Annotated in this window: 52 protein-coding genes (1 of these 52 running past the window's edge); 36 read left to right on the top strand and 16 right to left on the bottom strand. The window is 66.0% G+C overall.

Annotation, left to right across the window (positions count from 1 at the left end; all coding sequences use genetic code 11):
- From BMZ19_RS13080 to BMZ19_RS13170, 19 genes are all read left to right on the top strand, one after another.
- A partial coding sequence (locus BMZ19_RS13080) for a hypothetical protein (protein ID WP_139214682.1) occupies positions 1–87 on the top strand: 87 nt, incomplete at its 5' end.
- 333 nt (positions 88–420) lie between these two features.
- Positions 421–1,494, top strand: a complete 1,074-nt coding sequence (locus BMZ19_RS13085) for a WD40/YVTN/BNR-like repeat-containing protein (RefSeq protein WP_090311585.1) — start codon at positions 421–423, stop codon at positions 1,492–1,494.
- 37 nt (positions 1,495–1,531) lie between these two features.
- The gene (locus BMZ19_RS13090) at positions 1,532–3,907 is read left to right on the top strand and encodes an efflux RND transporter permease subunit (RefSeq protein ID WP_090311587.1); all 2,376 of its coding nucleotides are present in this window, start codon (positions 1,532–1,534) and stop codon (positions 3,905–3,907) included.
- Between the two features lie 62 nt (positions 3,908–3,969).
- The gene (locus BMZ19_RS13095; protein ID WP_090311588.1) at positions 3,970–5,577 is read left to right on the top strand and encodes a DUF1302 family protein; all 1,608 of its coding nucleotides are present in this window, start codon (positions 3,970–3,972) and stop codon (positions 5,575–5,577) included.
- Positions 5,578–5,598: 21 nt separating this feature from the next.
- Positions 5,599–6,867 (top strand): DUF1329 domain-containing protein, encoded by a 1,269-nt coding sequence (locus tag BMZ19_RS13100; RefSeq protein WP_090311590.1) that lies wholly within the window; start codon positions 5,599–5,601, stop codon positions 6,865–6,867.
- A gap of 109 nt (positions 6,868–6,976) precedes the next feature.
- Positions 6,977–8,083: an alcohol dehydrogenase catalytic domain-containing protein gene (locus BMZ19_RS13105; protein WP_090311592.1), complete on the top strand. Its 1,107-nt coding sequence runs from the start codon at positions 6,977–6,979 to the stop codon at positions 8,081–8,083.
- Between the two features lie 77 nt (positions 8,084–8,160).
- The gene (locus BMZ19_RS13110) at positions 8,161–8,706 is read left to right on the top strand and encodes a cupin domain-containing protein (protein WP_090311594.1); all 546 of its coding nucleotides are present in this window, start codon (positions 8,161–8,163) and stop codon (positions 8,704–8,706) included.
- A gap of 326 nt (positions 8,707–9,032) precedes the next feature.
- On the top strand, positions 9,033–10,037 hold the full coding sequence (locus BMZ19_RS13115; protein WP_090311596.1) for an AraC family transcriptional regulator: 1,005 nt from the start codon (positions 9,033–9,035) through the stop codon (positions 10,035–10,037).
- 172 nt (positions 10,038–10,209) lie between these two features.
- Positions 10,210–11,544, top strand: coding sequence for an aromatic ring-hydroxylating dioxygenase subunit alpha (locus BMZ19_RS13120; protein WP_090311598.1), 1,335 nt, complete (start codon positions 10,210–10,212; stop codon positions 11,542–11,544).
- Between the two features lie 64 nt (positions 11,545–11,608).
- On the top strand, positions 11,609–12,472 hold the full coding sequence (locus tag BMZ19_RS13125; RefSeq protein WP_090311600.1) for an alpha/beta fold hydrolase: 864 nt from the start codon (positions 11,609–11,611) through the stop codon (positions 12,470–12,472).
- Positions 12,469–13,872 (top strand): amidase, encoded by a 1,404-nt coding sequence (locus tag BMZ19_RS13130; RefSeq protein WP_090311603.1) that lies wholly within the window; start codon positions 12,469–12,471, stop codon positions 13,870–13,872. Before BMZ19_RS13125 ends, BMZ19_RS13130 begins: the two co-directional genes overlap by 4 nt.
- 302 nt (positions 13,873–14,174) lie before the next feature.
- Complete coding sequence (locus tag BMZ19_RS13135) at positions 14,175–15,203, top strand: ring-hydroxylating dioxygenase ferredoxin reductase family protein (protein WP_090311605.1); 1,029 nt, start codon at positions 14,175–14,177, stop codon at positions 15,201–15,203.
- 10 nt (positions 15,204–15,213) lie between these two features.
- Positions 15,214–16,539, top strand: a complete 1,326-nt coding sequence (locus BMZ19_RS13140; protein ID WP_090311607.1) for a M20 family metallopeptidase — start codon at positions 15,214–15,216, stop codon at positions 16,537–16,539.
- Between the two features lie 14 nt (positions 16,540–16,553).
- Positions 16,554–17,315 carry an aspartate/glutamate racemase family protein gene (locus BMZ19_RS13145; RefSeq protein ID WP_090311609.1) on the top strand — a complete coding sequence of 254 codons (762 nt, stop codon included), beginning with the start codon at positions 16,554–16,556 and terminating at the stop codon, positions 17,313–17,315.
- Positions 17,312–18,760 (top strand): indoleacetamide hydrolase, encoded by a 1,449-nt coding sequence (iaaH, locus tag BMZ19_RS13150; RefSeq protein WP_090311611.1) that lies wholly within the window; start codon positions 17,312–17,314, stop codon positions 18,758–18,760. Before BMZ19_RS13145 ends, iaaH begins: the two co-directional genes overlap by 4 nt.
- Before the next feature lie 43 nt (positions 18,761–18,803).
- Complete coding sequence (locus tag BMZ19_RS13155; RefSeq protein ID WP_090311614.1) at positions 18,804–19,562, top strand: SDR family NAD(P)-dependent oxidoreductase; 759 nt, start codon at positions 18,804–18,806, stop codon at positions 19,560–19,562.
- Positions 19,563–19,616: 54 nt separating this feature from the next.
- Complete coding sequence (locus BMZ19_RS13160) at positions 19,617–20,576, top strand: VOC family protein (protein ID WP_090311616.1); 960 nt, start codon at positions 19,617–19,619, stop codon at positions 20,574–20,576.
- On the top strand, positions 20,573–21,436 hold the full coding sequence (locus BMZ19_RS13165) for an alpha/beta fold hydrolase (RefSeq protein ID WP_090311618.1): 864 nt from the start codon (positions 20,573–20,575) through the stop codon (positions 21,434–21,436). The genes BMZ19_RS13160 and BMZ19_RS13165 overlap by 4 nt, the downstream gene beginning before the upstream one ends.
- Positions 21,433–21,879: a lipocalin-like domain-containing protein gene (locus tag BMZ19_RS13170; protein WP_090311621.1), complete on the top strand. Its 447-nt coding sequence runs from the start codon at positions 21,433–21,435 to the stop codon at positions 21,877–21,879. Before BMZ19_RS13165 ends, BMZ19_RS13170 begins: the two co-directional genes overlap by 4 nt.
- 176 nt (positions 21,880–22,055) lie before the next feature.
- Here BMZ19_RS13170 and BMZ19_RS13175 read toward each other — a convergent pair whose 3' ends face one another.
- Entirely contained in the window at positions 22,056–22,814 is a 759-nt protein-coding gene (locus BMZ19_RS13175; protein ID WP_090311624.1) for a hypothetical protein, read from the bottom strand.
- A gap of 342 nt (positions 22,815–23,156) precedes the next feature.
- Between BMZ19_RS13175 and BMZ19_RS22415 the strand changes: the two genes are divergently transcribed.
- Complete coding sequence (locus BMZ19_RS22415; protein WP_170847763.1) at positions 23,157–23,324, top strand: hypothetical protein; 168 nt, start codon at positions 23,157–23,159, stop codon at positions 23,322–23,324.
- Positions 23,325–23,424: 100 nt separating this feature from the next.
- Here BMZ19_RS22415 and BMZ19_RS13180 read toward each other — a convergent pair whose 3' ends face one another.
- From BMZ19_RS13180 to BMZ19_RS13205, 6 genes are all read right to left on the bottom strand, one after another.
- Positions 23,425–24,741, bottom strand: a complete 1,317-nt coding sequence (locus BMZ19_RS13180) for a spinster family MFS transporter (RefSeq protein ID WP_090311627.1) — start codon at positions 24,739–24,741, stop codon at positions 23,425–23,427.
- Positions 24,742–24,793: 52 nt separating this feature from the next.
- Entirely contained in the window at positions 24,794–25,825 is a 1,032-nt protein-coding gene (gene dmpG, locus BMZ19_RS13185; protein ID WP_090311629.1) for a 4-hydroxy-2-oxovalerate aldolase, read from the bottom strand.
- 10 nt (positions 25,826–25,835) lie between these two features.
- Positions 25,836–26,756 carry an acetaldehyde dehydrogenase (acetylating) gene (locus BMZ19_RS13190; RefSeq protein ID WP_090311631.1) on the bottom strand — a complete coding sequence of 307 codons (921 nt, stop codon included), beginning with the start codon at positions 26,754–26,756 and terminating at the stop codon, positions 25,836–25,838.
- 25 nt (positions 26,757–26,781) lie between these two features.
- Complete coding sequence (locus tag BMZ19_RS13195; protein WP_090311633.1) at positions 26,782–27,573, bottom strand: fumarylacetoacetate hydrolase family protein; 792 nt, start codon at positions 27,571–27,573, stop codon at positions 26,782–26,784.
- Positions 27,574–27,652: 79 nt separating this feature from the next.
- Positions 27,653–28,426 carry a glucose 1-dehydrogenase gene (locus BMZ19_RS13200; RefSeq protein ID WP_090311635.1) on the bottom strand — a complete coding sequence of 258 codons (774 nt, stop codon included), beginning with the start codon at positions 28,424–28,426 and terminating at the stop codon, positions 27,653–27,655.
- A 129-nt stretch (positions 28,427–28,555) separates the two neighbouring features.
- Entirely contained in the window at positions 28,556–29,536 is a 981-nt protein-coding gene (locus BMZ19_RS13205) for a flavin reductase family protein (RefSeq protein ID WP_090311637.1), read from the bottom strand.
- Between the two features lie 185 nt (positions 29,537–29,721).
- Here BMZ19_RS13205 and BMZ19_RS13210 point away from each other — a divergent pair, with 185 nt between their 5' ends.
- The 7 genes from BMZ19_RS13210 (at position 29,722) to BMZ19_RS13240 (ending at position 39,577) form a co-directional block, all read left to right on the top strand.
- The gene (locus BMZ19_RS13210) at positions 29,722–31,170 is read left to right on the top strand and encodes an aldehyde dehydrogenase family protein (RefSeq protein ID WP_090311638.1); all 1,449 of its coding nucleotides are present in this window, start codon (positions 29,722–29,724) and stop codon (positions 31,168–31,170) included.
- A gap of 304 nt (positions 31,171–31,474) precedes the next feature.
- Positions 31,475–32,662 carry an acyl-CoA dehydrogenase family protein gene (locus BMZ19_RS13215; protein WP_090311639.1) on the top strand — a complete coding sequence of 396 codons (1,188 nt, stop codon included), beginning with the start codon at positions 31,475–31,477 and terminating at the stop codon, positions 32,660–32,662.
- Positions 32,663–32,696: 34 nt separating this feature from the next.
- Positions 32,697–34,403 carry an FAD-binding protein gene (locus BMZ19_RS13220; RefSeq protein WP_090311640.1) on the top strand — a complete coding sequence of 569 codons (1,707 nt, stop codon included), beginning with the start codon at positions 32,697–32,699 and terminating at the stop codon, positions 34,401–34,403.
- A 10-nt stretch (positions 34,404–34,413) separates the two neighbouring features.
- Positions 34,414–36,123 (top strand): FAD-binding protein, encoded by a 1,710-nt coding sequence (locus tag BMZ19_RS13225; protein WP_090311641.1) that lies wholly within the window; start codon positions 34,414–34,416, stop codon positions 36,121–36,123.
- 18 nt (positions 36,124–36,141) lie between these two features.
- A complete protein-coding gene (locus tag BMZ19_RS13230; RefSeq protein WP_090311642.1) occupies positions 36,142–36,915 on the top strand; it encodes an SDR family oxidoreductase in 774 nt (257 codons plus the stop codon).
- 2 nt (positions 36,916–36,917) lie between these two features.
- Positions 36,918–37,946, top strand: coding sequence for a ferredoxin--NADP reductase (locus BMZ19_RS13235; protein WP_090311643.1), 1,029 nt, complete (start codon positions 36,918–36,920; stop codon positions 37,944–37,946).
- Between the two features lie 17 nt (positions 37,947–37,963).
- On the top strand, positions 37,964–39,577 hold the full coding sequence (locus BMZ19_RS13240; protein WP_090311644.1) for a FadD3 family acyl-CoA ligase: 1,614 nt from the start codon (positions 37,964–37,966) through the stop codon (positions 39,575–39,577).
- Positions 39,578–39,761: 184 nt separating this feature from the next.
- Here BMZ19_RS13240 and BMZ19_RS13245 read toward each other — a convergent pair whose 3' ends face one another.
- The 4 genes from BMZ19_RS13245 to BMZ19_RS22825 all read right to left on the bottom strand — a co-directional run bounded on the left by BMZ19_RS13245 (position 39,762) and on the right by BMZ19_RS22825 (position 43,199).
- Positions 39,762–40,421, bottom strand: coding sequence for a DUF2278 family protein (locus BMZ19_RS13245; RefSeq protein WP_090311645.1), 660 nt, complete (start codon positions 40,419–40,421; stop codon positions 39,762–39,764).
- 645 nt (positions 40,422–41,066) lie between these two features.
- Positions 41,067–41,762 (bottom strand): potassium channel family protein, encoded by a 696-nt coding sequence (locus BMZ19_RS13250; RefSeq protein WP_212633234.1) that lies wholly within the window; start codon positions 41,760–41,762, stop codon positions 41,067–41,069.
- A complete protein-coding gene (locus tag BMZ19_RS13255; RefSeq protein ID WP_090311647.1) occupies positions 41,752–43,080 on the bottom strand; it encodes a TrkH family potassium uptake protein in 1,329 nt (442 codons plus the stop codon). The genes BMZ19_RS13250 and BMZ19_RS13255 overlap by 11 nt, the downstream gene beginning before the upstream one ends.
- Positions 43,077–43,199 carry a hypothetical protein gene (locus BMZ19_RS22825; RefSeq protein WP_280142162.1) on the bottom strand — a complete coding sequence of 41 codons (123 nt, stop codon included), beginning with the start codon at positions 43,197–43,199 and terminating at the stop codon, positions 43,077–43,079. Before BMZ19_RS22825 ends, BMZ19_RS13255 begins: the two co-directional genes overlap by 4 nt.
- Before the next feature lie 293 nt (positions 43,200–43,492).
- On the opposite strand from BMZ19_RS22825, the gene BMZ19_RS13260 reads away from it, so the two are divergent.
- Positions 43,493–43,771 carry a GmrSD restriction endonuclease domain-containing protein gene (locus BMZ19_RS13260; protein ID WP_090311648.1) on the top strand — a complete coding sequence of 93 codons (279 nt, stop codon included), beginning with the start codon at positions 43,493–43,495 and terminating at the stop codon, positions 43,769–43,771.
- A gap of 254 nt (positions 43,772–44,025) precedes the next feature.
- On the opposite strand, the gene BMZ19_RS13265 is transcribed toward BMZ19_RS13260, so the two are convergent.
- Together BMZ19_RS13265 and BMZ19_RS13270 are read right to left on the bottom strand one after the other, a co-directional pair.
- Positions 44,026–44,259, bottom strand: coding sequence for a YMGG-like glycine zipper-containing protein (locus tag BMZ19_RS13265; RefSeq protein WP_244517211.1), 234 nt, complete (start codon positions 44,257–44,259; stop codon positions 44,026–44,028).
- 5 nt (positions 44,260–44,264) lie between these two features.
- Complete coding sequence (locus tag BMZ19_RS13270) at positions 44,265–44,555, bottom strand: hypothetical protein (RefSeq protein ID WP_244517213.1); 291 nt, start codon at positions 44,553–44,555, stop codon at positions 44,265–44,267.
- A gap of 719 nt (positions 44,556–45,274) precedes the next feature.
- Here BMZ19_RS13270 and BMZ19_RS22920 point away from each other — a divergent pair.
- Positions 45,275–45,544 carry an HNH endonuclease family protein gene (locus BMZ19_RS22920; protein ID WP_425287174.1) on the top strand — a complete coding sequence of 90 codons (270 nt, stop codon included), beginning with the start codon at positions 45,275–45,277 and terminating at the stop codon, positions 45,542–45,544.
- A gap of 197 nt (positions 45,545–45,741) precedes the next feature.
- On the opposite strand, the gene BMZ19_RS13280 is transcribed toward BMZ19_RS22920, so the two are convergent.
- Entirely contained in the window at positions 45,742–46,722 is a 981-nt protein-coding gene (locus tag BMZ19_RS13280; protein ID WP_090311651.1) for a hypothetical protein, read from the bottom strand.
- A gap of 108 nt (positions 46,723–46,830) precedes the next feature.
- Positions 46,831–47,613, bottom strand: coding sequence for a hypothetical protein (locus BMZ19_RS13285; RefSeq protein WP_139214679.1), 783 nt, complete (start codon positions 47,611–47,613; stop codon positions 46,831–46,833).
- A 465-nt stretch (positions 47,614–48,078) separates the two neighbouring features.
- Here BMZ19_RS13285 and BMZ19_RS13290 point away from each other — a divergent pair, with 465 nt between their 5' ends.
- The 7 genes from BMZ19_RS13290 to BMZ19_RS13320 all read left to right on the top strand — a co-directional run bounded on the left by BMZ19_RS13290 (position 48,079) and on the right by BMZ19_RS13320 (position 56,243).
- Positions 48,079–49,266, top strand: coding sequence for an acyl-CoA dehydrogenase family protein (locus BMZ19_RS13290; protein WP_090311894.1), 1,188 nt, complete (start codon positions 48,079–48,081; stop codon positions 49,264–49,266).
- Positions 49,267–49,283: 17 nt separating this feature from the next.
- Positions 49,284–50,360: a 3-ketosteroid-9-alpha-monooxygenase, oxygenase component gene (locus tag BMZ19_RS13295; protein ID WP_090311653.1), complete on the top strand. Its 1,077-nt coding sequence runs from the start codon at positions 49,284–49,286 to the stop codon at positions 50,358–50,360.
- Between the two features lie 62 nt (positions 50,361–50,422).
- Positions 50,423–51,322 (top strand): VOC family protein, encoded by a 900-nt coding sequence (locus tag BMZ19_RS13300; RefSeq protein ID WP_090311654.1) that lies wholly within the window; start codon positions 50,423–50,425, stop codon positions 51,320–51,322.
- A gap of 205 nt (positions 51,323–51,527) precedes the next feature.
- Positions 51,528–53,189, top strand: a complete 1,662-nt coding sequence (locus tag BMZ19_RS13305; protein ID WP_090311655.1) for a DUF1302 domain-containing protein — start codon at positions 51,528–51,530, stop codon at positions 53,187–53,189.
- Between the two features lie 17 nt (positions 53,190–53,206).
- Complete coding sequence (locus tag BMZ19_RS13310; protein ID WP_090311656.1) at positions 53,207–54,589, top strand: DUF1329 domain-containing protein; 1,383 nt, start codon at positions 53,207–53,209, stop codon at positions 54,587–54,589.
- Entirely contained in the window at positions 54,589–55,752 is a 1,164-nt protein-coding gene (locus tag BMZ19_RS13315) for a helix-turn-helix transcriptional regulator (RefSeq protein WP_139214680.1), read from the top strand. Before BMZ19_RS13310 ends, BMZ19_RS13315 begins: the two co-directional genes overlap by 1 nt.
- Before the next feature lie 260 nt (positions 55,753–56,012).
- Entirely contained in the window at positions 56,013–56,243 is a 231-nt protein-coding gene (locus BMZ19_RS13320; RefSeq protein WP_090311658.1) for a hypothetical protein, read from the top strand.
- Between the two features lie 65 nt (positions 56,244–56,308).
- Here the strand turns inward: BMZ19_RS13320 and BMZ19_RS13325 are convergent, their stop codons facing one another.
- Positions 56,309–56,738, bottom strand: partial view of an enoyl-CoA hydratase gene (locus tag BMZ19_RS13325; RefSeq protein ID WP_090311659.1) — the 3' portion only. The gene runs 356 nt beyond the window's last position; 430 of the gene's 786 nt are visible here — the last part of the coding sequence; its start codon lies beyond the right edge, outside the window; it ends in the stop codon at positions 56,309–56,311.

Here is a 56,738-nt window from a genome sequence, read left to right on the forward strand (position 1 = left end):
CTGGGCAAGCGCCGCATGGTCGGCGGCCAGGAAGACATGATCGTCGACGTCGCGCTGGATCTGCTGGCGGCCGGCAAGGGGCGCTGAGCTGTCCCGGATCTGTACGGGAACCGTTGCCGACGGGATCCGTACAGGTCCGCACCCTGCATTCCTCCCCGGCCCCGGCCGTCCAGCCGCGCTCTGCGGCGTTGTCGGCCGACGGCCACGCTTGCCCCCTTTCTACCCCAGCGCCGGCCATTGCCGGCTGCGGCACCGCGGCCGGATTTTCCACCCTGCGAGTAGCCGCCGCGCCCGGTTATCCGAGGAATGCACGATGGCACATTAATGTGCGCCCAAGGGACAAGCCGCGCGGTGGGCGGATAGTTGGGCCATGGGGGCGCACATAAAGTGGAGTCGACGTCAACGTAGCGGACTTGACCCATGTCAAAACTAATCAATATCGATCAAACCTCATCCCTGGTGGTGTCCCGGTCGGGCGTCGGTCAGCGTGCTCTCAAACTGCTGACAGCGGTACTGCCCTGGTCGATCATCGCCGGCCTGCTGTGGGCGGGGCTGTTCATCAAGCCGCAGCCGGTGGGCGCCACCGTGACGCCGCCGCTGCTGGAGCGCCGCGATCACTTCTACGGCCTGGCCCTGTCACCGGCGGGCGATGTCTGGGTCAGCGGCTCGCGCGGCAAGATCCTCGCCATCACCGCCGACGGCAAGATCAGCCGCCTGGCCACGCCGACCGAGCGCACCCTGCAGGACATCGCCATCTGGGATGCCAGCCATGCGGTAGCGGTCGGCAACGACGGGGTGATCCTGCATAGCAGCGATGCTGGCCGGAGCTGGCAGGCGGCCCAGGATGTGCCGCGCTCGGAGGTTGCCAACAAGCTCAACCGGGTGCGCGTCGCGCCGGGCGGCCTGGCGATCGCCACTGGGGAAATGGGCGCGCTGCTGGTCAGCCGCGACCATGGCCACAGCTGGCAGCGCCTGCGCGAAGAGGAGGACGTGGCCTGGAACGACGTGGCCATCCTCGACAGCGGCCGGCTGCTGGTGGTCGGCGAGTTCGGCCGCATCCTGCTCAGCGACGACCAGGGGCAGAGTTGGGAGGAGATCGCGGCCCCGGTCCCCAGCTCGCTGATGTCGGTGCAGTTCCGTGACGAGCTGAATGGTGTCGCGGTCGGTCTGGAAGGCGCCCTGCTGGTCACCCATGACGGCGGTCGGCAGTGGGACAGCGTCGACCTGGGCATCCACGATCACCTGTTCGACGTGCTGTGGGACGCCAGCAACGGCCGCTGGTTCGCCAGCGGCGCGCTGGGCCGCTGGGTCAGCAGCGGCGAGCCGCACCGCTGGGTCAGCAGCAGCGCGGCCTGGTACTGGCGGACCGGCGCCCTCGACGAGCGCAACCTGGGCTGGCACACCCGCGCGCTGCTGGTCGGTTCGGGTATCTGGCTGGCCGGCGCCGATGTCGGGCGCTGGGATGGCCGGCACTGGTCGCCAGTGAAACCTTGACCCCTCCGCCTTGGCTCAACTTCTGCGAGATACGAGCATGATCGAACGCATAGCCGAATTCTGCATCCGTCGACGCGCCTGGGTAGCCGGCGTCATTCTCTCCCTGACCCTGATCCTCAGCTGGTTCGCGCTGCACATCGAGGTCCGCACGGTATTCGAGGACATGCTGCCCTCGCGCCACGAGTACGTGCAGACCCACGAGAAGTTCAAGGACACCTTCGGCGGCTCGAACATGGTCACCATCATGTTCGAGGTGGAGGAGGGCGACATCTTCCAGACCGCCGTGCTCGACAAGGTGCGCACTGTCACCCTCGGCCTGCGCGAGGTCTCGGCGGTCAACCAGTACCAGATCACCTCGCTGGCCTCGAAGAAGCTCAAGGAGGTGCGCGCCTCGACCGCGGGCATCGAGAGCCGCCCGTTGATGTGGCCCGACCTGCCGGTCGACGCCGAGGCGATGGCCGAGCTGAAGCGCTCGGTGCTGCGCAACCCGATGGTCTACGGGCCCTACGTGTCCAAGGACCTGCAGGCGACCCTGGTCACCGTCGACTTCATCGACCAGCAGGTCGACTACAGCAAGGTGTTCCACGAGGTCCGCGCGCTGATCGCCAAGGTCGACGACGGTAGCGTGAAGATCCGCGTGGTCGGCGACCCGATCCTCTACGGCTGGGTCAACCACTACCTGCCGGAAACCATCCAGCTGGTGCTCGCCGCCCTGGCGGTGACCCTGGTCATGCTGTTCGTCCTGCTGCGCACCTGGCGCGGGGTCAGCCTGCCGCTGCTGGCGGGCGTGGTCAGCGCGATCTGGGCACTGGGCATCTGCCGTCTGCTCGGCATCCACTTCGAGCCGCTGGTCATCGTGGTGGCCATGCTGATCACCTCGCGGGCGGTGTCGCACTCGGTGCAGATCGTCAACCGCTTCGACGACGAGATCGAACTGCTGCCGCCCGGCAGCGACACCTCGCGGATCGCCGCGCGGGTCGCCCTGGCCGACCTGTTCCGCCCCGGCATGCTGGGGGTGATCGCCGACGCCGCGTGCATGGCGGTGGTCGCCCTGAGTCCGATCCCGATGCTGCAGAAGCTGACCGTGCTGTCGGTGGTCTGGGTGTCGACGCTGACCGTGAGCGCGGTGATCCTCACCCCGGTGCTGTTGTCCTTCATCCGCAAGCCGCACGGTATGGCGCACCCGATCAACTGTCTGCCGGTGCTGCGCAAGGTGCTCGATCTGGCCGTGGTGGTCAGCCTGTCGCGGGCCCGCTATGCGGTGCTTGGTGTCAGCCTGCTGGTGGTGGTCAGCGCCGGCCTGTACTCGCTGAACCTGAAGATCGGCGATGCCAACCCGGGTTCGCCGATTCTCTGGCCAGAGGCGCAGTACAACCAGGACTCCGCGGCGATCAATGCACGCTTCGAGGGCGTAGACCGCATGTTCGTGGTGCTCGGCGACGACAGCCGGCCCGACCTGATCAAGGGCAATGAAGCCCTGCAGGCGATGAACAGCTTCCAGCGCTTCATCGAGGCCCAGCCGGAGGTCGGCGGTTCGGCTTCCATCGCCGACGTGCTGCCGCAGGTGAACAGCAGCCTGCGCGAAGGCAACCCGCGCTACCTGGAGCTGGGCGACAGCGGCTCGCTCAACGGCAGCCTGATGGCCATGCTCGACTCGGTCTCCGAGCCGGGCGACATCTCGCGCTTCGCCGATGACCACTACGCCAATGGCGCGGTCACCCTGATGTTCCGCGACCGCCAGGGCGAGACCATCCGCACCGCAGTGGCGCGCATCAAGGAGTTCATCGCCAGCCACCCGCTGAGCGAGGGCCAGTGGCATCTGGCTGGCGGCCTGATCGGGGTGATGGCCGCGGTCAACGAGATCATCCTGTCCAGCCAGATCGAGGCCATCGCCCTGGCCCTGCTGGTGCTCGCCGTGCTGTGCACCATCGTCTATCGCTCCACCACCGCCGGCATGCTGTTCATGGTCCCGGTGATCATCTCCAACATGCTGACCTTCGCCTTCATGACCTGGAAGGGCATCGGCATGAACATCAACACCGTGCCGGTGGCGGCGCTGGGCATCGGCCTGGGGGTCGACTACGCCTTCTACATCGCCGATCGGGTCAAGGAAGAGATCGCCATCGGCAGCAGCCCCGAGCACGCCATCCGCCAGGCCCTGCACTCGTCGGGCATGGGGGTGATCGTCACCGCCAGCGTGCTGATCCTCGCCACCCTGCTGTGGTGGGCCTCGTCGCTGCGCTTCCAGGCCGAGATGGGCCTGCTGATGGCCATCTGGCTCAGCGTGTCGGCGTTCTCCGCGCTGTTCGTCATGCCTTCGCTGATCTACGTCTGCCGTCCGCGCTTCATCTTTGGCGAGCGTGGCCAGGCGGCGGCCACCATTACCCAACCAACCTCGTTTCAGCCTGCCTGAGACGGGATAACAACAACAAGAAACCATCGGTTCCTCGCTGCCAACCACTCTGGGGATAACACATGAACAAGCACGGCATGGTGGGCGCGCGCTCGCGCACCCCTCTGAACAAGCTCGCGCTGGCGATAGCATTGGCAACGGTCGCCTCGACCGCCCTTGCTGAAGATCGCTTCAAGTACGACGGCTACCTGCGCCAGGAAATGTCCTGGAATGCGAAGAACTGGGAGGACACCCCCGGCTACGACGACAAGGGCAAGCTGTCGATGGCACGCAGCACCGCGCGCCTCAATTTGGAGTGGAAGGCCACCGAGGACGTGTCGGTGGTCGCCAAGCTGTGCGCCTCCCGCGAGGTGAAGACCAACTTCCTCGAGCACCTCGAGGAGATGGGCGCCAACAACTATCGCGAGGCCGATGGTCAGGGCGACATCATGGATCTCTACAACGACGAGGAGATCCGCGAGCTGTACGTCGACTTCCCGGTCGGTGAGCGCCTGCAGTTCCGCCTTGGCAAGCAGCAGATCGCCTGGGGCGAGACCGACTTCTTCGCCGCCAACGACCTGGTACACGGCTTCGACTACACCTGGCGCAGCTTCCTCGAGCCGGCCAACGAGGAACTGCGCAAGGCCAACATCATCGCCAAGATGAACATCGACGTGCCGGAGCTGGACGGCGGCCTGGAGGTGTTCGTGCGCCCCGGTTGGGACCGCAAAGAAGACATCGGCACCGAGCTGGACATCTACGGCGGACGCTGGTCGAGCCAGCCGTACGCCGGCGTGGATTTCCGCAACATCGACCCGTACAACTTCGAGAACGACGAGGGCGACTACCGCGACGTCACCGGCGGCATCCGCTGGAGTGGGCTGTATGGCGACACCAACTACTCGCTGTCCTACCTGAAGACCTTCTACCCGTCGCCGATCCTCAACGCCTCCAACAACCTCGCCCTGTTCGGTCTGCCGGGCGTGCCGTCCGGGGCGGAGACCAAGGGCACCGAGCAGACCCGCGGTCCGGCCGGCGAGATCATCTATCCGATGGTCGACATCTTCGGCTTCACCGCCAGCCGCTACTTCGAGGGGGCGGACGCGGTGTTCAGCACCGAGATGGCGTACATCAAGGACGCGCCTTACCAGATCCTGCAGTCGCCGCCGACCCTGATCAGCCAGGCGGTGGCCCCGGGCTTCGACGGCTACGCCACCAAGGATGTGGTCGCCCTGATGCTGCGCATGGACAAGAACATCGCCGCCAGTCAGGACTGGCTGGGCACCGAGAAGCCGATGTTCTTCTCCGTGCAGCTGTTCGACAAGTGGGTGCAGAACTACGACGAAGACGACGCGCTGCTCTACAGCGTCGGTTGGGGCGGCGAAGTCAAGGAGCACTCGGTGCTCGCCACCGCAATCTTCGACCTCAGCTACAACAGCGGGCGCATCCGCCCGAACCTGGTGGTCGGTTCCGACCTCAGCAACGGCGGCGGCTTCGTCATTCCCTCGGTCACCTTCGAGCTGAACAGCAAGCTGCGCTGGAAGGTCGAGTACGACGCCTTCTGGGGCAGCGATGCGCGCGATGGCGACAAGTGCGGCTTCCCGAATGCGGCCTCCTGCGACAACGCCACCCTGTTCGACTACTTCAACAACCGCGATCAGCTCTACACCAGCCTGACCTATCTGTTCTGATCCCCCATCGGAGAGCTACCCATGAACGCATTCCGTTTCTCCCTGCGCCATACCCTGACGGCAGGTCTCATTGCCGCTACCGGCAGCGTCTCGTCCTTCGTCGCGGCCGCCGAAGTGCCCGCGGGCACGGTGATTTCCGCCGCCAACATCGACCAGATCAAGAACGACACCTTCGAAGGGCACAGCATCGCCAGCCTGCTCACCGAGAAGATGGAGTGGCGCATCCGCAACAGCGGCTGGAAGCTGCCGCTGGCCAAGTCCCAGGAAGTTCCCCTCGACCCGCGCTGGGTCAAGGCTTCGCAGGCCAACGAGGGCAAGGCGACGATCAACAAGGAAGCCTGCCGGGTGGACAACTGGGGCGCCGGTGCACCCTTCCCGAACATCGACATGAAGGACCCGCAGGCCGCCGAGAAGCTGGTGTGGAACTGGCACCTCGGCCAGCTGGTCGGTGACGTCTCCCAGGTGCCGCAGTACACCCAGCTGCTGATCGACGGCAAGAAGGGCGTGCACGCCGAGCCGGTCGCCGAGTTCAGCCGCTACACCATGAAGGGCCGCCTGACCAGCGAGCAGACGGTCGAGGGCGACGGCAGCGAGCGTGGCCGCCAGCTGCTCTACTTCAAGTCGCCTTCCGACATGAAGGGCCTCGGCACCTACACCCAGATGTACGACTCGGACAAGGTCAACAGCGTGTGGGCCTACATCCCCGCCGTGCGCCGGGTGCGCCAGCTGTCCGGCGGCGCCTGGATGGACCCGGTCGGCTCCTCCGACCAGCTGCAGGACGACCTGGAGATCTTCAACGCCCGTCCGTGCTGGTACCCCGAGTACAAGCTGCTCGGCAAGCGCTGGGTGCTCGCCGTGGCCAACAGCAAGACCGGCCTGTGGAATCCGGAGGGCAAGAGCTTCGCCGAGAAGTACCCGGTGGTGGAGAACGCCGCGCCCTACTGGAACATGAACAACAACAGCTTCGAGCCGCGCGAGGTGTACGTCATCGAGGCGATCACGCCGTCGGCGCACCCGTACAGCAAGAAGGTGCTGTACATCGACGTGAAGTATCCGCGCTTCTACTACGCCGAGGCCTACGACCGCAAAGGTGAGTTCTGGAAGTTCATGGAGTTCCACTCCTACTCCAATACCGCTGATGGCGACATCCGTACCACCGCCGGCGCGGTCATCGACTTCCAGCGCAACCACGCCACCCTGTCGATGATCGATACCAAGTCGTGGAAGACCAACTTCGACGCCAAGGCCAGCGACTTCTCCCTGCAGACCCTGCAGCGGGCGGGCCGCTGATATAGCACCACGCCTGGCGGGACCGGTTTGCGCCGGTTCCGCCACTCCCTTCCAGACAGAGCCGGTCCGGCGGCCCTGGCGGGCTGTCCGGCCAGCGGAGAACAACAAGATGCCGACCATGAAAGCCGCGCGCCTGCACGAGATCGGTGCGCAATTCGTCCTCGATGAAGTGCCGCGCCCACAGCCTGGCGCCCACGACGTGCTGGTCAAGGTCGAAGCCAGCACGGTGATCCCCAACCTGAAGAACGTCACCACCCATTTCCCCGAGTGGTACCCGTTCCTGCCGCTGCCGGCGCTGCCGGCGATCTTCGGCCTCGACTCGGCCGGCACCGTGACGGCGGTCGGTTCGGCGGTCACCTCCTTCAAGCCGGGCGACCGCGTCTACGTCAATCCCGGCGTCGGCTGCGGCGAATGCCGCTACTGCAAGCAGGGCGAGACGCCGCGCTGCGCGGCCTACACCTTCCTTGGCTATTTCGGCTTCGGTCCCGGCTCGCAGGCGATCTTTGAAAAGTACCCCTACGCCGGCTACGGCGAGTACCTGACAGCCCCGGCGACCAACCTGGTGCGCCTGCCGGACAACCTGTCGAGCGCCCAGGCCACCCGCTTCGGCTACCTCGGCACCGCCTACTCGGCGATCCGCAAGGCCGCCCTGCGCCCGGCGCAGAGCATCCTGGTACTCGGCGCCAGCGGCACCCTCGGCGTCGGCGCCACCCTGCTGGCGCTGGCCTTCGGCGCCGCCAAGGTGGTGGTTGTCGCTCGCGACCGCGCAGCGCTGGAGCGCCTCAAGGAGCTTGACCCGCGGCGCGTCGAGATCGTGCCGATCGGCGCGCGTACGATCCGCGAGCAGGTGCTGGAGCTGCTGCCGGACGGCGTCGACGCCATGCTCGATACCCTGGGCGCCAAGGCCCCGGCCGCGCTGTCGGTGGACGCCATGGGTGCGGTCGGCCGCGGCGGGCGCATCGTGCAGATCGGCGGCGTCGCCGGGCCGATCCCGATCGACCCGCATCCGTTCATGTGCCAGCAGCTGCAGTACATCGGCTCGCTGTGGTTCACCACCGCCGAGGGCGACGAGATGGCCCGCATGGTCGAGTCGGGCATCCTCGACCTGTCGCTGCTCGAGGAGCGCGCCTACCCGCTGGCGCAGCTCAACCAGGCGCTCGAGGACATCCAGAGCCAGGCCAACGGCTTCACCAACTTCCACATCGTCCACGGCTGACCTTCAGCCCCTGCGGCGACGCGGGCCGTCGGCGTGAGCGGACGGCCCGCGCCCGCACCACAACGGAGCACCACGGCATGCAAACGCAGCGCATCGTCACCGGCCACGACCAGGCCGGCCGCTCGACCGTCGCCAGCAGCGGCCCGCTGCCCGGCGTCGGCGAGTTCCGCCAGTTCCCCGGCTTCGCCGTCGAACTGATCTGGCAGACCGCCCCCGGGCCTATTCCCACGCATCCCGTCGAGCCCGCCAGCCCGCCGCGCTCGGTGCTGCCGGCTGCCGGCGGCAGTTGCGCGATGCGCGTCACCTTTCCTCCCGCTGCCTCGGCCATGCCGGTGGACTTCGATCCGCAGGCGGCCGCCCGCGAACTGTGCGAACGGCTGCCCGGGCTGGGCGAGCTGTTCGAGGCCGATGCCCCCGGCTTCCATCGCTCCGACACCATCGACTACGGCGTGGTGCTGGAAGGCGAGATCACCCTCGAACTGGATGACGGCTGCCGGCTGTTGCGCCAGGGGGATGTGGTCGTGCAGATGGGAACCCGGCATGCCTGGAGTAACACCGGTAACACGCCGGCGCGTCTATTGTTCGTGATGGTGGGCGCGCAGCGCGTGCAGGTCATTGCGTAACCCCCTCCAAAGATCTAGCTTTCGGCCGGCAGCGGCCTACTGGATACTCGCCGACAAATAATTGATCTCAATCAAGGGATGCTGATCAGCTGGCATTCTTCTTGCTGTGAATGCGTAGGGTGTTCGATTTTTACGGATGTGTTACGAGCCCGGTCCGGCAATTTCGGTACTCCGCGCATGATGGGACGACTGACGATGGCGAGTGTTCGCACCGACATCAGTCACCCCTGAACCGCGTGCGTGCAAGTTCTGCGAGCGGAGAGGGGATACCGGTGATGAACAACGACCATACGCCTTATAACAATAAAATAGAGGCTGAACGAAACATGCAAAGTCTGGCTTTTTCCACAGCGACCCCCCCGGATGCCGTGCTGGCGAAGTTCGAGGTATGCCATACCCAGGATCTCGAAGAGGCGCGCCGCTGGGGCGAACGCATCTTCTGCGAGAACCGTCTGCGCAACCAGGACCGCCAGGCATCGGTCGATACGCGCATCTACTACCGCCGACTCGGTGGCATCGGTGTCGGCCGCATGAGCTACGGCAGCGACATCACCATCGACCCCGGCGTGCTCGATACCTTTGCGCTGATCCAGATGCCGATCCGCGGCGAGGAGGTGATCGAGTTCGGCAGCCGCCAGGTCTGCTCGACGCCCACCCAGGCTTCGGTGATCAACGCCCACCTGCCGTGCCGCATCCACCATCGCAAGGACACCGAGAAGCTCATCATGCGCGTCGACCGCAGCCTGCTCGAGCGCATCTGCCAGCAGCACCTCGGCCGCACCCTGCAGAAGCCGGTCGAGTTCCTGCCGGCGATGCCGCTGGACACTGCGGAGGGGCAGCGCTGGATGCGCATGGTCGGCTGGATCTACGACAACCTGTCCAACGATGAGGGTAGCCTGCCACCGCTGCTTGCAGCGCAGTTCGAGCAGGCGCTGGTGACCGCACTGCTGACCTGCCAGCCCAGCAACTACAGTGCCGAGCTGTGCGCCGATGAGGGGCAGTCGATCGCGCCGTCGTTCGTCAAACGGGTCGAACGCTACATCGAGGAGTACGCCCACGAGCCGATCTCCATCGTCGAGATGGCCGAGCATGTAGGGGTCAGCAGCCGCTCGCTGTTCGCCGGCTTCCGCCGGTTCCGCAACACCTCGCCGATGCTGTATCTGAAAGAAGTGCGCCTGCGCCGCGTGCACGAGGAGTTGCAGCAGAGCAGTGCCGGCAGTACCACGGTGACGGCGGTGGCCTTCCGCTGGGGCTTCAGCCACCTCGGCCATTTCACTACCGACTACAAGCGCCGCTTCGGCGAAAGCCCCTCGGACACCCTGGCGCGCTGAGCGCCCGGACACGGACGTCCGCCCCTTTCCTGCTCCTTTCTTCTTTTCTGCACTGCCGGGATAACTCCCTCGGTCATTGGAGCGTCAGCCCGCCCCCCGCTTCTTAGGATGACTCTCAAGGGTGCCGCACAGGGCGGTACCCACTCTCCAGTCAGCCTCCCGGGGGTTTCCAATGTCCGACCAGCCGATCATCCGTCGCCGCCAAGTCAAAACCGGTATCAGCGATGCCCGCGCCAACAACGCCAAGACCCAGAGCCAGTACCAGCCCTACAAGGACGCCGCCTGGGGCTTCATCAACCACTGGTACCCGGCGCTGTTCAGCCACGAGCTGGCCGAGGACCAGGTCGAAGGCATCCAGATCTGCGGTATCCCGATCGTCCTGCGCCGCGTCGACGGCAAGGTGTTCGCCCTCAAGGACCAGTGCCTGCACCGCGGCGTGCGCCTGTCCGAGAAGCCGATGTGCTTCAACAAGAGCACCATCTCCTGCTGGTACCACGGTTTCACCTTCGACCTGGAGAGCGGCAAGCTGGCGACCATCGTCGCCAACCCGGACGACAAGCTGGTGGGCACCACCGGCATCACCACCTACCCGGTGCACGAAGTCAACGGCATGATCTTCGTCTTCGTCCGCGAAGACGACTTCCCCGAAGAGGACGTGCCGCCGCTGTCCTCCGACCTGCCGTTCCGTTTCCCGGAGAACAGCGACCGCTTCCCGCACCCGCTGTGGCCAGCCTCGCCGAGTGTGCTCGACGATAACGCCGTGGTGCTCGGCATGCACCGCACCGGTTTCGGCAACTGGCGGATCGCCTGCGAGAACGGCTTCGACAACGGGCACATCTTCGTCCACAAGGACAACAGCATCGTCCACGTCAACAACTGGGTGCTGCCGCTCGGCCTGCTGCCGGTCGGTGACGACGCCATCCAGCTGGTCGAAGACGACAACGGCCCGAAGGGCATGATGCAGATGATGTTCACCGAGAACTGGCAGCCGGTGCTGGAGAACGAGGAGCTCGGTCTCAAGGTCGACGGCGTCAACGGCCGCTACTACCGCACCTCGGTGGTGCTGCCGGGCGTGCTGATGGTGGAGAACTGGCCGCAGGACCACGTGGTGCAGTACGAGTGGTACGTGCCGATCACCGACGATACCCACGAGTACTGGGAAATCCTCGTGCGCGTGTGCAACACCCCCGAGGAGCGCGCCAAGCACGAGTACCGCTACAAGACGGTGTACGAGCCGCTGTGCCTGCACGGCTTCAACGACTGCGACCTGTATGCCCGCGAGGCGATGCAGAACTTCTACGCCGACGGCACCGGCTGGGACGACGAGCAACTGGTGGCCACCGACATCTCGCCGATCACCTGGCGCAAGCTGTCCTCGCGCTGGAACCGCGGCATCGCCAAGCCCGGTCGCGGCGTGCAGGGCTCGGTCAAGGACCTCAGCCTGATCTTCAAGCAGACCGCCGACGGCCACCGTCCCGGCTACAAGGTCCGCAAGATCGAAGAGTAACAGCGCTGTACTGCCCGGCGTGCGTCCCTGCGCGCCGGGCAGCGACCTGCCGGGAGCCTTCTGCATGCACAACGACGTCCGTTCCAACAGCCATTTCGTCAGCGTGGACGGGGTGCGCCTGCACTACCGCCAGGTCGACGGCCCCGCCGAAAGCCTGCCGGTGATCTTCACCCACGGCGGCGGCCCTGGTAGCACCGCGTGGAGCAACTTCCGCCTCAGCGCGGCAGCCTTCGCTGAACGCCACACCTGCTATTTCCTCGACTTCGCCCAGTTCGGCGGCTCCGACATGGTACCGATCGAAGGGCCGGCGCTCGGCTGGCACGCCCGCAAGCTGCTGGGCTTCATGGATGCGCTGGGCATCCAGCGCGCCCACCTGGTCAACCAGTCGTTCGGCGGCTGCGTGGCGATCCGCTTCGCCGTCGATCATCCCGAGCGGGTCGGGCGCCTGCTGCTGATCGGCTCTCAACCGGTGGCGCGCGGCGTGCTGCAGCCGCTGCCGTTGTTCAGCAAGCACGCCGCGACCCTGATGAGCGACTACTACCTGGCAGATGGTGGGCCGAGCCTGGTGAAGATGCGCGAACTGATCTGCCGCTACGAGCTGCACGACGATGCCAGGCTCGACGAGGAGACCCTGCGTCTGCGCTACGAGGCCAGCGCCAACCCCGCCTACCTCGAACTGCTCGGCACACCGGGCGCCTTCGGCGAGTGGGAGGACCTGAGCTCGGTGTTCGCTCAGGTGAAGGCGCCGACGCTGATTCTCTGGGGCCTGCACGACTGGTTCGGCGGCATCGACGTGCCGATGCTGATGCTCAACCGCTTCGCCGATGCGCGCTTGCACGTCATGGGCAACGCTGCCCACCACTTGCAGAGCGAGTGCCCGGACGAATTCAACGCCGTGGCGACGGCCTTCATCGGAGGCTACGCATGAATACCCCCAGCGATCTGCACTACCTGGAGATGCACGAGCTGTCGCTGCTGATCCGCAGCCGCAAGCTGTCGCCGGTCGAGGTCACCGAGGCCCAGCTGGCGCGCATCGAACTCCTCGATGGCGCGCTGCACAGCTACGCCCATGTGGCGGCCGAGCAGGCCATGGCGCAGGCGCGCCAGGCCGAACAGGAGCTGGCGCGCGGCCAGTGCCGCAGTCCGCTGCACGGCATCCCACTGGCGGTGAAGGACCTGTTCCATACCGCCGGCATGCCCACCGCCGCAGGCATGGCGATCCACCGCAATTTCATTCCGCAGCAGGACGCCACCGTGGTGACGCGCCTGCGCGAGGCGGGCAGCGTGCTGCTCGGCAAGCTGCAGATGACCGAGGGCGCCTTCGCCACCCACCACCCGACGTTCGCCGCGCCGGTCAATCCGTGGGGCGCCGACCACTGGGCCGGCGCCTCGTCCAGCGGTTGCGGCGTGGCCACCGCTGCCGGGCTGTGCTACGCCTCGCTGGGCACCGACAGCGGTGGCTCGATCCGCTTCCCCTGCGCGGCCCACGGCCTGACCGGCCTCAAGCCGACCTGGGGGCGGGTCAGCCGCCACGGTACCTTCGAGCTGGCCGCCAGTCTCGACCATGTCGGGCCGATCACCCGCAGTGCGCGCGACGCGCTGTTCCTGCTGTCGACCATCGCCGGCCACGATCCGTTGGACCCCACCTCGCTGCCCAGCGTGTGCCTAGAGATCCCCAGCGTCGAGGAGTCGTTCCGCGGCCTGCGCATCGGTATCGACGAGGCCTGGCTCAGCGACGGCGTCGACGAGGAAATCATCGAGGCCCTCGAAGAGGTGCTGGCGATCATCCGCGACGGCGGCGGCAGCCTGGTGCGCGTGCGCATGCCGGATACACGCGCGGTGAGCGCCAACTGGGAAAGGCATTGCGGCGTGCAGACCGCCGTGGCGCACGCCGCCACCTATCCGAGTCGCGCCGGCGAATACGGCCCGGCGCTGAGCCGGCTGATCGACGGCGGCCGCGCGCTGTCCGGCATGGACTACCAGCGCGTACTGCTCGATGCGCAGCGCTTTCACGGCGAGCTGGAGTGCGTGCTCAATGAGGTCGACCTGCTGCTCGCCCCGGTGCAGCCGTATGCCGCGCCAACCCACGAGCAGCTCGGCGCGCTGGCCCAGGACCCGGAAGCCAACCGCCGGCTGATCCAGTTCACTGCACCGTTCAATGTCAGCGGCCACCCCTGCCTGAGCCTGCCGATCGGCTTCACTGCCAGCGGTCTGCCTATCGGCGGCCAGTTCATCGCCGGCAAGGGCGGGGAGGGCGTGCTGTGCCGCGCCGGCATGGCGCTGCAGAAGGTCAGCGACTGGCACAAGATTCGTCCCGGCAGTCTCTGAGGCAGACTGCCCCTTGTTTGCCCGTACCCCTGTGGTACGGGCTTTTTTTTGCCCGCGGGCAGCCGCTCTGCCGTGCGGGCGGTGGGGCCGGGGGCTGTGCGCGGCCTATTTCCGAGTGTGGCAGCAGGAAATTGCACTGGCGGGATAACCCGGTAACTCGCGGGAGCGCCCGGCCTGTTTGCCGCTTCATATGATCGGGGCAAGTCAGCAGTAACCCGGCGGGCCGTTCAGCCGCCTTCCAATCCAAGCGCCCAGCACGCACCGCTGCTGGTTGCTGATGCCCGTTACGGAGGCACCCGATCATGAAAGACGCAATGCACCAGGTCACAGTGAATTTTGCCGATGGCGTCAGCCGCAGTTTCAGCGTGGCCGGCGAGGCGAGCATCCTCGATGCCGCCATCGAGGCGGAGATCCCGCTGCTCTACCAGTGCCGCTCGGGCGGCTGCTCCAGCTGCATCGCCCAGCTGGCCGAAGGCGAGGCGCGCACCCGTCCCGGCGCCAGCTCGTCGCTGCTGGCCAGCGAGTACGCTGCCGGCCAGCGTCTGCTGTGCCTGTGCCAGGCGCAGTCGGACTGCACCTTCACGTTGCCCTACGGCAGCGAAGTCGGCTCCAGCGTGGCTCGTGAAGTGCACGCCTTCATCGATTCCATCGAGCGCATCGCCGTCAACGTGGTGCGCCTGACCCTCGAGCTGGCCGACGACGACTGGCTGGAGTTCCGCCCTGGCCAGTTCGTGCAGATCGAGGTGCCCGGCTACGGCGTGCTGCGCAGCTACTCGCCGTCCAGCACCCTGGCCGACCTGCCCAGGCTGCAACTGCTGGTGCGCCTGCTGCCGGGCGGGGCGATGTCCAGCTATCTGGAGGAGAAGGCCCAGGTCGAGGACGTGCTGACTCTGCGCGGCCCGTACGGGGCGTTCTTCCTGCGCGAAGAGCACAAGCGCGCGCCGCACATCTTCGTCGCCGGCGGCACCGGCCTCGCGCCGATCCTGTCGATGATCGACACCCTGCGCCAGTGCGGCGGCAAGAAGCCGCCGATGCTGCTCAGCTTCGGCTGCGCCACCCCGGAGGTGCTGTTCGGCCTCGACGACATCGAGCTGCGCCAGCAGTGGCTGCCGACTCTGGAGGCGCGCATCTGCGTCGACCGCGAGCCGACCGAGGGCCTGCACCACGGCAGCCCGGTCAGCGCCCTGCGCGAGGGCGACGTGGTCAGCCCCGACACCGTCGCCTACCTGTGCGGCCCGCAGCCGATGATCAATGCCGCCACCGCGCGGCTGATCGAGTTGGGCGTCGCCGCCGAAAACATCTTTAGCGAACAGTTCGTGGCCAGCCACTGAGGAACTCCCCATGCAACCGACCGTTTCCGTGCCGTTCTCGGCCGAGCAGATGATGTGGTACGAGCAGGCCTGCGCGCGCATCGACCCCAAGCGCCTGCAGTCCCTGCTGTTCGACCTGACCAATATCCACAGCCCGACCGGCGCGGCCGGCGCGGCCAGCCAGTTCATGACCCGGCACCTGGAGTCGGTCGGCCTGTCCGCCCGCTACCAGCCGATGAGCGCGACCAGCGGCAACGTGCTGGCCGAGCGCCGCGGCAGCGGTGGCGGAGCCAGCGTGTTGCTCTATGCGCCCATCGATACCCACCTGGAGGGCGACGAGACCCAGGAGATCCTCACCGGCAAGGCGCCCGAGGCCGACATGCAGCCCTCGGCGCGGATGATTGACGACTGGGTATTCGGCCTCGGCGCCTCCAACCCGAAAGGTATGGTCGCCACCCTGACCGAGGTGGCCACCGCGCTGATCGAGGCCGAGGTGCCGCTGGTCGGTGACCTGCTGGTGGGCATGGCCGACGGCGGCATGCCGGTGGACATCGCCGGGCGCGATCATGCCGGCATGTCCAACGGCGTGTTCCACCTGCTCAACCGCGGGGGCTCGCCGGACTTCGCGGTGATCATGAAGCCGTGGAACTGGGTCTACCACGAGGAGCCGGGCATGGCCTGGTTCAAGCTGCGCGTGCACGGCACCCTCGGCTACGCCGGCGTGCCGCGCGACATTCCGGGCTTCCGCAGTTCGGTGGTGCCGGCGGCCACGGTGATCCAGGAACTCGAGCGCTGGATCATCGACTACGCCGAGCGCAACACCTCCGGGCAGATCAAGCCGCATGGCTGGATCGCCGGGGTGCGCGGCGGCGATGTGCAGCGCCCGGCCTTCCCCTCGGCGGTCACCGAGATCTTCTTCGACGTGCGGGTCAATCCGCGCACCAGCCCGGCCGATGTCAAGGCGCAGTTCGCCGCCTTCGTCCGCGAGCTGCAGGCGCAGCGTCCCGAACTGGATCTGGACTGGGAAATGTACGGATCGGTGGCCGGCGGCAGCACCGATCCGCAGAACTGGATCATCCAGTCGTGCCAGCGCGGCTGGGAGCACATCGAGCACCGTCCGCACGGGCAGGCCGACCTGCTCGGCGGGCAGACCGACGGCGCCGCGCTGCGCCGCCTGGGGATCCCCACCGCGCGCATCGGCTGGCCGTGGCCGGCGCAGGGCGCGCCGCTGCCGGTGGCCGAGGGCCTCGGCGGCATGGGCGCGACCTACGTCCCCGACCTGATCCCCTGCGCGAAGAAGATCATGTACGCGCTGATCGACACCCTGACCCGCTCGCGCCACGAGCTGGACCTGTGAGGAGCACCGCCACGATGAGCAAGCGCATCAAGATGATCTTCCCGGTGCCGATGAGCGAGGCGACCCGCCCGCTGGTGGAGTCGCAGCTGCCGCCGGAGCTGATCCGCCCGGACATCGAGGTCAGCTTCGTCGGCGCCGGCCAGGTGCTGACCCTGGCCGACAGCTACTACGACATGGCGATCATGGAGCAGGCGGTGATCGCCGCCGGCATCCAGGCCGAGGCGGAGGGCTTCGATGCGGTGTGCATCAACACCGTCAGCGACTCCGGACTCGCCGCGCTGCGTTCGCGCCTGAGCATCCCGGTGCTGGCGCCGGGGCAGGGCGCCTTCCACCTGGCCAGCATGCTCGGCCACAAGTTCAGCATCCTGACCATGTGGCCGCGCTGGTTCCCGCTGTACCGAAAGACCCTCAAGGAATACGGCCTGGAGTCGCGGCTGGCGTCGATCCGCGCGATCGACGTGCGCCCGGACACCGAGGCGCTGCTGCAGGGCAAGGAGGAGGTGGTGTTCGGCCGCCTGCTCGAGGAGGCGCAGCGCGCCATCGCCGAGGACGGCGCCGACGTGATCGTGCTCGGTTCCACCACCATGCACCAGTCGCACGCCTTCCTCGCCGAGCGCCTGCCGGTGCCGGTGCTCAACCCCGGGCAGATCGCCTACAAGCTCTGCGAGCTGTTCCTCGATCTGGGCCTGGCGCACAGCAAGGTCGCCTATCCGAGCCCCGAGGCGTTCAAGGACGCCGCCTTCGATGCCTTCTCCGCTACCGGGAGCCGCCCATGAAATTGCCCCTGTTCGCGCAGGCTGCCTGCGCCACCGACCTGACCATCGCCGAGGCGGTCGACGCCTTCCGTAAGGGCCGCCTGAGCAGCCGCCAGCTGGTGCAGGCCTGCCTCGAGCGCGCCGAGGCCGGCCGCGAGCTGAACGCCTTCGTCACCCTCGACGCGGCGGGTGCGCTGGCTGCCGCCGACGCGGCGGACGCCGCGCGCCGCGCCGGGGAGCCGCTCAAGCCGCTGAGCGGCATCCCCATCGTGGTCAAGGACAACATCCACGCCGCCGGCCTGCCGGCCACCGCCGGCACCCCAGCGCTGGCCGACTTCGTGCCGGCGGAGGACGCGCCGAGCCTGCGTCCGCTGCGCGAGGCCGGCGCCATCGTGCTGGGCAAGACCAACATGCACGAGCTGGCCTTCGGCGCCACCGGCTACAACCCGGCGTTCAACACCGGCGAGCTGCTCGGCGTGCGCAACCCCTACGACTTCACCCGCATCGCCGGCGGCTCGTCCTCCGGCAGTGCGGTAGCTCTGGGCGCACGCATGGCTCTGGCCGCGCTGGGCACCGACACTGGCGGCTCGATGCGCATCCCCTGCGCGCTGAACGGCTGCGCCTCGCTGCGCCCGAGCCACGGCCGCTACTCGGGCCGCGGGGTGATTCCCATCGCGCCGAGCCGCGACACCGTCGGGCCGATGGCGCTGTGCATGGCCGACGTCGCCCTGCTCGACGGCCTGATCACCGGCGAGGCCGCGCTGCCGTCGGCAACCCTGGCCGGCCTGCGCCTGGGCATCGCCCCCGGCTTCTGGCGCGACCTCGACGCCGACACCCGCGCGGTCGCCGAGGCGGCACTGGACAAGCTGCGTGCCGCCGGGGTGACCCTGGTGGAGGTCGCCGAGGAACGCCTGCAGGCGCTTACCCAGCCGATCGGCACGCTGGTGGTGATCCACGAGGCCCGCCCGGCGATGGAATCCTGGCTGCGCGAGCAGGGGCCGGGCATCGACATCGACGAACTGGCCCGCGGCATCGCCAGCCCGGACGTGCAGGCGATCTACCAGCAGCTGGTGCTGCCGAGCCAGGTTCCCGGCGCCGACGGCCTGGTCGACTCCGCGCCGCTGTACGCGGCGGCCATGGCCAGCGGGCGCCCGGCGCTGCAGGCGCACTACGCCGAGCTGTTCGAACGCCACGCGCTGGACGCCTTCATCTTCCCGACCACCCCGGTGGTGGCGCCGACGGCCAGCCCCGAGGTCAACGAGCTGGCCTGCTTCGAGCGGCTGATCCGCAACACCGAGCCGTCGGCCAGTGCCGGCCTGCCGGGCATCCAGCTGCCGGCAGGCCTCGGCGCCGCCAGCGGTCTGCCGGTCGGCCTGGAGCTGGACGGCCCGGCTGGCAGCGACCGCCGCCTGCTGGCCATCGGCATCGCCCTGGAGGCGGTGCTGGGACGCATCCCGCGAGCCTGACATCAGCGCGCGCGGGGCAGTCCCGCGCCATGAGGAGTAGCGCATGAATCTGGATTACCAACTGGATGGCCGGGTGGTCATCGTAACCGGCGGCGGCAGCGGCATGGGCCGCGATGCCAGCCTGGCGCTGGCCCGCGCCGGCGCCCGCGTGGTGATCGGCAACCGCAGCGCCGAGGCGGGCCTGGCGGTGGTCGAGGAGATCATCGCGGCCGGCGGCCAGGCAGCGTTCCGCGTCACCGACGTGGCCAACCCCGCCGACTGCGAGGCGCTGGTCGCCCTGGCGATGCAGTGTTTCGGCCGCGTCGACGGCGCCTTCAACAACGCCGGCCTGCAGCGCGCGTTCAACGACGTGCACGAGACGCCGGTCGAGGACTTCTCCGAAGTCATCGACATCAACCTCAAGGGCGTCCTGTACATGATGAAGTACGAGATCGCCGCCATGCTGCAGAGCGGCGGCGGGGCCATCGTCAACAACGCCTCGATCTTCGGCCTCAAGGCCATGCCGCACACGGCCTACTACGTAGCCGCCAAGCACGGCATCGTCGGCGCCACCCGCGCCGCCGCGCTGGACTACGCGACCCGTGGCATCCGCATCAATGCGGTGTGCCCGGGGCCGATCAAGACGCCGAGCTACGACCGCGTCACCGGCGGCGACGAGCACATGTACGACGACGGCGTGCCGATGCGCCGCATCGGCCGCCCCGAGGAGGTCAGCGCCGCCCTGCTGTGGCTGCTGTCGGATCAGTCCTCCTACGTCACCGGCACCAGCATCTCGGTGGATGGCGGGATGTCCGCCGAATAGTCGCCGGCCGCCGCGTGCCTGGCGCGCGGTGGCCATGCAGAGGAGAACGACAAGATGATCAAGGCATTGAGCTACGTGGTGGTGCACACCCCGCACCTGGCGGAGTGGCTGAAGATGGCCGGCGAGCATATCGGCATGCAGGTCGATATCGTGCAGCCCGGCGAATGCGCGCGGCTGCGCGTGGACGAGAAGGTGCAGCGCTTCGTGCTGCAGGCCGTCGACGGCGAGTCCTCGATGGTCATGGGCCTGGAGGCCAGCGATGCGGCCGCCTTCGCGCAGGCACGCCAGGCGCTGCAGCAGGCCGGCTACCAGACCCGCCCGGGCAGCGGCGAGGAAATCGCCCTGCGCGGGGTCGCCGATCTGTTTCATTTCGACGATCCGGACGGCTGCCGCGTCGAGGTCGCCTTGGGCCTTGCGGACGCCACCACGCCCTTCGTCCCCGGTCGTCCGCTGGGGGGCTTCCGCACCGGCGACATGGGCCTGGGCCACGTCGCCTTCATCACCCCCAAGTTCGATGAGATGTGCCACCTGTACAAGGAGGTGCTGCAGTTCAAGGTCAGCGACTACACCAGCGTGCCGTTCAAGGTCGAGTTCCTTCACGTCAACCCGCGCCACCACACCCTCGGCATCGCCTACACCGGCGGCCCGCGCAAGCTCTACCACCTGATGCTCGAGTACAACGACTTCGACGACCTCGGCCGCGCCCACGACATCGCCCTGGAAAATCCCGACTGCATCGGCGTCACCCTCGGCCGCCACATCAATGACCACGTGACCTCGTTCTACCTGAAGAATCCCGATGGCTGGATGCTGGAGCTCGGCTGGGCGGCGCGCACCATCGGCCCCGACTGGCAGGTCGAGGAACTCTCCGGCATGAGCCTGTGGGGCCACGATCGCACCTGGCTGCCGGCGGACAAGCGCGAGCATGCCCGGCAGATTCTCAAGGATCTCTCCAAGCGCGGTCTGCGCGCCCCCGTAGTAACCACCAGCCAAACCGCCAAGGTGAGCCAATGACCACCCTTACTGCCGCTCCCGCCGCCTCCCCGGAGGTGGCCAACAGCCTCCAGGTCGGCGACTGCACGATCAACTACCACGACCAGGGCCAGGGCGAAGCCATCCTGCTGATCCACGGCTCCGGTCCCGGCGTGACCGCCTGGGCCAACTGGCGCGGGGTGATCCCGGCGCTGTCCCAGCAGGCCCGGGTGATCGCTCCCGACATGCTTGGTTTCGGCTACACCCGCTGCCCGATGGACCGCCCGCTCGATCCGGACGCCTGGGTGGCGCAGCTGGTCGGCCTGCTCGACGCCCTGGACATCCCCAAGGTGTCGGTGGTCGGCAACTCCTTCGGCGGCGCCATCGCCCTGGCTTTCGCCCTGCGCCATCCCGAGCGGGTCAACCGTCTGGTGCTGATGGGCGCCGCCGGCCTGTCGTTCCCCCTCACCGAGGGCCTCGACAAGGTGTGGGGCTACCAGCCCTCCCTGGAGGCGATGCGCGAGCTGATGAAGGTGTTCGCCTTCGACCACAGCATCATCACCGACGACCTGGTGCGCATGCGCTTTGATGCGAGCATTCGCGACGACGTGCAGACCCGCTTTGCCCAGCTGTTCCCGGCGCCCCGCCAGCAGGGCATCGAGATGCTCGCAGTGGACGAGGCAGCGCTGCGCCATTTGCCGCAGCCGACCCTGATCATCCACGGCCGCGACGACCAGGTGATCCCGCTCGAGACTTCCGAGCGGCTGATCCGCCTGATCCCCCATGCCCAGCTGCACGTGTTCGGCGAATGCGGCCACTGGGTGCAAATCGAGCAGGCCGCGGCCTTCAGCCGACTGCTCATCGACTTCCTGTGCGCCGAGCGCAAGGAGAGCAATGTATGAACAAGGAAACCATTCGCGGCCGCTGGAACATCCTGTCCTGGGAGCAGCTTTACGACGATGGCCGTGTCGTCCATCCGATGGGCAAGGAGCTGGAAGGCTTCATCGAGTACAGCCCCTTCGGCATGTTCTGCGCGATCGCCAAGAAAAACCGCGAGCACTTCACCACCGGCGGGCAGTGGTCGGCCAGCGATGCGGAGAAAGCCGCCGCCTATGGCAGCTACCTGACCTACGCCGGGCCGTACGACGTCGAAGGTGACACCGTTCAACACCATGTCCGCCACAGCCTGTTTCCGAACTGGGAGGGAGGTTCACAGCGCCGCAAGGCAGTATTGGAGGGTGGCGTGTTGTCTCTCACTGCGCGCCTGGAGGAGGGGACCTCGGAGGCGCGTACCGCGAGGTTGGTGTGGACGCGAGCACTGCCTGCGGTTGACGGACCTCGATGATTGCCCCTCCCTGAATGTCACTTTCCGGTGCCAATGAACCTCAGGTCGCTCCCTCGGAAACTCTGCCACGATACTCCACGGGCCAGTTGTCTGGAGTTTGCCGGGGGTGCTTCTTTGCGGCGAACCTTGATTGACCTGCAACTGACGTCGCATCAATGCGGCGTCAGTTGCATGATTTATTGTTGGGCGGCAATGATTCTGGTGTCGGTCAGGCTGTTCAATCGAGTCACGCTCCTTCCCAGGTATATTGCGGCGCTGCGTGGAACCAGCTTCTGATCGGGGTGGAGCAGGCGCGGGCGGATGAAGTTGTAGTCGGTGCGTATTTTTTCAAGCTCGTCTTTCGAGGCAGGGAGCTGGTCAAGCAGCGTCGCGTGCCGGGCATCTATTCTCTGGTCGATTTCCTGGAAAACATCCTCGTGGAAGTCGATGGAGAATATGCCAAGTCCAATGAATGCCTGGGTTTCGTAGAGGAGAAGCATGCGGCTTATGTCAAGGCTTTGCTGGTTGAGGTTGGCGGTAGCCGGATCTGTTGCAGGGGCTTTTTCATAGGCTGAGGCAACGATCTTTTCGAATGTCCCATGCTCGCGCAGGATGGGATTTATCCAGCGCGAGTATTGCTCGTGCGCATCTTTTGGCTGTTGCTCAAGCTGTTCGATCGCTGACTGTATTCTTTGTAGTGAATTGGCGATCTCCATGTTTTCAGGAGTGTCTTCCAGCATTTTTTGCAGGTGAGTGAGGTTCTGCCGATAGGCTTCCTTCGCCTCTGGGTCGAAAGTGGCTGCAGCGTCGTGATTGTTGAAGTGAACCAGCAGGTTCGAACAGAGTAAAAAGCCAGTGATGCGGATCTCGTGCAGACGCTGGTCGGCAGTCGGTCCTGCCCAGGCGGGGATGCTGAGAGTCAAAATGAAAAGAATCGATAGTAAACGGGAAAACATGGGTGAATCTCCTGTTTTTATTGTTTTTGCGTGCGATTTTATGGTGTTAAAAGGATTGATTGGTTGTTGGTGTTATTCGGTGTGCGTGCCATTCTGAATTGATAATGGTGAGTCAGGCATTCAACGGATTTTTCAGGTGTTGAGCCTCCATGTGGGTTGGGCTGTTCCGGTCAAGAGGAGTCTAGGGTAGGCTGCTGAGTGTGCGTGGGCAGCATGTATAGCAGCATTTTTCTGCTGGATTTTTATAGTCCAATTGGACGATGCTTAAGTTGTTTTGCTATGTAGAATCCGTATGCAGTTTCGGTCATTCCTTGTCGGATTGAGGCATGCGGAGTGGATATCATGAAATTAGAAAAACAAAAAATATGGCTCGTAATATCTTTTTTTCTGCTTGGTTTTTTGGTTTTGCCGTACATTTATGATCCGTATGCAGGAAAGGGTGTCAATGATGGAATGATGGGCTTGATTCTGTCGCGGATCGGGTTGGCGCAATTTTTTGGCGGATTTTGAGTTTCGATTGAGTTGTAGAAAGAACATGTTGGGCGTGATTTTCGGCATCTTCACAAGAGATGCCGTTTTTTTTGGTTGAAAAACCAGTTCGGGTGATCGCTCAGAGTGTTCGGCAGGCCAGCGCCGCTTCCTGCCTGACCGTAAGTCCGTATACCCGCCACAGCAGGAAGATCGGCAGGCTGACGGTTGCGCTGATCGCCAGCAGGGCGTAGCGCAGAGACTCGGCGCCGAAGGCCGGTTGCAGCAGGTCGCTGAGAATGCCGGTGGTCAGCGGGCCGAGGCCGACGCCGAGCAGGGTGGAAAGGATGGTTTGCATGGCCATGGCGGTACCACGCCGGTCGGGGGCGACCAGGTGGGTGACCAGGGTGAAGGACGGCGCGACCCACCACACCGAGAAGAAGCAGGCAACGGCGCAGCAGAGCATGGCGGTGGGCAAGGCCACACTGCCGAACTGGGCCAGGGTGGAGGTCGGCCAGAGCAGGTAGGCGGCCATCGCCAGGCCGCCGATCAGGTTGCCCAGCAGCGGAATACCGATCAGCCAGTGGCGGTTGTGTTGCGCCAGGCGGTCAGTCAGCCAGCCGCTGAACAGCGTACCGATGCCCGAGGCGCCGCCGGCGACCAGGCCGGCGAGCAGCCCGGCGTGTTGCAGCGACAGGTCATGGGAGCGCACCAGGAAGCTGGCGTTCCACATGGCGAAGGCATAGCCGCTGAGGGTGGTGAAACCGCTGGCGAGCAGCAGGCAGCGCAGCGCGGGCTCGCGCCACAGATCGAGCGCGCTACGCAGCATGCCCTGCGGGGCGGTCGGCGTGTGGTTCAGCTCCCAGCGTCCGCGTTGCGGCTCGTGCACGCTGATGGCCAGCAGCACGGCGATCAGCAGGCCCGGCAGGCCGATGAGCAGGAAGGCACTGCGCCAGCCGTGGGTTTCCACCAGCCAGGCGCCGACGCTCAGGCCGATGATCGCCGAGAAGGTCGGAGCCGCGGTGAAGCAGCTGATGGCGAACGAGCGGCGGTGCGGCGGATAGAGGTCGGCGATCAGCGACATTGAGGTCGGTGTCGTCGGCGATTCCGCCACCGCCACCGCCATGCGCGCCAGCACCAGCACCACGAAGCTGCCGGCCAGGCCGCAGAGCATGGTCGCCAGTGCCCAGAGCAGGCACGCGCCGGCCAGCAGGCGGGTACGCGGCATGCGGTCGGCCAGGCGCCCGGCCGGCAGGCCGAGCACCGCGTAGATGACGGCGAAGGCCAGGCCGGAGATCAGTCCCATGGCGCTGTCGCTGGCACCGAACTCGCGCTTGATCGGCTCGATCATCACCGCCAGTACCTGACGGCCGACGAAGGAGTCGGCATACATCAGGGCCAGCAGGAACAGCAGACCGTGGCTGCGCCACAGGCCGGGGGAAGTCGTTGCACGGGCCATCACAGAGTCCTTCTGACGGGAAGGGCCTGGCGGCCCGTGGTTGGGTGGGCGATCAGCTGGCCGCTTGACGCTGGCGGGCCAGGGTCATCGCGGTGTCCTCGATCATGTCCTCCTGGCCGCCGACCATGCCGCGGCGACCCATCTCGACGAGGATCTCGCGGGCCGACACGCCGTACTTCTTCTCGGCGCGCTTGGCGAACAGCAGGAAGGAGCCGTAGACCCCGGCGTAGCCCATGGTCAGGGCATCGCGGTCACTGCGGATCGGGAAGTCCATGATCGGCACCACCCGGTCTTCGGCCACATCCTGGATGCCGAACACGCTTACGCCGGTCTCGATGCCCATGCGATCGCACACCGCGACGAGGATCTCCATCGGCGTGTTGCCGGCCCCGGCGCCGAGGCCGGCGCAGGCGGCGTCGATGCGGGTGGCGCCGGCGCCGATGGCGGCGATGGAGTTGGACACGCCCATTGCCAGGTTGTGGTGGCCGTGGAAGCCGATCTCGGTGGCCGGATCGAGTACCGCGCGCAGCGCGGCGATCCGCGCGGCCACGTCATCGGGCAGCATGTAGCCGGCCGAGTCGGTGATGTACACGCAGTTGGCGCCGTAGCTCTCCATCAGCTTGCCCTGCTTGGCCAGCCCTTCCGGACTGTTCATGTGCGCCATCATCAGGAAGCCGACGGTGTCCATCTCCAGCTGGCGGGCGATGCTGATGTGCTGCTCGGAGACGTCCGCCTCGGTGCAGTGGGTGGCCACGCGGATGGTGTGCACGCCCAGGTCGCGGGCCATGCGCAGGTGGTCGACGGTGCCGATGCCCGGCAGCAGCAGGGCGGAGACCTTGGCCTGCTTCATCAGCGGGATCACCGCCGACAGGTATTCCTCGTCGCTGTGCGCCGGGAAGCCGTAGTTCACCGAGCGTCCGCCCAGGCCGTCGCCGTGGGTGACCTCGATCAGCGGCACGCCGGCGGCGTCCAGGCCGCTGGCGATGTCCTTCATCTGCTGCAGGCTGATCTGGTGGCGCTTGGGATGCATGCCGTCGCGCAGGCACATGTCGTGGACGGTGATTTTCTTGCCGCGAAGATCCATGGTCGGTTCCTTAGGCGAGGGCGGGTTGCGGGGCGAGGGTCAGTTCGCCCTTGAGGATTTCCTCGGCGAACATCTCGGCGGTGCGCGCGGCGGCGGCGGTCATGATGTCGAGGTTGCCGGCGTACTTGGGCAGGTAGTCGCCCAAGCCTTCGACCTCCATGAAGATCGACACGCGGTTACCGTCGAACACCGGGCCGTTGACCAGCTTGTAGCCGGGCACGTACTGCTGGACCTGCTCGATCATCGCCAGGATCGCGGCGGTGATGGCCGCCTGGTCGGGCTCGGACTCGGTCAGGCAATGCACGGTATCGCGCATGATCAGCGGCGGCTCGGCCGGGTTGATGACGATGATCGCCTTGCCCTGCTTGGCGCCGCCGACCTTCTCGATGGCGCCGGCGGTGGTGCGGGTGAATTCGTCGATGTTCTTGCGGGTGCCAGGGCCGACCGACTTGGAGGCGGCGGTGGCGACGATCTCGGCGTACTCCACCGGCTGCACGCTGGACACCGCCGCGACCAGCGGGATGGTCGCCTGGCCGCCGCAGGTGACCATGTTGACGTTCATCGCCCCGGCCTTGAGGTTGTGCTTGAGGTTGACCGGCGGCACGCAGTAGGGGCCGATGGCCGCCGGGGTCAGGTCGATCATCAGCACGCCCAGCTCATTGAGCTTGCGGCTGTTCTCGGCGTGTACGTAAGCCGAGGTGGCGTCGAAGGCGATCTGGATGTTGTCTTCCAACACGTGGGGCAACAGGCCGTCGACGCCATCGCTGGTGGTCTTCAGGCCCAGCTCGCGGGCGCGGGCCAGGCCCTCGGAGGTGGCGTCGATGCCGACCATCCACACCGGCTCCAGCACCGGGCTGCGCTTGAGCTTGTAGAGAAGGTCGGTGCCGATGTTGCCCGGCCCGATCAGCGCACATCTGATCTTCTTGGTCATGGTTTCGCTCTCGAAAAGGGGGACTTCAGGGCACGAAGCGCAGCGAGGCTTCGCCCAGGCCGCTGAGGGAGAGGTGGATGCTGTCGCCGGCGCCCACCGGCACCAGCGGGGCGAGGGCGCCGGAGAGGATCACCTCGCCCTTGCGGAACGGGATGCCCAGCTCGCCCAGGGTGTTGGCCAGCCAAGCCACGGCCGCGCAGGGATGACCCTGCACCGCCGAGCCCAGGCCGCTGCCGGCCGGCTCGCCGTTCTTGAACATTTCCAGGCGCACGGCGGCCAGATCCAGGCTGCGCGGGTCGATGCGCTGTTCACCGAGGGCGAACACGCCGCAGGAGGCGTTGTCGGCCACGGTGTCCTGGATGCGGATCTTCCAGTCGTGGATGCGCGAGTCGACGATCTCGAAGCACGGCACCACCCAGGCGGTGGCGGCCAGCACGTCATCGGCGCTGATGCCGGGACCGACCAGGTCCTCGGCGAGGATGAAGGCGATTTCGCCCTCGGCGCGCGGCTGGATCAGGCGGTGCACGGCGAGACTGACGTCGGCGCCGTCGGCGACCTGCATGCGGTCGGTGAGGAAGCCGAAGTCCGGCTGGTGGACGTTGAGCATGTCCTGCACGGCCTTGCTGGTGACGCCGATCTTCTTGCCGATCACCCGCTCGCCCTGCTGCTCACGCTGGGCGAGGAAGCGCAGGGAGATGCGGTAGGCGTCGTCGAGGGTGATGTCCGGGTGGCGCTCGGTGAACGGCGCCAGGGTGCGCCGGTTGCGCAGGGCGGCGAACAGTTCGTCGCCCAAGGTATCGATCAGGGATTCGTTCATGCGATTGCCTTTATGTAGGGGCGAATTCATTCGCCTTGCCGGGGCATGTGGGCGAATGAATTCGCCCCTACAGCGTCTTTCAGCCCGGCCAGACGCTGTTCTCGGCGCCGCCGTCGACCTCGAGGATCTTGCCGGTCACCCAGCGCGACGCCGGGCTGGCCAGGTACAGCGCGGCGGCGGCGATGTCCTCGACCTCGCCGAGGCTGCCCAGCGGCGTGCCGGTCTCCATCGCGGTGCGCATCTCGGCGGGCATCACCCGCTGCAGGGCGTCGGTGAGGATCGGCCCGGGGGCGATGCCGTTGACCCGCACCTGCGGGGCGAAGTCCTGGGCCAGCAGGCGGGTCATCTGGGTCAGCGCCGCCTTGGCGGTGCCGTAGGCGCTGAACTGGCGCTGGGCGTAGCGCGCCGCGCCGGAGGTGATGTTGATCACGTTGCCGGCGCCGGCCTCGCGCATGTGCGGCACGCACAGTTGGGTGAGGTGGTAGGCCGAGGTGACGTTGAAGCGCAGGATCTCCTCCAGGCGCTCCGGGGTCAGCGTGAGCGGGTCGTTGGGGCCGGCGCCGCCGGCGTTGTTGACCAGGTGGGTGATGCGCCCGAACTGCTCGCGAGCGGCGGCGATCAGCGCCTCGCGCTGCGCGCCGTCGTTGACGTCGCAGGAAACGGCAATGGCGCGGCGGCCCAGGGCACGGATCTCTTCGGCCACCGCCTCGACGTCCGCCAGGGTGCGCGCCGCGCAGACCACGTCGGCGCCGGCCTCGGCGTAGGCCAGGGCGATGGCGCGGCCGATGCCGCGGCCGGCGCCGGTGATCACGGCGACGCTGCCGTCGAGGTTGAAGCGCTGCAGGATGTTCATGGCATATCTCCTTGTTGTTGTCGGCCTGTAGGGGCGAATTCATTCGCCATGGGCCGCAACGCGGCCCCAGGTGTTGCCAAGTGCAGGCCGGTGGCCTGCTTGGCGAATGAATTCGCCCCTACGAAAAACTCAACGGGCGGCCCAGAGGTCGGGCAAGCCCGGATCGGTGGCGGCGACCAGGCGCTTGAGCAGCACCTTGAGGGCCATCACGTCGCCGGCGTCCAGCTTGTCGGCGACCTCGCTCTCGACGGCCTTGGCCAGCGCGATCTGGTGCAGGGAGGCTTCTCGACCGGCGGCGGTCATCACATAGCGTTCGGTACCGGCAGCGTTCTGCTCGCAGGCGATCAGGTCCTGCTGCTGCAGAGCCTGCAGCGTCTCGGCGCCGACCTTGAGGCCGGTATAGCCGACGAAGCCATTGATCTCGTCGAGGGTCAGGTTGTCGCGGATACACAGGATCGACAGGATGAAGAACTGCTGCTCGTCGAGCTGCTGGCCGGACAGCAGGCGGCGCAGGGTGTCGAGCATCTGGTAGTGGGCGCGGCCCAGCAGGTAACCGAGCAGATCCTCGGTATAGCTGCACTCCGGCGGTGGCGGGGCGGCCAGGCGCAGCTCGGTTCTCGGCTTGCGTGCGGCCAGCGCGTACTGGCCGCTCTGGAACACCAGCGGGGCATGGCCGCTGTTGTCGAAGGCGAGCACCTCGCCGACGAAGATCACATGGTCGCCGCCCTCGTACTGGAACGCCGTGCGGCACTGGAAACGCGCAGTGCAGCCGGGCAGCAGCGGGGCGGGGCCGATGCCGTCGTCCAGCTCGACGCCGGCGAACTTGTCGCTGCCCTGGGCGGCAAAACGCCCGGACAGCGCTTCCTGTTCGGCGGCCAGCACGTGCACGTTCCAGTACTTCTCGCTGCTGAAGGCCGGCAGGCTGCGGGCGTTCTTGGCCAGGCTCCACAGCACCAGCGGCGGATTCAGCGACACGGAGTTGAAACTGTTGGCGGTGATGCCGATCGGCTCGCCGTCGGCGCTGCGGGTAGTGATGATGGTCACCCCCGTGGTAAAGGTACCCAGGGCGGCGCGAAATGCCTGAGGGTCGAAGGTAGCCGGAGCGTTCATGCTCTGCCTCGCTTGAGCCGGGAGTGGTGAGACGAGTATCCGAGTGCCGTCCCCCACCAACATCGTCTCAACGGACTAGCGCCAGCAGGGCTCGTCCGATCGGACGACGCGGGCGCTGCGGGGCGTCGCCAGTATCGCGCCAAGGACGCCGGACCGGGCGTCGCAGCTGGATTTCAGGAGGTTCGATGAGTTCCGCAATTTCGTCTGTCGAGGGGTTGGTCGCGTTGTTGGCTGCCCAGAAGTCCGCGTTCGTTGCCCAGGGGGCGGTGGACGCGGCCGAGCGCCGGCGGCGCATCCAGCAGGTGATCGACCTGCTGGTGGCCTGGCACAAGCCACTGGCGAAGGCCATGGACGAGGACTTCGGCAACCGCCCGCCGGGTTTCTCGCTGATGAACGACGTGCTCGGCTCGCTGGCTTCGCTCAAGCACGCCCGCGATCATCTGGAACAGTGGATGCAGCCGCAGGAGCGCCAGCCGTTCGCCCCCTACGACCAGCTCGGCGCCAAGGCCCGGGTCATGTACCAGCCCAAGGGCTCGGTGGGCATCATCGGCACCTGGAACGCGCCGTTGTTCACCCTGCTCAGTCCGCTGGCCTACGTGCTGGCCGCCGGCAACCGGGCGATCCTCAAACCCTCGGAAATCGCCCCGCGTACCGCCGCGGTGCTGGCCGCGGCCTGTGCCGAGCTGCTCGATCCGCTGGTGGTCGGCGTGGTGACCGGCGGTCCGGACATCGCTGCAGCGGTGAGCGCGCAGCCGTTCGACCACCTGGTGTTCACCGGCAGCACGCCGGTCGGCAAGCTGGTGATGCGCAGCGCCGCGGACAACCTGGTGCCGGTCACCCTGGAGCTGGGCGGCAAGTCGCCGACCATCGTCGCGCGCAGCGCCGATCTGGCCACCGCCGCCTTCCGCATCGCCGCCGCCAAGGCCAACAATGGCGGCCAGTTGTGCGTCAACCCGGACCTGGTCTATGTGCCGCGCGAGCAGCTCGAAGCCTTCCTCGCCGAGCTGAAGGGCGCCTACGCCAGCCTGTTCCCCCAGGTGCAGGGCAATCCGGACGTGGTTGCGGTGGTCAATGCGCGCCATCTGGAGCGCGTCGAGGGGCTGGTCGAGGATGCCGTCGCCGCCGGCGTGCGCGTCGAGTCGCTGCCCGAGACGTCGGCGGCCGATGCTGCGGCGGCCGATGCTGCCGACCGCCGCCGGCCGCTGCGCGTGGTGGTCGATCCGCCGCAGTCCTGCCGCATCCAGCAGGAGGAGATCTTCGGCCCGGCCATGGTCCTGCTGCCCTACGACGAGATCGACGCGGTGCTCGCCGACATCAACAGCCGACCACGCCCGCTGGCGCTGTACTACTTCGGCCAGGACGCCGCCGAGCAGCAGCGCGTGCTCGAACACACCCTGTCCGGCGGGGTGACCATCAACGACGCGATGATGCACGCCGCCATGCAGGACGCGCCGTTCGGCGGCATCGGCGCCTCCGGCATGGGCCACTACCACGGCCTCGAGGGCTTCCTCGAGTTCAGCCACGCGCGCACCGTGTTCGAGGCCGGCGCCTACGACCCGCGCCGCGAGTGGGGGCTGCTGCCGCCCTACGGCGAACACTTCCTTGCGGCCATGGAGGCGCAGGTGACCCCGTAGGCTGCCGTCATAACCCGTAGAGGGCAATCGCACGAGTGGCTGTAGGGGCGAATTCATTCGCCAAGATGTCCCGCAAGGCGAATGAATTCGCCCCTACAGAACGGGGGCTCCCACGCTACGGCGCTCTCACCCTGCAGCGCCCCCTCCATTGCCTCTCCAAGGCCCGGCCCCTGCGCCGGGCCTTTGCATTCCGCCTTCTGCACCCTTCTGCCTAGTCCGGTTTGACGATGAGCGGCGCGGGGCTGCGCCGGATCATCGGTCTCACGAGCACATTCGCTCAGCGAGATTGACGGAGGACTTACCGATGCAGGTCATGCGAGAGAAAACCCGGGAAGAGATCGAGCTGATCGATCGTGCCCGTCGCCTGGTTCCGGCCCTGCGCGAACGTGCCGAACAGGCCGACCGCGAGGGCAAGGTGCCCGACGAGACTGTCCGCGAGATGCAGGAGGCCGGCTTGTTCCGCGCCCTGCAGCCGAAGAAGTGGGGCGGCTACGAGGTCGATCCTCGCACCTTCTTCGAGATCCAGATGACCCTCGCCGAGGGCTGCATGTCCACCGCCTGGATCTACGGCGTGATGGGCGTGCACCCGTGGCAGCTGGCGCGCTATCCGGTCGAGGCCCAGCAGGACGTGTGGGGCGAGGACATCAGCACGCTGATCTCCTCCACCTACATGCCGGTGGCCAAGGTCACTCCGGTCGAAGGCGGCTATCGCATCAGCGGCCGCTGGGGCTTCTCCAGCGGCAGCGAGCACTGCCAGTGGTGCCTGCTCGGCGGCATCCTCCCCGTCGAGGGCGACCAGGCTGCCGAACACGGCACCTTCCTGGTGCCGCGCAGCGACTACCGCATCGAGAAGAACTGGGACGTGCTCGGCCTGCGCGGCACCGGCAGCCACGACATCGTGGTGGAGGACGCCTTCGTCCCCGCCCATCGCGTGCAGCGCACCAACAATTCCAGCCTGGCGGCCACCCCGGGCCGCGAGGTCAACACCAACCCGATCTACGCGCTGCCCTTCGCCCAGGTGTTCACCCGCGCGGTGTCCAGCTCGTGCCTCGGCGCCCTGCAGGGCGCGATCAACCAGTTCCGCGACAACGCCGCCAAACACCTTGGCAAGCATGGCGCCAGAACCGCCGATGATCCCGTGGCGCAGACCGCGGTGGCCGAGGCGATCATGACCGTCGATGCCCTCAAGCTGGTGCTCGAGCGCAACTTCGCCCACATGCTGGCGCTGGCCGAGCAGGGCGAGATCCCGGATACCGAGACCCGCCTGCTGTACCGCTACCAGTCGGCCCACGTCACCAACGTCTGTGCCGAGCGGATCAGCGACCTGCTGCGCTCGATGGCCGCCTCCGGCCTGTACAGCACCAACCCGGTGGCGCGCACCTTCCGCGACTTGCACCAGGCGCGTGGGCACATCTCCAACAACGTGGCGGCCTACGGACGCAGCTTCGGCGCGGTGCAGCTCGGCCTGCCCAACCCCGATCCCTACGTCTGAACACCCAGCGACCACGGCACAGGACACGACAACAATGACAACACAGGTTCAGTCCCAGTCCGCCTACGACGTGATCGTCGTCGGCTCGGGGGCAGGTGCGATGGCAGCGGCAGTCGTCGCCGCCGACCAGGGGCTCTCCGTGCTGATCGTCGAGAAGAGCGACAAGTACGGCGGCACCTCGGCGATTTCCGGTGGCGGCATCTGGATTCCCAACAACCACTACTTCGCGGAGAAGGGCGGTAACGACAGCTTCGACAAGGCCTTCACCTACCTCAAGGCGTCGACCGAGGGCAAGATCGACGAGGAGCGCCTGCGCGCCTACCTCGAGTACGCGCCGCGGATGATCCATTACCTCGAGACGCGCAGCCGCGTGCGCTACACCGTGGCCGAGAAGTACCCGGACTACTATCCCCATCTGCCCGGCTCGCTGCCGGGCGGGCGCACCCTCGACCCCGAACTGTTCGACACCAGCCTGCTCGGCGACGAGCTGAACAACCTGCGCAAACCGTCTCCGTCGACCCTGCTGATGGGACGCATCGCCTGGACCGCCCGCCACGCGCACAAGGCCATGGCCCGCGAGTTCGGCTGGCGGCTGATGATTCTCGGCCTGATGGCGCGCTACAAGCTCGACATCAAGTGGCGGCGCAAGACCAAGCAGGACCGCCGCGCCGCCCTCGGCAGCGCGCTGATCGGCTCGCTGCGCCGTTCGCTGATGGACCGCCAGGTGCCGCTGTGGCTGAGAACCGACTTCCGCGAGCTGATGATCAAGGACGGCCGGGTCGCTGGGATCAAGGTCTGCCGCGATGGCCAGATGCTGACCCTCGAGGCGCGCCGCGGGGTGATCTTCGGCTCCGGCGGCTTCGAGCAAAACCAGGCGCTGCGTGACAAGTACCTGCCGCAGCCGACCCGCGCCGGCTGGAGCGCCACGCCGCCGGCCAACAACACCGGCGCTGCACTGGAGGCCGGCATGGCGGCGGGCGCGGCCACCGACCTGCTCGACTGGGCCTGGTGGGCGCCGACCATCCACGTACCCGGCGAGGAGAAGCCGCGTGGCGTGTTCGCCGAGCGCGCCTTCCCCGGCGCCATCGTGGTCAACGGCCTAGGCAAGCGCTTCGTCAACGAGGCGGCGCCCTACCTGGAGTTCGGCGACGCCATGTACCGCGAGCACCAGAAGGGCGGCAAGGCGATCCCGGCCTGGGTGATCTTCGACGCGCACTTCCGCTTCCACTACGCCATGGGCCCGCTGATGCCGGCGCAGGTGATGCCCGACAGCCGCCTGCGCAAGGAGTGGCTGAACAGCGTGTACTGGAAGGGCGACAGCCTGGCCGACCTGGCCCGGCAGATCGGTGTCGACGCTGGCGGCCTGGAAAGCACCGTCAAACGCGTCAACGAGTTTGCCCGCACCGGCATCGATGTCGACTTCGGTCGTGGCGGCAACGTGTTCGACCGCTACTACGGCGACAGCAACGTCAAGCCCAACCCCTGCCTGGCGCCACTGGCCAAGGGGCCGTTCTACGCCATGCGCCTGGACGCCGGCGACATCGGTACCAAGGGCGGCCTGCTGACCAATGCCAACGCCCAGGTGCTGCACCAGAGCGGCGAGCCGATCCCCGGCCTGTACGCCATCGGCAACACCTCGGCCTCGGTGATGGGCACCAGCTATCCCGGCGCCGGCGGCACCCTTGGTCCGGCGATGACCTTCGGCTACATCGCCGCCCAGCACATCGCCGCCAACCGTTGAGGAGGCCAGGATGAAGAGCGAACCGATTTCGACCTGCACCGACATCCAGCTGCCGTTGCAGGTAGCCGACGCCGGCAGCGTCGAGTGGGCCGATGGATGTGACGTGCTGGTGATCGGCTGGGGCGCTGCCGGCGCCTGCGCGGCGCTGGAAGCGCGCGCCCAGGGTGCCGACGTGCTGGTCGCCGACCGCTTCACCGGCGGCGGCGCCAGCGCCAAGAGCGGCGGGGTGGTCTACGCCGGCGGCGGCACCCGCCAACAGCGCGATGCCGGCTTCGCCGACACGCCGCAGGCGATGTTCGACTACCTCAAGCACGAAACCCAGGGCGTGATCGGCGATGCCACCCTGCGCCGCTTCTGCGACAGCAGCGTGGCCAATCTGGAATGGCTGGAGGGCCACGGCGCGCGCTACGAACACAGCATGCCGCCGGGCGGCGGCAAGACCTCCTATCCGCCGGACGGCTACTTCCTCTACTACTCGGGCAACGAAATGGTGCCCTCCCATGGTGGCGAGAACCCGCCGGCGCCGCGCGGCCATCGCACCGTCGGCAAGGGCCAGTGCGGGGCGGTGCTCTATGCCCGGCTGCAGGAAGCCTGCCTGCGTGCCGGCGTGCGGGCCCAGACCCAGTCCGCGGCGCGGCGCCTGGTGCTCGACTCCAAGGGGCGGGTGATCGGTGCCGAACTCTGGTGCCTGCCGCCGGGCAGTGCGGCGGCGAAAGAGCACGCCAAACTGGCGGCGCGCGCCGAGCGTCTGCAGAACTTCGCCCCGGCCTATTGCGACAGCCTGCGCCGCAAGGTGGCGCGGATCGAGCAGCAGCATGCCCGGCCGCGGCTGGTGCAGGCCCGCCAGGGAGTGATCCTCAGCACCGGCGGCTTCATCTTCAATCGCGCCCTGATCGGCGAACACGCGCCCAAGTACCGGCGCAACTTCAAGGTCGGCGCCACCGGCTGCGATGGCAGCGGCCTGCGCCTGGGCCTGACCGCCGGCGCCGCCAGCGACCGCCTGCAGCAGGTCTCGCCGTGGCGCTTCATCAACCCGCCGCTGTGCTGGCCCAAGGGCATCGTGGTCAACACCGCGGGGCAGCGCTTCGTCAACGAGGAAGTCTACGGCGGCACCCTCGGCTACCCGCTGTGCGAGGAGCAGGGCGGCAAGGCCTGGCTGGTGCTCGACGCGCGCCTGCGCCGCCAGGCCATCAAGCAGGCGCTGTTCGGCGGCTACTGGTGGTTCCAGAGCGTGCCGGCGCTGGCGCTGATGCTGCTCAAGGTGCGCAAGGGTCATACGGCGCGCGAACTGGCCGGCGTCACCGGCATGCGTCCCGAGCTGCTCGAGGAATCGCTGCGCGCCTACAACGCCGCCGCGCGCGGCACCGCGCCGGACCCGGTCGGCAAGTCGGTAAGCAGCCGCCAGGTGCTCGACCAGGGGCCGTTTTACGCCTGCGACATCTCGGTGGGCAACCCGATCTTCCCGCTCGGCGCGCTGACCCTCGGCGGCCTCAAGGTCGACGAGAACAACGGCGCAGTGCTCGACGGCGAGGGCCAGGCCATTCCCGGCCTGTACGCCGCCGGACGCACCGCCATCGGCATCCCTTCGCACCTCTACATCAGCGGCCTGTCGCTGGCCGACTGCGTGTTCTCCGGCCGCCGCGCCGGCGAGGCAGCCGCCCATGCCGGCCGCGACATGGCCAATCACACCCAGGCCGCGCCGCTCGGCGCGCTCGGCTGAAACCACCAGGAGACGAACATGACAGGACGGGTACAGGACAAGATCGCCCTGGTCACCGGCGGCGCCAGCGGCATCGGCCGCGCCATCGTGCAGGCGCTGGTGGGCGAGGGCGCCAGGGTGCTGATCGCCGACATCAATGCCGACGCCGGCCGTGCGCTGGCCGACCAACTTAATGAAGAGCGGGGCGCAGCGGCCAGCTTCATCCAGCATGACGCCAGCAGCGAGGCCGGCTGGAACGAGGTCGCCGTCGCGGTGCGCGAGCGCTACGGTCGTCTCGACGTGCTGGTCAACAACGCCGGCATCCTGCTCAAGGGCTCCATCGAGGAAACCAGCCTCGACGACTGGCACAAGCTGCTGCGCGTCAATTCCGACAGCGCCTTCCTCGGTTGCCGCGTGGGCGTGGCGCTGATGAAGGACAGCGGCGGTGGTTCGATCATCAACGTCTCGTCCATCGCCGCCCTGGCCGGCAAGGACGACTACGCCGGCTACTGCGCCTCCAAGGGCGCGGTGGCGGCCCTCAACCGCGCGGTGGCGGCGCACTGCCGCAAGCAGAAGTACCGCATCCGCTGCAACTCCATCCACCCCGACGGCGTGCTCACGCCGATGACCGTGGCCTCCTACCCGCCCGGCATCGACCCGGCACGCTTCACCATCGACAGCGACCCGATGAACCGCATGTGCCTGCCCGAGGACGTCGCCGCCGCTGCGCTGTACCTCGCCAGCGACGAGTCGCGCGCCATCAACGGCATCGAGCTGCGCGTCGACAGCGGCCAGTTCGTCATGAGTATCTAGTTATGAACAGTCCCGAATACATCTCCCTGCGCGTGGCGCAGGTCATCGAGGAAACCGCCGACGCCCGCTCGCTGGTGTTCGAGGTGCCGGCCGCGCTGACCGCGCAATTCCAGTACAAGCCGGGCCAGTTCCTCACCCTGCGTATCCCCCACGATGGCGGCTGGCTGCCGCGTTGCTACTCGCTGTCCAGCACGCCGCTGCTCGACGAGCCGCTGCGCGTCACCGTCAAGCGCGTGCGCGATGGCCGCGCCTCCAACTGGCTGTGCGACGTGCCCAAGGCCGGCGATGCCATCGAGGTAATGGCGCCGGCAGGGGTGTTCGTGCCGCGCAGCCTGGACGGCGACTTCCTCTTGTTCGGCGGCGGCAGCGGCGTCACTCCTGTGTTGTCGATCCTGCGCTCGGTGCTGCACGCCGGTTCCGGTCGTGTGCTGCTGATCTACGCCAACCGCGACGAAGCCTCGGTGATCTTCCGCGACGAGCTGAAGGCGCTGGCCAGCGCCCACCCGAGCCGCCTGCAGGTGATCCACTGGCTCGACTCGGTGCAGGGCATTCCCGCCGTCGAGCAGCTCGCCGAGCTGGCGCGGCCGTTCAAGCACGGCGAGGCCTTCATCTGCGGCCCCGGCCCGTTCATGGACGCCGCGGTGAGCGCGCTGCACAGCCTCGACGTGCCGGCCGCCAAGGTGCACGTCGAGCGCTTCGTCTCGCTGCCCGGCGAGGGCGAGCAGGGCGAGGCGGTGGTCAGCGAGGCGGCGGTGGCCGCGCGCCTGGAAGTCAGCCTCGACGGCGCCGAACACGCCCTCGACTGCGAACCCGGCGAGACCCTGCTCGACGCCATGCGCCGCGCCGGCGTGCGCGCCCCGCACTCCTGTCTGGTCGGCGCCTGCGCCTCGTGCATGTGCACGGTGGAGCAGGGCGAGGTCGAGCTGCTGCGCAACGAGGCCCTCGACCAGCAGGAGCTGAACGAAGGCTGGACCCTGGCCTGCCAGGCCGTGGCCACCAGCGCGCACGTGCGCGTGCGCTTTCCCGATTGACCGGCCTGGGGGCTGCAATGACTGACACTTCGATTTCCACCGCTCCGTCCGCCGCCGCCGATCTGCTGCCGACGAGCATTCCCGCCCTGGTGTTCGCCGCCGCGCGCCGCCATGCCGGCCACTGCGCCCTGGTCGACGGCGAGGTGCGCATCGACTATGCCGAGCTGCCCGAGCGGGTGCTCGCGGTGAGCCGCGCGCTGCTCGCCGAAGGCATCCAGCCCGGCGACCGCGTCGCCGTGTGGGGGCCGAATCGTTACGACTGGATCCTCGCCGCGCTGGGTGTGCATTGCGCCGGCGCCACCCTGGTGCCGATCAACACCCGCATGAAGGGCAGCGAGGCCGCCGACATCCTCCAACGCAGCGGCACCCGCCTGCTGTTCTGCGTCGGCCAGTTCCTCGGCGTCGACTACCCTGCGATGCTCGAAGCCCACCGCCCGGCGAGCCTGGAGCGGGTGGTGGTGTTGCCCTGCGAGGAGTCCTCCGCCTGCGGCGATCTGGACTGGGCGGATTTCCTCGCCCGCGGTGCGACGGTTGATCTCGACGAGGCCATGGCGCGCGCCCTGACGGTGCGCCCGGACGACCTTTCCGACCTGCTGTTCACCTCCGGCACCACCGGCAAGCCCAAGGGTGTGATGAGCGGCCACGGCCAGAATCTGCGCGCCTTCGCCGAATACGTGAAGGTCATCGGCCTGCGCCCCGGCGACCGCTACCTGATCGTCAACCCGTTCTTCCACGCCTTCGGCTACAAGGCCGGCTGGCTGACCTGTCTCTTGGCCGGCGCAACCATCCTGCCGCACCCGGTGTTCGACGCCGAGGCGGTGTTCCAGCGCATCGAGCGCGACCGCATCACCGTGCTGCCCGGCCCGCCGACCCTGTACCTGTCGATGCTCGCCCACCCGCGCCTGGCCGAGTCCGACCTGTCCAGCCTGCGCATCGCCGTGACCGGCGCGGCGACCATCCCGCCGGTACTGGTCGAGCGCATGCGCCGCGAACTGGGCTTCGAGGTGGTCACCACCGCCTACGGGCTGACCGAGTGCGGCGGCCTGGCGACCATCTGCGACCCGGCCGACGACGCCGAGACCGTGGCCACCACCTGCGGCCGCGCCATCCCCGGCACCGAAGTGCGCGTGGTCGATTCAGACAACCGCCCGCTGCCGCCGGGCGAGGCGGGCGAGGTGTGCCTGCGCGGCTTCCACGTCATGCAGGGCTACTTCGAGAACCCGCAGGCCACCGCCGAGACCATCGACGCCGAGGGCTGGCTGCACACCGGCGACGTCGGCACCCTGGATGAGCGCGGCTACCTGCGCATCACCGACCGCCTCAAGGACATGTTCATCGTCGGCGGCTTCAACTGCTACCCGGCGGAGATCGAGGCCGGGCTGATCGAACACCCGGCCATCGCCCAGGTCGCGGTGATCGGCGTGCCCGACGAGCGCATGGGCGAGGTCGGCTGCGCCTGCGTGGTCCTGCGCCCTGGCCAGCAGCTCGACGAGCCCGGGCTGATCGCCTGGTCGCGCGAGCGCATGGCCAACTACAAGGTTCCGCGCCTGGTGCGCTTCTTCGACGCACTGCCGGTGAATGCGTCGAACAAGGTGGTGAAGGGGGAGTTGCGGGGAGCGGTGAGGGGTTGATTCGCGCTTCTGGTCGGGGTGGCTGATGCCGCCCCGGCTGGGCCACTGCATCCCTTGATCCAAGACGTTCAGTCGCTTTCAGTGGCTTTTCACCTGGGATACTCATTGATGGACGGCGCCCAGGCAATGGCGTCTTGAGTGAAAACTGATCCTTCAAAGTAAGTCTACGGTGATCGATCCTGGCCTAGATTGGGTGCCCTTGGTTGTCGGTCTTGAATGCCTGGGTTTTGAATTTATTTAGAAAGCCAATGATGTCGCCATTCGCGGTTTCGATAATGGTGGCACCGTCCTGCCAAATCGCATTTTCGGTATCAAACCCGCTGCCAATGGGATCGCCTTGATTCTGGTGGATGTTGTGGACGCCAAGCCCGCTAGTGAATGGCTCGCCGAATACATAAAATCTAACGCCAAGTGCAATTACGGCCTCCAGATCAGTTAGTGCCTGGAAACCAGTGCCGTTCTTCCATGGCGGATTCCATCGTATGAAGTTGATGATCTTGGATAGGCAGCTGTTATAAGTGACTGTTTTTATGAGGATTGGCGGGTGAAGAACAGTCGACCTAATGTAATCGAGGGCGCCTGATGTGGGATTTGAATTAATGGAATGCCAGCCATCCGGCAGCGCCTTGATTGTCGAGAAGCTGGCCTTGGCTATGTGCACGATGCGCCACTGAATGCCGTCAGGCATTGCCTTGGGGTCGACATCGATTGCGCAGTGATAATCTCCATTGGGTGCGTTGACGATGAGGTTGCCGTGGTAGTAGCGGCCAAAACTGTCTGGCGGGTCGCGGTAGTAGTCTGATTTTGTTCCGATTACCAGTCCATATCCATTTGTAAGGCTCATGTGCTGTATCACCTTTTCCGGGGTTTGGAGATTTTGGCTGTTTTTGTTGGGATTCGATTTTCATTTAAGCTTTCTTGATGATTCTCGATGTGTGATGGTTGTCTTGTCTTTCGCGAATGAAGTTGCCCGGCATTTTTTATTTGCCTCTCATGTGCAGGCTTTGAGGCTCGGTCTTCAGAAACTTTAGACGCTGGCAAACAGACCTTCACCTTTGCCCAGGCTGCGCATGCAGGGTGCGGCTGCTGTTTTCGCTCCAGGCTATGGGATGACTTCGAGCGTCTGCTCGGCCTGGCGCTGGCCGGCCAGAAGCTGCGCCCGCTCCTGCTGCTGTGCAGCCAGCAAGTGAAGAAGGCGGAGTTGCTTGGTGCAGCCAGCCAGGCCTGAGCCGCGAGCTGCATGCGGTGGAGGACTGGGCGGAGCGGGAGATTCTGGCCAGAGGGCAGGTGTCGGCGCAGGCGGCTTGTGGGGTTTGGCGTTATCCGGCAGCGGTTCAGGAGGCGTCATGAGCCGCTTTTCCAGCTTTGCGCGATAGCCATGGCAATCCTCTGGTTGTGATGCTTTCGCTAACCAGATGAATCCTGGCGGTCAGCCGCCTCGGCCATGGGCGTGCACGAGTGCTTCGTTACCTGGTTCCAACCTGCAGGCTCATTTCGCCTGACCGGCAAAGCGCTGGATCTGCTCCGTCGGCCCGGAAACGATCAGCAGGTCACCGGGCATGACCAAGGTGCTGGGGGTCGCATGCTGGAAGTCCTGATTGACGCGTTTGAGGCCGACCACGGTGACTCCGTACTTGGTGCGGATGGCGGACTCCTCGAGCTTGCGATCGTGAGTGGGCAGCGGGGCGTGGATCTTTGCCAGGGCGAAGCCATCGTCGAACTCGATGAAGTCGATCATTCGTCCGGTGATGAGGTTGGCGACGCGCTCGCCCATGTCCGCCTCGGGATAGACCACATGATGAGCGCCGATGCGCAGGGCGATCTGTCCGTGCTCATGCGTCAACGCCTTGACCCAGATATCCTTGATGCCCAACTCGGTCAGCGCCATCAGCGTCATCAGGCTCGCCGCCAGGTCGGTGCCGATGCCGACGATCGCATGCGCAAAGTCCGCCACGCCGAGCTGGCGAAGTACCATGGAGTTGGTCGCATCGGCCTGAACCGCGTGGGTCAGCAGGTCCGCCCAGGCATGCACCGGATCGGCATCGCAGTCGATCCCCATTACATCGTGGCCGAGCCGCATGAGGGAGTTGGCCACCGCACCGCCGAACCGCCCCAAGCCGATGACCACGACGCTGTCGCCTTTCGAGAAAGCGTATTGCTCCGAAAACAGAAATTTAGCCAACAATTGGATGCTCCTCTGGATAGCGGTAGGGCATGAGGTGCTCGCCCAGAGCGAGCGACACCGCCAGGGTGATGGTGCCGACCCGCCCGGTGTACATGAGCACGGTCAGCATCAACTGGCTGGACTCCGGCAGGGCGGCTGTGATCCCGGTGGAGAGTCCCACGGTGCCAAACGCCGAGATGACCTCGAAGATCACCTGGTCGGTGGGCAAGTCAGTCTCGCGCAGGATCACCAGGGTGCCCAGCACCACCATCGCGCTGCCCAACACCAGTACGGTGATCGCCTGGCGCTGCGAAGCGGTACTGAGCCTTCTGCCGAAGATTTCGCTGTCGGCACGGCCGCGAACCTCGGCGAACACCATGAGAATCAGGATTGCCGCCGTAGCTACCTTGACGCCACCGGCAGTCCCGGCGCTGCCGCCGCCGATGAACATCAGCAGGTAATGCAGGGCCCAGCTTTCGTGGGTCAGGGCGCCAATGTCGATGGAGTTGAAGCCGGCCGTCCTCGCGGAAACGGAAGCGAACAGCGCCGAGAGCAGCTTGTCGGCCAGGGGCATGGCGCCCAGGGTGCGCGGATTGCTCCACTCGAACCACAGCAGGCACAGGAATCCGCCGAGCAACAGGGTCGCCGTGCCGCTCAGGGTCAGCTTGGTATGCAGGGACCAGTGCCGCGGGTCGGCGAACTTGCTGTGCAGGTCATAAAGCACGGGAAAACCGATGCCGCCAACGACGATGGCGGCCATCACGGGGGCGAGGATCATGCCGTCGTCGGCATAGCCCATGAGGCTGTCGGCGTGGATGGAAAAGCCGGCGTTGTTGAATGCCGATACGGCATGAAACAGGCCGCTCCAGGCCGCTGCGGGCCAGTCCAGGTCATAAGCCAGATGCAGCCGCGCGGCTAGCAGCAGAGCCACGGCAGCCTCCATGGCCAGCGTCACCACGAACACCAGCTTGGCCACGCTGGCGATGTCCCCCGCGCCCAGCGAGCGGTTCTCGGCCTGGGCGATCAGCTTGCTGCGCAACCGGAAGGATCGGTTGACCAGCAGACCCAGCAGGGTCGCCAGCGTCATCATGCCGAAGCCGCCGAGCTGGAACAGCACGAGAATCACCACCTGACCGAACGCCGACCAGTAGGTTCCCGTGTCCACCACGACCAAGCCGGTCACGCAGACCGCCGAGACCGAGGTAAACAGCGCCGTCACCCAGGGGGCGGAGAGGCCCGTGGCCGTGGCGGCCGGTAGCATCAGCAGCAACGTTCCGGCGGCGATCACGGCCAGGAAGACCAGGGCCACCACCCTGGCGGGATGTAGCGCAGACTTCATTCGATCGCTCCTGCCGATATGGAAAGTCCATGGATGCATCGAACGCCGGACGACAAGTCCACCTTTTGATCAAGATTCGCCGCGGACTGGATCGTGGGCTTGGTCAGGTGTTCGATCATGTTCGAGCTCAGTACTGCAACAGCCGGTATCCAACCCCAGCCTCGGTGACGATGAAACGGGGGTAGCGAGCCATCCTCCGGGCGCACCCCTACGAGGAGCACCTTGAGGCGTTCGCAGCCCTTGCTGGGCAGCTCGGGCGAGGAGGCAGCGGTGCGTCGACTATCGCTCATGTAATTCCTGTCGCTGGTTCACGATCATCGGCAACTGGTTGGGAATGCATTGGCAGCATGGTTCCAGATGATGCTTGACTTGCAGACGGCTGCATTTTCACATTGCCGCCCGTAAAGGCGCGATGGTCAAAGCGGCATGGGCGCGTAAAGAAATCATAAAGAGTGCAGACGAGGAATTTTCCATTGCCTGTCATGCAGATTGGGCCCGACATCTCACTGCGCTGGCCATCGAACACATCCTGCCGCAGAAGTGGGGCGAGCACTGGCCGTTGCCGAAAACCGTGCAGAAGAGCCCGCAGGGCCGACAGGCCTTCACCGAACAGCGCGAGCGCCTCAAGCACACCCTGGGCAAGCTGACGCTGGTCGCCGGCCGGCGCTGTCCCGCTCGCCGTGGGAGGTGAAGAAGGCGGAGCTGCTCAGGTACGGCCAGCCGGGCCTGAGCCGCGAGCTGCATGCGCTGGATGACTGGGCGGAGCGGGGGATTCTGGCCAGGGGAGAGGTGCTGACTGATGCGGCTTGTGGGGTGTGGCGGTATCCGGTGGGGGCGTGAGCGGCCCGGCCTGATCTCTACACGGATTAGCCTGAACAGGATCAAACGGGCCTGAAGATGATCCATGTCGCCCGCCGGCCCGCGCCATAGCGACTACCAGCCCGCCTATTTCTGCTGCTTGCTGCCCTTGATGTTGCCGACAACGCCGCCGGCGACGGCGCCGACCGCTGCGCCGGTCCATCCACTGCCGCCGGCGATCGCGGCAATGCCGGCGCCGGCTGCGGCGCCGATGGCCGCACCGCTCATCGTCCCCTGCTGCTGAGGAGTCATCGAGGTGCAGCCGATCAGGCCCGCTGCGACGAAGGCTGCGGCAAACGATAGGAACCGCTTCATGTTCATCTCCGCTACTTGCTCTGTTGCAGGCCGGGCACGACCATCTCGAACCAGATGGTCTCGATGACGGGCCGATCCACGCGGTCGGGGTTGGCGGTGTACCACCGGTTGAGCCCTTCGCGTACGGTGTCGAGCGTGTGGCCCTTCAGGCCTTTGGCGAAACGCGGAACCAGGCTCTGCTCATCTGCCGGCGGCGTCGACCCATAGTAGGCCCTCTCCACCTGGTAGGCGTTGGCTATGCCGACGAGGTAGACCTTCTTGAGTTGCTCCGTCGACTGCATCCATTGCTCGCCGGTGATCATGGGCACTTCGTCGGCATGGGCAGTGCCGAATGTCGTCACCAGAGTCACGCATGCTGCCAATGCCAGCGTGCCCAATCGCGATATTCGCATCGTCTCACCTCTTCACTGGACTGAGCCTCGACGCCTTGGCGCAGCCTGCACCGGCGGCCCTGCGTCGCCCCACCGGATCGTGCTTCGAACCGGTATAAAACACTGAAGTTCCATCGCATTCCCGCCGGACCGGGACGTCAATGCTCCGGCCAAAGCCTGGGCGCAGCCACGGTCAACTGGAGACGATACCTGTCAGATGTTGATGTTCGACGCGGTAGGGCCCGCGGTAGGGGCGTCAAAATTTGACTAGATCTCCCCTTTGCTGGAAAGAGCAGGTCTGGAACACGACTGAGTGTAGTTGAGGGCCTACCAGACGCCAGAAAGAGGGGAGGGATGCTGGCTCGCATTCAGGCACCCGCATCGACACCCTCAGCCAACGCCAAGCCTTGACTCGCACCATCCCGCTCACGTAAGCGCAGCTGTTCCGTGTCATGCAGCCGAAACGTCACGGCGGCTTCGAGTACGGGCCCAAGGTGTTCGCCGAGATCCAGCAGACGCTGGCCGGGGGCTGCATGCCTGATTAGGCTCATCCCAAGTATTCAGCAGACGACTCCAGCTCATCCGCTTTGATAGTTCACCAGGGTGGGTAACAGCGGTAGACAAGGCTGCGCCGTTGTCTACCCTACGCGCTGGAAGCCCTCGGCAACGCCGAAGGCGAGGCAGGCGAGCAGCCGACCGCGCTGGCCATCGAGCACATCCTGCTGCAGAAGTGGGACGAGCACTGGCCGCTGCCGAAAACCGAGCAGAAGAGCCCGCAGGGCCGGCAGGCCTTCGCCGAACAGCGCGAGCGCCTCAAGCACACCCTGGGCAACCTGACGCTGGTCGCCGGTAGCCTCAACCCGGCGCTGTCGCGCTCGCCGTGGGAGGTGAAGATGGCGGAGCTGCTCAGGTGCAGCTAGCCGGGCCTGAGTCGCGAGTTGCATGCGGTGGAGCTGGGCGGAGCGGGAGATTCTGGCCAGGGGAGAGGTGCTGGCGGAGGTGGCTTGTGGGGTGTGGCGGTATCCGGGGGGAAGGGGGAGGCTTGATGCGTTCTAACGTGGAAGTGAGCGACCTGCGCGGCCTTTCGCGCAGGTCCGCTCGACTGTAAGGTTATGCGTCATACGGGAAGAACAAGCCCCTGCACATGATGTTCGGTTCTAAGTATAGCCGGCATCTTCTCAATAAGGAGCGTGCTTTGTGTATAGCCAGCAGACCTCGTACCAGCCTTAATATCAGGGTAGTTCTCGAACAAAACTTCGTTGTACTTTGGCTTGAATGTACTTACAAGAATTGCTTCGACCTCGCTAGTTAACTCGGGGGCACGAGGTGGTAGTTTTGGCTCGTAGTACTCGTCAAACCGCGGGTCATCCTCATCGTTGCTAAACGTATAAACGATAGGCTCGATTCCTGGTTGAAGAGCAAACTCAAAGGTCGGAAAAATGTTTCCTTCGTCGTACCCGTCAATGTCAAGCATGAGGAGTGAAATCTCAAGCGGCGCACGAAGAGATCGTTGATTTAGGGAGTCCTCTAGCGTAAGAATCGACTGCATCTTGTGATGGCCGGTCAGGCGATTCCAAATATCTTGCGAGAATGCTTTGCCAATGTAGTGAACTTGAAAGTCCAGATAATCGGAAATATTGCCAATAATATTTGCCTTCAAGCGCCGGTCTAATACCTCGTACAGGAATTTGCTCGGACTGAACCAGCCAAGGAAAACGTTCTTCAGGGTGCAGAGTTTAAAGGCGCTCACGTCGTTAAACGGCTCGGCTTTATCTGGAGTCTTCTTGTAGAATTGAATGTCAATAAGTAACTCTTCGTCTGGCTTGCAAAAGCCATTCTCCGAAGGAATGAACGTGCATTCGAGAGGTGGGCAGTTCGAATCATCGGTTATGCTGAAAGTCATTTTCCCGTCGGCGACGCACAAATTGTCGAAATAGAGCAGTGGACGCTGGAGGATGAAATAGATTGTGCATGGCTTTAGCAGTGCCTGAATTTCTTTCTCGGACTTAAGGAACTCAAATTCATATGCGGATACGACTGGGTATCTCGTTTGTGCGTGAATTTGGATCGTCTTGATTCCTTTTGAGATTGTGGTCATCGCTCAGGAGCTCCTGACGCATAACGTCTGAATTCACCGGCCTGCACGGATTTTCGCGCAGGCCCGGTGGAATGATAGGGTTGGGCATATGCCGCGCATGGCTAATTCCTAGCGATGCGCACCGAATACGACTGTTCGGTGAATTAGTGCTGATGCCTTCCCTGTCTTCTTCGCATAGAGACTTAACTCGGAGAGGAGTTTTCCTACAAAGGCGAAATCATCTTGGTCCCACGACTTTCCCTTGACCGGGTGCATAACGGCATTTCTGATTGAGTTCAACTTCTTGAGGTCTGCGAGAAGTTTCTGCTTATTCGAAACGAGCGATTTCGGAAGATTTGCGGAGAATAGACTCCAGTTCTTCTCAATAATCTCTGACAGATGGATGAAAGTCGTATAGGCGAATGGGCTATCTACAGGTTCAGCATCCTCTTCTCTGGCCTGAACACAGGCTTTGCGAACAGCAAGCGGAACGCCGTTTCGCCACCAGGCCGACTCAGTCTCGCCAAACTCCTTGGTGAGCACGTCCTTAATGTGTTGATGAAGCCCCACTTCGAGGTCAGCAACCCTCTCGTACATGTCTCCGCGGTTTGCTGTCGAAAAAGCCATTGCCCAGTAAAGATTGGCTTCGTCCCAGGATATTCCTTGAAAAGCCGCGTCTCGGTAATACGACTTGCTGGCCTTGCCATCAGAGCCTTCTAATAGTTTGTGAAGTAGACTCCGGCGTGCGGGATCTATTCCGAAGAACACTTCCGAAGCCGTTACGCCGCCCTCGGCAACCTGTAGTTTCATGTAGCGGACGATTGTTTGGAACGACACGTCCATTTCCTGCGCAATCAAGTGCAAGGGTTTTCCGGTCCGCAAATGACCAACTGCTACTTGGCGCTTAGTCATTATTCATATGCCCAACTAAAATTAGACGCCAGATGGTGCATAACATCCCGGAAAGACTTGGTGAATAGTATTCCGGATTGAAAGCGTGGAGCAGCTCTGGAATGCGAGCTGCGCGAAGGAGGTGGGTGTAAAAAGCGGTTATGCAGCAAGACGGCAACTCCCTTTGCGTGTGGCATTCGAACAGGTGCCGAGGTTATCGCGAGGCCCTGATGAAAGACAACCGGGACCAGCAGTTTTAACCCCAGCCAGTAGCCCCCCAAGGGCTTGCCGCATCCGGCTCACGACCATCTGCTCCCCCATTTCTTGCTCCAGATCAACAAAACCCCCACTACCCGAACGGCTAATCCATTCGGGTGATGTCGCCCCCCACCCCCCGCCAAAGAATCCAGCCCGTATCACACAGGGCGAGCCGCCACTGAAACGCTGGCGGCCCGCGACGTATTCCCGCAGTCCATGGGTGAGTCGATGGAACAAACAACAAGAATTTCCCCCGAGGAGCTGGTCGCCCGTGCCCGGGCGCTGGTGCCGCTGCTGGCCGAGCGTGCCGCGCAGGCCGAGGCCGAGCTGAAGGTGGCCGATGACGTGATCGCCGCGCTGCAGGAGGCGCAGCTGTTCCGCGTCATGCAGCCGAAACGCCACGGTGGCTTCGAGTTCGGGCCCAAGGTGTTCGCCGAGATCCAGCAGACGCTGGCCGAGGGCTGCATGTCCACCGCCTGGATGTACGGCGTGGTGGCGGTGCACCCGTGGCAGCTGGGGCTGTTCCCCGAGCAGGCGCAGCAGGAGGTGTGGGGCGAGGATGCCTCGGCGCTGGTGGCCTCGACCTACATGCCGGTGGCCAGGGTCACGGAAGTGGAGGGCGGCTACCGCATCAGCGGGCGCTGGGGCTTCTCCACCGGCTGCGAACACTGCGACTGGGTGTTCCTCGGCGGCAACCTGACGCCGGGCGCCGGCAAGGGCAACAGCTACCGGACCTTCCTGCTGCCGAAGAGCGACTATCGCATCGAGCGCAACTGGGACGTGATCGGCCTGCGCGGCACCGGCAGCCACGACATCGTGGTCGAGGACGCCTTCGTGCCGTTCCACCGCACCCATGCCACCCAGCAGCATGACGACGCGGCCAACCCCGGCCGCGAGCTGAACACGGCGCCGCTGTACCGGGTGCCGTTCGCCCAGATGTTCATCCCGGCGGTGTCCAACGCCTGCCTCGGCGGCCTGGCGGCGGCCATCCAGCACTTCAAGGACTACGCGAAACAGGGCATCAGCAAGAACGTCGGCATGCGCACGGTGGACGATCCCAACGCGCAGCTGGCCTACGCCCGCGCGGTGGTCGCCCACGAGCAGATGGTGGAGAACCGCAAGCGTCACTACGAGGTGCAGATGGCCTGGGCCGAGCGCGGCGAGGCGGCGCCGGTCAACGAGCGGCTGCGCCAGCGCTACCAGCTCGCCCAGGTGGCCAACGAGTGCGCCCACCACATCAACGAGCTGCTGCGTTGCTGCGGCGCCACCGGCACCTACCGCAGCAATCCGCTGACGCGGATCTTCCTCGACGTGTTCACCGGCCGCGCGCACATCGCCAACAACGTCGACCTGTTCGGCCGCGCCTTCGGCTTCATCGCCCTCACCGACCAGACCACCACCGACAGCTTCCTCTGAGCCCAGGAGACCCGACCATGTCCATGAATCGCGCAAAGATCATCGCCGACCCGATCCCCGAACGTTACGCCCGCGGCTGGCACTGCCTGGGCTCGGCGCTCAAGTACAAGGACGGCAAGCCGCACACGGTGAACGCCTTCGGCTACCGCCTGGTGGTGTTCCAGACCTCCGACGGCGCGCTGCAGGTGCTCGACGCCTGGTGCCCGCACATGGGCGGCGACCTCAGCCACGGCCGCCTTGAGGGCGACAAGGTGGTGTGCCCGTTCCACGGCTGGCAGTTCGACCGCGAGGGCAAGGCGGTGAGCATTCCCTACTGCAAGCGCGTGCCGCCGAAGGCGCGGGTGGGCCGCTGGGCCACCGCCGAGCTGAACGAGGCGCTGTTCATCTGGCACGACCCGGACGGCAACCCGCCGATCGAGGGCCAGGAGATCCCGCGCCTGGAGGAGCTGGACTCGCCGGAGTACAGCGAGATGCACTGGGCGGAGTGGGTGATCAACGCCAACAGCCGCGAGCTGGTGGACAACATCGTCGACATGGGGCACTTCGACGAGACCCACCAGTCGCCGTCGCTGTTCTTCGCCAACCTGTTCGAGGACCACAAGGCCACCCAGGTGCAGATCTCCGGCTCGCGGATCATGAGCGCGGGCGAGGCGGTGATCACCTACGCCACCTACTACGGGCCGGGCGTGCTGCTGGTGTCGCTCAAGGGGCCGTACAAGGGCCACTACATGGAGACCATCTATATCGTCGGCAACACGGCCATCGACCACAACAGCTTCACCCTGCACTTCGGTGTGGCGACCAAGCACATTCCGGGCCTGAGCAAGGCGGATAACCAGCAGCTGATCGCCGAGTGGACGGAGCTGCAGTGCGTCGCCCTGGGCACCGACGTGGCCATCTGGGACAACAAGCTGCGGATCGGCAACCCGATGCTCTGCGAGAGCGACGGGCCGATCTACCACGCGCGCAAGTGGTACGACCAGTTCTTCCAGCCGATCAACGAGGCGTCCGAGGAGTCGACCCGCCGCGTTGAGCACGAGATCGACATGGACTACGTCGGCGTCAAGCCGGAACTGCGCCACCTGCGCGGCTGACCCGCCAAGGCGTGCGCCGGGCGGGGCGACCTGCCCGGCGCCGCGACTGAGGAGAACCGACGATGGACATTCGTGGACTGGCCTACGTGGTGGCGTCGAGCCGCGACCTGGCCGCCTGGCGCCGGCAGGCCGAGCAGGTGCTGGGAATGATGGTGGAGGAGGGGCCGCTGGGCGACCTCTATATCAAGATGGACGAGCGGCCGTTCCGCCTGTTCGTCTCCAGCGGCCCGGCCGACCGCTACGTGGCGAGCGGCTGGGAGCTGGCGGGCGAGGAAGCCTTCGAGCAGGCCTGCGCGGAACTGGAGCGCGCCGGCGTGCCGTTCGAGCGCGGCTGCGCCGAGCTGTGCGCGGTGCGCCGGGTCAACGGCCTGGCCAGCCTGCGCGACCCGTCCGGCAACCTGCACGAGCTGGTGTGGGGTGTGTGCTCGGACTTTCGCCGCTTCGTCTCGCCGGTCGGCGTGCCGGGCTTCGTCACCGGCGAGCTGGGCATGGGCCATACCGTGCTGCCGGCGGCGAACTTCGCGGAAACCTGGGCGTTCCTGCGCGATGTCATGGGCTTCGGCCTGTCCGACATCCACCGCTTCCACCCCGCGCCGGACGCCCCGGCCATCCCGATCTACTTCCTGCATTGCAACAACGGCCGCCACCACAGTCTGGCGCTGTTCGGCGCGCCGGTAGCCAGCGGCTGCGTGCACCTGATGGTGGAGGTGGAGAATCTGGTGGAGGTCGGCCGCGCCCACGACCGCATGCAGCGCGCGCGCGTCAAGCTGATGGCCACCCTCGGCCAGCACGTCAACGACCGCATGACCTCCTTCTACATGGACACCCCTTCGGGCTTCGCCATCGAGTACGGCTTCGGCGGCCTGGTCCTCGACTGGACGCGGCACAGCGTCTACGAGGCCAGCGAGGTGAGCGTGTGGGGGCATGACTTTGGGGTGGGGTTCAACGCGCCGAGCAACTGAGCCGCAACACCTCGGGCGTGCTGCCGACTGCATCACGCCCGGATCTCCTTCAAATGGATGATGTGCCATCCCCCCGACCCTTCCCACACTGACCCCGTCCCCGCCGCGCCGGCTTCACGCGCGGCGGGGCCATGGACCTGCCCGCGTGGTGGCTTTGCCCGAGCGCGGATCTGCAATGCCAGAACAACAATAATCCGGAGGCAGTATGCCCAAGGCAGCAAGAAAGGATTGCCGGCGCGCCGGCCAGCCACCGTACCTGCGCGAGTTGCTCGCCGTGGCGGTGGCATTGAGCAGCGGGGCGGTGAGCGCTCTGCCGACCGTCGAGCTCGGCGAGTCGACCACCCTCGAGTCGTCGCTGACGGTCAACTACACCGCGTCGATGCGTACCGAGAAGGCCGACGACGCGTACCTCAACGACCTCAACCTCGACGACGGCACGCGCAACTTCGACCGCGGTTCGCTGATCACCAACCGGGTCAGTCTGTTCGGCGAGATGCTGCTGCGCCACGACAACGTCGGCGCCATGCTGCGCGCCAGCCACTTCTACGATGCGGCCTACCACAGCAGCAACGACAACGACTCGCCGGCCACCGTCAACAAGATCGGCGCTCACGATCACTTCATCGACAAGACCCGCGAGCGCAGCGGCGGCGAGTTCCGCCTGCTGGACGCCTTCGTGTTCGGCAGCTGGAATTTCGACGACCGCTACCTGTCGATGAAGGCCGGCCGCCATCTGGTGGCCTGGGGCGAGAGCCTGTTCTGGCCGAACATCAGCCAGGGCCAGGCGCCGGTGGACGCCACCAAGTTCAACGTGCCGGGCACCGAGGCCAAGGACGCCTACCTGCCGGTCGGCCAGGTGTCGGCGTCGTTCACCCTGACCGACGACCTGACCCTGGTCGGCTTCTGGCAGTACGAGTGGGAGGAGACCCTGCTCAACCCGGTGAGCGACTACTTCGGCAGCGACTATTTCGGTCCGGGCGCGCAGTTCTACCGTCTGGCGCCGGGGGTGATCGGCAACCTGCCGGACCAGAGCTTCCGGGTGGCCAACTTCGCCGGCGAGGTGGAGCCGGAGGACGACGGCCAGTGGGGCCTGGGCCTGCGCTACCAGCTGGCGCAGAACACCGAGGTCGGCCTCTACCACTACCGCTACCACGACCGGGTGGCGGCGCTGTTCTTCGACTTCACCGGCAATACCCAGTACTCCTCGCTCAAGGACGTCGGCCGCGATACCGGAGCGGGCAACGCGCCGGCCTATCAGCTCGGCTACTTCGACGACATCGCCCTCACCGGGGTGAGTCTGAGCACCAAGCTCGGCGATGCAGTGCAGATCGGCAGCGACCTCAGCTATCGCGAGGACGCCGCCGTGTACCTGTCCAACGGCGCGCCGACCCGCGGCAACCTCATTCAGGGCAACCTCAACGCCGTCTATATCCTCGGCCCGAGCGCGCTGGCCCACCAGACCACGCTGATGGGCGAGGTGGTGCACCAGCGCATCGACAGCGTCGACGAGCTGGTGGTCAGCGGCGGCATGCCGGGGCAGAACGGCACCTTCGACGACTTCGAATACGACGGCCAGACCCGCGGCAGCACGCTGGTCGGACTCGGCGCGATGTTCGACTACCCGAGCCTGTTCAGCGGCTGGGACCTGACCACCAAGGTGTTCTGGAACCAGAACGTCTCCGGCAGCGCCTATTCGGGCCTCGGCCGCGACGAGAAGCGCGTCACCGTCGGCGGCGACTTCAAGTACCTGGGCAACTTCCAGGTCGGGGTGACCTACGTCGGCTACCTCGGCTCGGCGGACATCGCCAACGGCCGCACCCTGGCCGACCGCGACTACGTGTCGTTGAACGCCAAGTACACCTATTGATGAAGGGGGAGGGAACCATGAAGAAACACACGCAACTCGCCAGCATCATCGCCTGCGGTGCGCTGTTCGCGCTCGGCGCCACGCCGGTGCTGGCCAATGCTTCGGCGGACGAGCTGGCCAAGCTGGGCAGCACCCACACCTGCATGGGCGCCGAGCGCGCCGGCAACGCCGACGGCAGCATTCCTGAGTATTCCGGCAAGTGGCTGGGTGCGCCGCCGCATGTGAATTTCCAGGGCACCGGCAACCATCCGCTCGATCCCTACGCGGACGAAAAGCCGCTGTTCACCATCACCGCGGCCAACATGGCAGAGCACGAGCAGTACCTCACCGACGGCATGAAGGCGCTGTTCAAGCTGTATCCCGATACCTTCAGCATGCCGGTCTATCCCTCGCATCGCGATTTCCGCTTCAACGACAGCGTGTGCGAGGCGACCAAGGCGAACGTCGGCTACGCCCACCTGACCGATGACGGCGAGGGTGTGGTGGCCAAGACCGGCGGTACGCCGTTCCCGATGCCGAAGAGTGGCCTGGAACTGCTGAAGAACGCCTCGCTGTTCACCGTGCGCCCGTGGACCGAGGAGTACGTCTCGGACAACGCCTACGTGCTGCGCGACGGCAAGATCAACTGGGGGCGCGTCCACTCGAAGAACCTGGCGCCGCACCTGGAGCCTGGGCGCATCGGCGACACCAACGGCCAATCGTCCTTCTACCTCAACGAGACCCTGCAGCCGCTGCGCGACAAGGGCGAGGTGAACACCGGCATGGAGTTCTGGAACGACAAGACCGAGCCGCGCCAGAGCTGGCGCTACGACCCGGGCACCCGCCGCGTGCGCCAGGCCCCCGGCTATGGCTTCGACATGGCGTTCCCCGGTACCGGCGGTTCCATCACCGTGGACGAGGTGCGTCTGTTCAACGGTTCCGGCCAGCGTTACGACTGGAAGATCGTCGGCAAGAAGGAGGTGTACATCCCCTACAACGCCTATCGCATCCACTCGCCGGAACTCAAGTACGCCGACCTGCTCAAGCCCGGGCATATCGACCCGACCCACATGCGCTACGAGAAGCACCGCGTGTGGGTGCTGGAGGGCAACCTCAAGTCCGACTACCGGCACCTGTACGGCAAGCGTCGCCTCTACATCGACGAGGACACCTGGTTCCCCATCGTTGCCGACAACTTCGACAGCCGCGGCGAGCTGTGGCGCACCTCGATGCTCAACTTCTTCTACGCCTATGAGACCCAGACGCCGCAGGCGGGTGTCGGCCTCTACCACGACCTGCTGGAGAACACCTACCTGGCGTTCAACCTGATCAACGAGCAGCCCAAGGGCTTCAAGCTGAACGCCCCGAACTTCCGGGCGGCGATGTTCGGGCCGGAAGCCGCGCGCCGAGGCGGGCTCTGATGGCGGAGGCAGGGGGCGCTTGCGCCCCTTGCCGTTCCGGGGCCATCGGCGGAGACGAGTTGCAGGCGCTGGTCGGCCTGGTCTACGAAGGCCTGCTCGAGGAAAAGCCCTGGGGCGGCCTGCTCAATGCCCTGCGCCGGCAGTTCCATGCCAACTACGTATCGCTGACCATCCGCCTGCCGAGCGCCGAGGATCGCGGCATGGTGGTTTTCGCCGGCGAGGCGCGGCCGCACATCCACGCCCTCTACAGCAGCTCGCTGTACGCGGTCGATCCGTTCGTCAACCTGCCGCGCGACACCGTGGTGATGCTCGAGGAGCTGATCGACGAGCGCGAGTGGCTGGGCAGCGTGATCTACCGCGACTTCCTCGAGCCACTGCAGGTGCGCTACATGATGGGTGCCGATATCCGCAGCGACGAAGGCCGCGAGCGCGAGTGCCGCCTGCGCATCAGCCGCCCACCGCAAGATGGGCCGTTCAGCGAGACGGAGCGGGCGCTGTGCGGCCTGCTGCTGCCGCATCTCAGGCGCGCGCTGCGCCTGTACGCCCACCTCGACCGGGTGGAGAGTGCCTGTCGGCTGTACGTCGGCACCCTGGAGCGCATGGGGATCGGCTCGATCCTGCTCGACGAAGACGGCGGCATCTGCCGGATCAACCGGGCCGCCGAGGAGATCCTCGCCGAAGGCGACAGCCTGCAGCTGCACAACGGCATGCTCGAAGCCGTCGCCCCACGCGACGACCGTCGATTGTGGCGGCTGATCAAGCAGGCCGCCGCCGGACGCAACGGTACCGGCCTGGTGGAGGCCATCGCCCTGGACCGCGGCGGCCAGCGCGGCGGCCTCAGCGTGCTGGTGCGCAGCATTCCTCTCTCAGCCAGCGCGGAGGCTGGTCGCGCGGCCGCCGTCGAGCTGATCCTGCGCGACAGCAGTCGCCCGGCGCAGCCCTCCGAACCCCTGCTGCGCCAGCTCTACCAGCTCACCCCGGCCGAAGCTTCGCTGGCCGTGCTGCTCGGCGAAGGCCTGACCCTCGAGGAAAGCGCCGTTCGCCTGGGCATCAGCCGCAATACTGCCCGCACCCACCTGCGCGCGGTGTTCGCCAAGACCGGCGTGAAACGGCAGACCGCGCTGGTGCAGCTGCTGCTGTGCAGTGTGGTGGCGATGGATTGACTGTGCTGTAGGGGCGAATTCATTCGCCTTCGCGGAGCGTTCGGGCGAATGAGTTCGCGCCTACAGAGGGCATGCCCTGGATGGGCGTGCGGGTCATTCTGACTCTATTCGTAGTCGGGATGACAACAGTGATCTGTGTCTTTTCGACTGCATATTTCCGAGTATGGCGCTAGGTTATTGATCTACAAGGCACTGCACGCCTGGCACGTTTCATGATTGGTTATCTGCAACTGCTGAAACCTGTTGTGGAGGTATCTGACATGTCTGGCGTGCTCGAATCCCCCAGAAGCGTCTTCAATCTGGCCAACAACCTGGTGCTGTCCGGCGTGGCGATCCTGATCGTCGGCGTGCTGGGCGCCTATTGCTTCGACGAGGCCATCGGCTTGGGCCTGGTGGTCGGCTCGCACATGCTGACCATCGTCGGACCGTCGCTGGTCAAGATCGGCTACGTGATGCGCCTGTCGGTACAGGACAAGCTGGTGGTGTGCTGAACGGCTCGGATCAGCTCTTGTAGGAGCCAGCAAGCTGGCTCCTACCGTGTGGCGGGGGCGCGGTTTCAGCGCCCCTCGAAGCGCGGCGCGCGCTTGTCGATGAACGCCTGCATGCCTTCCTTCTGGTCGCGCGAGGCGAACAGCAGGGCGTTGGCCTTGCGTTCCAGGGCCAGGCCGGTCTCCAGCGAGGCATCCAGGCCGGCGATGATCACTTCCTTGATCTGCTCGGCGGCCAGCGGCGGCATGCCGGCGATGGTGCGGGCCATCGCCAGGGCGTGGTCCTGCACTTCCTCGTCGGCGACCAGTTCGCTGACCAGCCCGGCGACCCAGGCTTCCTCGGCACTGATCGGCCGGCCGGTGAGGGCCATGCTCATGGCCTTGGCCTTGCCCACCGCACGCACCAGGCGCTGGGTGCCGCCGATGCCGGGCATGATGCCGATGCGGATTTCCGGCTGGCAGAACTTCGCGCCGTGGCCGGCGACGATGATGTCGGCC

The sequence above is a fragment of the Pseudomonas linyingensis genome, from assembly GCF_900109175.1.
In the GTDB taxonomy this organism is placed as follows: domain Bacteria; phylum Pseudomonadota; class Gammaproteobacteria; order Pseudomonadales; family Pseudomonadaceae; genus Geopseudomonas; species Geopseudomonas linyingensis.

Bases quoted from the DNA above. Each gene is read 5' to 3' on its own strand.
- BMZ19_RS13085 (WP_090311585.1), top strand. From the start codon at position 421: ATGTCAAAACTAATCAATATCGATCAAACCTCATCCCTGGTGGTGTCC.
- BMZ19_RS13090 (WP_090311587.1), top strand. From the start codon at position 1,532: ATGATCGAACGCATAGCCGAATTCTGCATCCGTCGACGCGCCTGGGTA.
- BMZ19_RS13095 (WP_090311588.1), top strand. From the start codon at position 3,970: ATGAACAAGCACGGCATGGTGGGCGCGCGCTCGCGCACCCCTCTGAAC.
- BMZ19_RS13100 (WP_090311590.1), top strand. From the start codon at position 5,599: ATGAACGCATTCCGTTTCTCCCTGCGCCATACCCTGACGGCAGGTCTC.
- BMZ19_RS13105 (WP_090311592.1), top strand. From the start codon at position 6,977: ATGCCGACCATGAAAGCCGCGCGCCTGCACGAGATCGGTGCGCAATTC.
- BMZ19_RS13110 (WP_090311594.1), top strand. From the start codon at position 8,161: ATGCAAACGCAGCGCATCGTCACCGGCCACGACCAGGCCGGCCGCTCG.
- BMZ19_RS13115 (WP_090311596.1), top strand. From the start codon at position 9,033: ATGCAAAGTCTGGCTTTTTCCACAGCGACCCCCCCGGATGCCGTGCTG.
- BMZ19_RS13120 (WP_090311598.1), top strand. From the start codon at position 10,210: ATGTCCGACCAGCCGATCATCCGTCGCCGCCAAGTCAAAACCGGTATC.
- BMZ19_RS13125 (WP_090311600.1), top strand. From the start codon at position 11,609: ATGCACAACGACGTCCGTTCCAACAGCCATTTCGTCAGCGTGGACGGG.
- BMZ19_RS13130 (WP_090311603.1), top strand. From the start codon at position 12,469: ATGAATACCCCCAGCGATCTGCACTACCTGGAGATGCACGAGCTGTCG.
- BMZ19_RS13135 (WP_090311605.1), top strand. From the start codon at position 14,175: ATGAAAGACGCAATGCACCAGGTCACAGTGAATTTTGCCGATGGCGTC.
- BMZ19_RS13140 (WP_090311607.1), top strand. From the start codon at position 15,214: ATGCAACCGACCGTTTCCGTGCCGTTCTCGGCCGAGCAGATGATGTGG.
- BMZ19_RS13145 (WP_090311609.1), top strand. From the start codon at position 16,554: ATGAGCAAGCGCATCAAGATGATCTTCCCGGTGCCGATGAGCGAGGCG.
- iaaH (WP_090311611.1), top strand. From the start codon at position 17,312: ATGAAATTGCCCCTGTTCGCGCAGGCTGCCTGCGCCACCGACCTGACC.
- BMZ19_RS13155 (WP_090311614.1), top strand. From the start codon at position 18,804: ATGAATCTGGATTACCAACTGGATGGCCGGGTGGTCATCGTAACCGGC.
- BMZ19_RS13160 (WP_090311616.1), top strand. From the start codon at position 19,617: ATGATCAAGGCATTGAGCTACGTGGTGGTGCACACCCCGCACCTGGCG.
- BMZ19_RS13165 (WP_090311618.1), top strand. From the start codon at position 20,573: ATGACCACCCTTACTGCCGCTCCCGCCGCCTCCCCGGAGGTGGCCAAC.
- BMZ19_RS13170 (WP_090311621.1), top strand. From the start codon at position 21,433: ATGAACAAGGAAACCATTCGCGGCCGCTGGAACATCCTGTCCTGGGAG.
- BMZ19_RS13175 (WP_090311624.1), bottom strand. From the start codon at position 22,814: ATGTTTTCCCGTTTACTATCGATTCTTTTCATTTTGACTCTCAGCATC.
- BMZ19_RS22415 (WP_170847763.1), top strand. From the start codon at position 23,157: ATGAAATTAGAAAAACAAAAAATATGGCTCGTAATATCTTTTTTTCTG.
- BMZ19_RS13180 (WP_090311627.1), bottom strand. From the start codon at position 24,741: ATGGCCCGTGCAACGACTTCCCCCGGCCTGTGGCGCAGCCACGGTCTG.
- dmpG (WP_090311629.1), bottom strand. From the start codon at position 25,825: ATGGATCTTCGCGGCAAGAAAATCACCGTCCACGACATGTGCCTGCGC.
- BMZ19_RS13190 (WP_090311631.1), bottom strand. From the start codon at position 26,756: ATGACCAAGAAGATCAGATGTGCGCTGATCGGGCCGGGCAACATCGGC.
- BMZ19_RS13195 (WP_090311633.1), bottom strand. From the start codon at position 27,573: ATGAACGAATCCCTGATCGATACCTTGGGCGACGAACTGTTCGCCGCC.
- BMZ19_RS13200 (WP_090311635.1), bottom strand. From the start codon at position 28,426: ATGAACATCCTGCAGCGCTTCAACCTCGACGGCAGCGTCGCCGTGATC.
- BMZ19_RS13205 (WP_090311637.1), bottom strand. From the start codon at position 29,536: ATGAACGCTCCGGCTACCTTCGACCCTCAGGCATTTCGCGCCGCCCTG.
- BMZ19_RS13210 (WP_090311638.1), top strand. From the start codon at position 29,722: ATGAGTTCCGCAATTTCGTCTGTCGAGGGGTTGGTCGCGTTGTTGGCT.
- BMZ19_RS13215 (WP_090311639.1), top strand. From the start codon at position 31,475: ATGCAGGTCATGCGAGAGAAAACCCGGGAAGAGATCGAGCTGATCGAT.
- BMZ19_RS13220 (WP_090311640.1), top strand. From the start codon at position 32,697: ATGACAACACAGGTTCAGTCCCAGTCCGCCTACGACGTGATCGTCGTC.
- BMZ19_RS13225 (WP_090311641.1), top strand. From the start codon at position 34,414: ATGAAGAGCGAACCGATTTCGACCTGCACCGACATCCAGCTGCCGTTG.
- BMZ19_RS13230 (WP_090311642.1), top strand. From the start codon at position 36,142: ATGACAGGACGGGTACAGGACAAGATCGCCCTGGTCACCGGCGGCGCC.
- BMZ19_RS13235 (WP_090311643.1), top strand. From the start codon at position 36,918: ATGAACAGTCCCGAATACATCTCCCTGCGCGTGGCGCAGGTCATCGAG.
- BMZ19_RS13240 (WP_090311644.1), top strand. From the start codon at position 37,964: ATGACTGACACTTCGATTTCCACCGCTCCGTCCGCCGCCGCCGATCTG.
- BMZ19_RS13245 (WP_090311645.1), bottom strand. From the start codon at position 40,421: ATGAGCCTTACAAATGGATATGGACTGGTAATCGGAACAAAATCAGAC.
- BMZ19_RS13255 (WP_090311647.1), bottom strand. From the start codon at position 43,080: ATGAAGTCTGCGCTACATCCCGCCAGGGTGGTGGCCCTGGTCTTCCTG.
- BMZ19_RS22825 (WP_280142162.1), bottom strand. From the start codon at position 43,199: ATGATCGAACACCTGACCAAGCCCACGATCCAGTCCGCGGCGAATCTT.
- BMZ19_RS13260 (WP_090311648.1), top strand. From the start codon at position 43,493: ATGGTCAAAGCGGCATGGGCGCGTAAAGAAATCATAAAGAGTGCAGAC.
- BMZ19_RS13265 (WP_244517211.1), bottom strand. From the start codon at position 44,259: ATGAACATGAAGCGGTTCCTATCGTTTGCCGCAGCCTTCGTCGCAGCG.
- BMZ19_RS13270 (WP_244517213.1), bottom strand. From the start codon at position 44,555: ATGATCACCGGCGAGCAATGGATGCAGTCGACGGAGCAACTCAAGAAG.
- BMZ19_RS13280 (WP_090311651.1), bottom strand. From the start codon at position 46,722: ATGACCACAATCTCAAAAGGAATCAAGACGATCCAAATTCACGCACAA.
- BMZ19_RS13285 (WP_139214679.1), bottom strand. From the start codon at position 47,613: ATGACTAAGCGCCAAGTAGCAGTTGGTCATTTGCGGACCGGAAAACCC.
- BMZ19_RS13290 (WP_090311894.1), top strand. From the start codon at position 48,079: ATGGAACAAACAACAAGAATTTCCCCCGAGGAGCTGGTCGCCCGTGCC.
- BMZ19_RS13295 (WP_090311653.1), top strand. From the start codon at position 49,284: ATGTCCATGAATCGCGCAAAGATCATCGCCGACCCGATCCCCGAACGT.
- BMZ19_RS13300 (WP_090311654.1), top strand. From the start codon at position 50,423: ATGGACATTCGTGGACTGGCCTACGTGGTGGCGTCGAGCCGCGACCTG.
- BMZ19_RS13305 (WP_090311655.1), top strand. From the start codon at position 51,528: ATGCCCAAGGCAGCAAGAAAGGATTGCCGGCGCGCCGGCCAGCCACCG.
- BMZ19_RS13310 (WP_090311656.1), top strand. From the start codon at position 53,207: ATGAAGAAACACACGCAACTCGCCAGCATCATCGCCTGCGGTGCGCTG.
- BMZ19_RS13315 (WP_139214680.1), top strand. From the start codon at position 54,589: ATGGCGGAGGCAGGGGGCGCTTGCGCCCCTTGCCGTTCCGGGGCCATC.
- BMZ19_RS13320 (WP_090311658.1), top strand. From the start codon at position 56,013: ATGTCTGGCGTGCTCGAATCCCCCAGAAGCGTCTTCAATCTGGCCAAC.